Genomic DNA, 57,671 nt, shown 5'->3' on the forward strand with positions numbered 1-57,671 from the left:
ATTGCTCGGCGATGTCCTGCACCGCCGGATGCCACTGGTTGACCGCCTGTACCAGCAGGGTCCAGTCGGTTTCCCCCAGGTGGTCGTAGCTGTCGAAGGGGCCGGTTTCCGCCTGCCAGCGATCATTGTCCCGCCAGACCCGGCGGGACTCGATGTGAGGCTCCAGCGCCAGCCCGGCCAGTTCGTCCGGGCTGAGGGGATCCTCGAAACCGGGCAGACCGGCCTTGATCAACCTCGGATGCCGTTGCCAGTCATGGGCGAGAAAGTGTTCTATATCCAGTTTGAGTGCGCTGTGCATGGGTGCCTGCCGGAGTGGGGAGGATGCTTAAAGAATAGCGAAGTATTATGCCAAGGCGCGGCGGGGAAAGGAACCGGAGCGCGGCGCCAGGGCCGGAGTGTTGTCCGGGCCAATGGAATGCGGGCGGCCCGCCCGCATGGGGGTTATGGCTGTGGTTTGGGTGTGGTGCTAGGGGCCGAGGGTTTCCGCTGCGCGGGAGCGCAGGCGAGCTGCCTGCGCTCCAGGGGAGCCCGGGCTCCCCCTTACCGTTTGTGCCGTTACTTCAGCTCGTCGGTAAGCTGGATGGCACGGCCGATGTAGTTGGCCGGGGTCAGCTTTTTCAGCTCGGCCTTCACCGGCTCGGGCAGCTCCAGGCCGTCGATAAAGGCGCGCATGCCCTCGGCATCCACCCGCTTGCCGCGGGTCAGCTCCTTGAGCTTCTCGTAGGGCTTTTCGATACCGTAGCGGCGCATTACCGTCTGCACCGGCTCGGCCAGCACTTCCCAGTTTTGATCCAGATCGTCGGCCAGCGCCTGGGGATTGGCTTCCAGCTTGCTGATGCCCTTGAGGGTGGCCTGGTAGGCGATAAGCGAATAGCCCACCGCCACCCCCAGGTTGCGCAGCACAGTGCTGTCGGTCAGATCCCGCTGCCAGCGGGAGATGGGCAGCTTGGCGGCCAGGTGGTTGAACACGGCGTTGGCCAGGCCTAGGTTGCCTTCGGAGTTTTCGAAGTCGATGGGGTTGACCTTGTGGGGCATGGTGCTGGAGCCGATTTCACCGGCTACGGTACGCTGCTTGAAGTAGCCCACCGAGATGTAGCCCCAGATATCCCGATCGAAGTCGATGAGGATGGTGTTGAAGCGGGCCAGGGCGTCGAACAGCTCGGCAATGTAGTCGTGGGGCTCGATCTGGGTGGTGTAGGGGTTCCAGGTCAGGCCCAGGCGGGTGACGAAGCGCTCGGCGAAGGCGTGCCAGTCCACTTCCGGGTAGGCGGACATATGGGCGTTGTAGTTGCCCACGGCGCCGTTGATCTTGGCCAGCAGCTCCACCGCCAGGATCTGCTTGAACTGGCGCTCCAGCCGGTAGGCCACGTTGGCCATTTCCTTGCCCAGGGTGGTGGGCGAGGCGGGCTGGCCGTGGGTGCGGCTCAGCATGGGCACGTCCCGGTATTGATGGGCCAGTTGCTTGACCGCGTCGACAAGCTCGCGGCAGTAGGGGGCGATCACTTCTTCCCGGGCGGCCTTCAGCATCAGGGCGTGGGCGTTGTTGTTGATGTCCTCGCTGGTGCAGGCGAAGTGGATGAACTCGCTCACTGCCGCCAGCTCGGGCAGGGCCTCGACCTTTTCCTTGAGGAAGTACTCCACCGCCTTTACGTCATGGTTGGTGGTGCGTTCAATGTCCTTGATGCGCTGGCCGTCGGTCTCGTTGAACTCGGCGACAATGCGGTCGAGCAGGGCATTGGCCTCGGCGGACAGGGCGGGCACCTCGGTGATTTCAGCATGCTCGGCCAGGGCCTGTAGCCAGCGGACTTCCACTTCCACGCGGAAACGCAACAGACCGAACTCGGAGAAAATGGCGCGCAGCGCCTCAGTTTTGTTGCCGTAACGGCCATCGACCGGGGAAATGGCCGTTAATGCTGACAATTCCATGAACAAGGACTCCTGAAGGTTGGGGGGTAACTAACGAGGTTCAGTCGCGCAGGGCGGCCTGGGCCTGGGCCACCAGCCGCTTGCGCGAAAACAGGATATGGCGGCGCTTGCCGCCGAGCTGGCGCCATAGCACGGCGCTGCGGATGCCGGCCAGCAGCAGGGCGCGGATCTGGTGCTGCACCAGGGATTGCTGCAGGTAGGCGGGGTTGCCCGCTACCTGAATGCGCGGCCCCAGGGGACTGACGATGTCGCTGTAGATGCTGGCCAGGTTGGCCAGCACCTGCTCGTCGAGCAGCTCGAAATGGTGCAACTGGCGCTTGACCTGGTTGATGCGCTCGCCCAGCATGGCCAGCAGATCGCGGCGGCGGGCCAGCTTGCGTTCCAGCGCCACCAGGCCCACCAGATAGCGGGTCAGTTCGGCGTTTTTCTGGGCGCTGTCGCTGCTCAGCTGTTCGATCAGGGTCTGGTAGCCCAGGCGCAGTTGGCCATGGCCGCCATAGATATCCTGCGAGCGCTCGGCGTCGGTGACCAGGATGCTGTTGAGGGTGGCCTTGAGTATTTCCTTGTCTTCAATGCTGCCCTGGCGGGCGACCTGCTGTACCAGGCCGACCGCCTGGCAGATGCCGGCGAAGGCCAGGGTTTGGTTTTCCAGACTGTGACTCACGCTTGCTCCTGACTGAATCGGGTTTCGATAATGCCGCCGCCCAGGCAGATCTCGCCCTGGTAGAATACGGCGGACTGGCCCGGCGTCACCGCGGCCTGGGGACTGTCGAAGGTGACCCGGATGGTGTCGGCGTCCACCGGCTCCACCAGGCAGGGAATGTCGGCCTGGCGGTAGCGGGTTTTTACCGTACAGCGCAGGGGGGCCGTGACCGGCCGGCGGTCCACCCAGTGCAGCTGGCGGGCGATAAGGCCATGGGAATAGAGACGGGGATGATCGCCCTGGGCCACCACCAGCACGTTGCGTTCCAGATCCTTGTCCACCACATACCAGGGATCGTCGGTGGCGTTTTTGAGGCCGCCGATACCAAGGCCCTTGCGCTGGCCCAGGGTGTGGTACATCAGCCCCTGGTGCGTGCCGATGACCTCGCCGGCCACGGTTTCAATATTGCCCGGCTGGGCGGGCAGGTAGCGGGCCAGGAAGTCGCGGAATTTGCGCTCGCCGATAAAGCAGATGCCGGTGGAGTCCTTCTTCTTGGCGGTCACCAGGCCGAGCTGTTCGGCGATGCGGCGCACCTCGGGCTTTTCCAGCTCGCCCACCGGGAACAGGCTCTTGGCCACCTGTTGGGAGCTCAGGGTATAGAGGAAGTAGCTCTGATCCTTGTTGCCGTCCAGGCCGCGTAGCAGTTTGGGCTGGTCGTCGAAGCTGCGGCGCACGTAGTGGCCGGTGGCGATATAGTCGGCGCCCAGATCCTCGGCGGCAAACTCCAGGAAGGCCTTGAACTTGATTTCCTTGTTGCACAGGATGTCCGGGTTGGGCGTGCGCCCGGCCTGGTACTCGGCCAGGAAGTGCTCGAACACGTTGTCCCAGTACTCGGCGGCGAAGTTGATGGTGTGAAGCTCGATGCCGAGCTTGTCGCACACCGCCTGGGCGTCACGCAGATCCTCGGCGGCGGAGCAATACTCGTCGGTGTCGTCTTCTTCCCAGTTCTTCATGAACAGGCCTTCCACCTGGTAGCCCTGCTGTTGCAGCAGCCAGGCCGACACCGAGGAATCCACACCGCCGGACATGCCGACAATCACTTTTAGCTGACTGTTATCGCTCATACGCGCCCGTTACCTGTTAGCAAAACGGGCGGTATTTTACCAGACAAATGCCGTAAGGGGGAGGCGTGGTTTAAGCCGCAAGCCCGGCTGATTATCTGCACGGGGCATTGGAGCGCGGGCGGCCCGCCCGCATGGGTGTTATGCCGAGGCTGGAGTGTGCTTTGCAAGCCCGAGGGTTCCCGCTGTGCGGGAATGCAGGCGAGCCGCCTGCGCTCCAGGGAGCGGCGTTCCCCTCACGCTTCACGCCTCACGCTTTTCAACACGTCCAGCGGAAAACGCGCCCCGGCCAGGTAATCCCGGAACGAGGCGAGAATAAGCGGGCTGCGCAACTGGTTACCCAGGGCCTCGATCTCGGCCAGGGTCAGCCAGTGGCAGCGGATGATGTCGCCGTCCGGATCCTGGGGGTGGGTGGCCAGCGGCTCGGCCACTTCCACACAGAAGGTAAAGCGCACAAAGTGCTTGCCGTTGTCCGGCGCCTGGTACTGGTAGATGCCCACCGCCTGCCCGATGGGCAGGGACAGGCCGGTTTCTTCCAGCAATTCGCGGCGGGCGCCGGCCAGCAGATCCTCGCCCGGCTCCAGGTGGCCGGCGGGCTGGTTGAACATGATGCGCCCCTGCTGCCACTCTTCCACCATCAAGAAACGTTCACCGGCGCGCACTATCACCGCCAGGGTCACCGCATGGCTCATAGTGTTCTCCATTGTCCGGGCTGCAGGTCGCCGAGGGTCCAGTCGCCCACGGCATAGCGAATAAGCCGCAGGGTGGGAAAGCCGATATGGGCGGTCATGCGCCGTACCTGGCGGTTGCGTCCCTCGGTGATGTCAATCTCCAGCCAGCTGGTGGGAATGGCCTGGCGCTCGCGGATGGGCGGCACCCGCGGCCATACCGCGGGCTCCGGCATCAAGCGCACCCTGGCCGGCAGGGTGGGGCCGTCGTTAAGGGTAACGCCATGGCGCAGTTTATCTAAATCGGCCTCGGTGGGCACGCCTTCCACCTGCACCCAATAGGTCTTTTCGGTCTTACGTCCGGGCTGGGTTAAACGGGCGTTGAGGGCGCCGTCGTTGGTCAGCACCAGCAGGCCCTCGCTGTCCCGGTCCAGCCGGCCGGCGGCATAGACGCCGGGTACATCCACATAGTCGGCCAGGGTCTGGCGGCCATCGCCGTCGGTAAACTGGCACAGCACCATATAGGGCTTGTTCAACAGCAGGGTCACGGTTGGGCCGGCGGGCTTTTTCGGCGCGGGCCTGCGGGGGCGGCGGCTAAGGTTGGGTTTCATGGGGTAGCTGCTTTGTTATACAGAATAGGCGGATGACAAAGGTTTGCTGTCTGGCCGTGCACTTCGTCGGACACAGGGCACTGTTTCGCCGGCACGCCGTGAATACGTCCATGTAGGCTCCACTGCGCCATCCATGGCGCAGAGGGCACGGCGAAACAGTGCCCTCTGCCCTCCTGGGTTTGACCTCGGAGCCGCCGGTCGTCAAACAGGCACCTCCGAGGCTTCTCGAAGCAGCAGCGGGGATTGCCGTAGCCGACCGTCAAATGCCAAGGATGGCATTTGCCGAGCGCCCCATGGATGGGCTTGAAGCGTGTCGGCGGAGCGCAACCGCGTTGCTGCTTCGCATTACAGTCAGGCGGTGATAATCCGCGGCAGGGTGTCGTCTTTACGCAGGGTCAGCACTTCGCAGCCGGTTTCGGTCACCAGTATGGTGTGCTCATACTGGGCCGACAGGCTGCGGTCCTTGGTGACTACGGTCCAGCCGTCGCCCAGCATCTTGCTGTGGCGCTTGCCCACGTTGATCATGGGTTCAATGGTCAGGCACATGCCGGCCTTCAGTACCTCGCCGGTGCCCGGCTTGCCGTAGTGCAGCACCTGGGGCTCCTCGTGGAATTCCTTGCCGATGCCATGGCCGCAGTATTCCCGCACCACAGAGTAGTGATGGGCTTCGGCGTGTTTCTGAATGGCGGCGCCAATGTCCCCCAGGCGAACACCGTCCTTGACCATTTTAATGCCGATTTCCATGCATTCCTGGGTCACCCGGCACAGCCGCTCGGCCATGATGCTCGGCTTGCCCACGATAAACATCCTGGAGGTGTCGCCGTGGTAGTCGTCCTTGATGACGGTAATGTCGATATTGATGATGTCGCCGTCCTTGAGCTTCTTGTCGGACGGAATACCGTGGCAGATCACATGGTTGACCGAGGTGCAGATGGACTTGGGAAAACCGTGATAGTTGAGCGGCGCCGGAATGGCCTGCTGCTCGTTGACGATATAGTCATGGCAGATGCGGTTGAGTTCGTCCGTGGTCACGCCGGGCTGGACATGGGGTTCGATCATTTCCAGCACTTCCGCGGCCAGCCGGCCGGCCACGCGCATTTTTTCGATTTCTTCCGGGGTTTTTATGACTATGCTCATACTCGTCTCTGACTGTTGTGGGCCGGCCCTGGTCGCCTCCGTGCATCCTGGCCGGTCGTGGTTGCCGCCGTGAAACAGGACTGGCCTGGTCGCGCGCCGGAGCGCTCAATACGGGCCCGGCGCCGGCTTGTCCCGGCCTCAAGGGGCCAAAAGTGTAACCCCTGGCGCCGGCAACTTCCAGTAGCGAAATCGCCGCCGGCGCTGGTGCGGGCGGGCGCTTTATGGTATAAAGCGCGCCGTGACAGCCATGCCTGTGGCCTGGCCGTGTCACACAACATTCACTTTTTAACACACACACACATCGGCACATGCTCCAGGGTGCCTGCGGGTCGGAGTCATGGGATGTGTGGAGGCCTAACCCAATACTTTATTAGAGGAAATCATGGCACAAGTATCTATGCGCGACATGCTGAAAGCCGGCGTTCACTTTGGTCACCAGACCCGTTTCTGGAACCCCAAGATGAAGCCCTTCATTTTCGGCGCCAGCAACCGGGTTCACATCATCAACCTGGAAAAAACAGTTCCCCTGTTCAACGACGCCCTGAACTACCTGGGCAGCGTTGCCTCACGCAAGGGCAAAATCCTGTTTGTTGGTACCAAGCGCGCAGCCTCTGAAGCCGTCAAAGAAGCCGCGACCAAGTGTGATCAGTTCTATGTCAACCACCGCTGGCTGGGTGGCATGCTGACCAACTGGAAAACCGTGCGTCAGTCCATCAGCCGCCTGAAAGAGCTGGAAACCCAGTCTCAGGACGGTACCTTCGACAAGCTGACCAAGAAAGAGGCGCTGATGCGTACTCGCGAAATGGAAAAGCTGGAGAAATCCCTGGGCGGTATCAAGGACATGGGCGGTCTGCCCGACGTACTGTTCGTCATCGATGCCGATCACGAGCACATCGCCATCAAGGAAGCCAACAACCTGGGTATTCCCGTGGTTGCGGTAGTGGACACCAACTCCAACCCGGACGGCGTCGACTACATCATCCCTGGTAACGATGACGCCATCCGCGCCGTTCAGCTGTACCTGAACGCCGCTGCTGACGCCGTGGCTGCCGCTCGTGCGCAAGACCTGGCCGTGCAAGCCGAAGACAACTACGTCGTTGAAGAATAATAAAGTCTGAGCGAATCGCTTAAGCCTTTATTAACCATACGAAAGTAATGGGTTAACAGGGGCCTCGTGCCCCTGTTTTCTTGTAGACCAAGACCGAGGACATTAGAGATGGCAAATATTACCGCCGCCCTGGTAAAAGAACTGCGCGAGCGCACCGGCGCCGGCATGATGGATTGTAAAAAAGCCCTGATCGAAGCCAATGGCGACATCGAGAAGGCCATCGAAGACATGCGCAAGTCCGGCCAGGCCAAAGCCGCCAAGAAAGCCGGTCGTATCGCCGCCGAAGGTATCATCCTGGTCCGTCAGGCCGGCAACACCGCCGTGATGGTTGAGCTGAACAGCGAAACCGACTTCGTTGCCAAGGACGCCGGTTTCCGCGCCTTCGGCGAGAAAGTGGCCGATATCGCCCTGGCCGGCAAAATCAACGATCTGGACGCGCTGAAAGCCGCCGAGTTCGAGAACGGTGAAAACGTCGAAACCGCCCTGACCAACCTGATCGCCAAAATCGGCGAGAACATGAGCCTGCGCCGCGTGGTGCTGGTGGAAGGCGACAACCTGACCACCTACCTGCACGGCACCCGCATCGGCGTTATCGTCAATCTGAAAGGCGGTGACGAAGAAGTGGCCAAAGACGTGGCCATGCACGTGGCTGCCTGCAGCCCGCAGTTCGTCAAGCCCGAAGACGTGTCCGACGAAGTGGTCGCCAAAGAGCGCGAAATCCAGGTGGAAATCGCCGTCAACTCCGGCAAGCCGAAAGAGATCGCCGAGAAGATGGTGGAAGGCCGCATGAAGAAGTTCACCGGCGAAATCTCCCTCACCGGCCAGCCCTTCGTCAAGGATCCTTCCGTGTCCGTGGCCGATGTGCTCAAGCAGAAAGGTGCCGACGCCCTGGGCTTCGTCCGCTTTGAAGTGGGCGAGGGCATCGAGCGCAAGGAAGAAGACTTCGCCGCCGAAGTTCAGGCGCAAATCGCTGCCGCCAAGGGTTAATCCCTGCTATTTTAATGCTATCCAGACCGCGACACCCGTCGCGGTCTTTCTATGACCAGGAATAGAAAAGCATGAGTACCAATCCCAAACCCGCATACAGACGCATTCTTCTCAAACTCAGCGGCGAAGCGCTGCAGGGAGAGGAAGGCTTTGGTATCGATCCCGCCGTACTGGAGCGTATGGCGCAGGAAATCAAGGAACTGGTTGAATTGGGCGTCCAGGTCGGCCTGGTGATCGGCGGTGGCAACCTGTTCCGTGGGGCGGGCCTGGCCAAGGCGGGGATGAACCGCGTGGTGGGCGACCACATGGGTATGTTGGCCACCGTGATGAACGGCCTGGCCATGCGTGATGCCCTGCACCGTGCTTATGTGAATGCTCGCCTGATGTCCGCCATTACCCTGGAAGGGATGTGCGACAGCTACAACTGGGCGGAAGCCATCAGCCTGTTGCGCAAGGGCCGGGTGGTGATCTTCTCCGCCGGCACCGGCAATCCCTTCTTTACCACCGACTCGGCCGCCTGCCTGCGCGGCATCGAAATCGAGGCCGACGTGGTGCTGAAAGCCACCAAGGTGGATGGGGTGTTCAGTGACGACCCCATGAAAAACCCCGATGCCGAACTGTTCCATCATCTCGACTACAACGAAGTGCTGGATCGCGAACTCAAAGTGATGGATCTGGCCGCCTTTACCCTGGCGCGGGATCACAACCTGCCGATCCGGGTCTTTAATATGAACAAGCCGGGTGCGTTGCGCCGCGCCGTGATGGGGGAGACCGAAGGGACCCTCATCTGTCGTAAATAATTCGCGGCCGCTGCCTCTTCAAGTCATAGCCATAGGATAAAGACAGTGATTAACGAGATTAAGAACGACGCCAAAGTGCGTATGGAAAAAAGCGTGGAAGCCCTGAAGGGCCAGATGAACAAGGTACGTACCGGCCGGGCCCATCCCAGCCTGCTCGACACCATTTATGTGGATTATTACGGCGCGTCCACCCCTCTCAAGCAGGTGGGCAACGTGACCACCGAAGACTCCCGTACCCTGGCGGTGACGGTGTTCGATCGTTCCATGATCCAGGCGGTGGAAAAGGCCATCATGATGTCTGACCTGGGCCTCAATCCTTCCAGTGCCGGCACCACCATCCGCATTCCGCTGCCGGCGCTGACCGAAGAGCGCCGCAAGGATCTGATCAAGGTGGTGCGCGCCGAGGCCGAACAGGGCCGGGTGGCCATCCGCAACATCCGCCGCGATGCCAACAGCGATCTGAAAGCGCTGTTGAAAGACAAGGAAATTTCCGAGGACGACGACCGTCGCGCCCAGGATGATATCCAGAAACTGACCGATCTCTTCATCAAGCTGGTGGACGAAGCACTCGCCGCCAAAGAGAAAGAGTTAATGGAAATCTGATACTTACATCAGGTATAGTAGCCGACGCCGTGTAGCTGCCTGCACGGCGTTTGTCTTTGTGCAGGAGTAATTTAATGCCAGCAACGGCAGCATTCGACGGCCAGCCCCAGCTTCCCCGCCACGTCGCCATCATCATGGACGGCAATGGCCGCTGGGCCGAGCAGCGCGGCAAACTGCGGGTATCCGGCCACAAGGCGGGAGTCAAATCGGTACGCGAGGCGGTGACCTTTGCCTACAAGCTGAAGCTCGACGCCCTGACCCTGTTCGCCTTTTCCAGCGAAAACTGGCGCCGCCCGGAAGACGAGGTCAGCGCCCTGATGAGCCTGTTTATCGCCGTGCTGGGCTCGGAAGTCCGCAAGCTGCATCGTAACAATATCCGGCTGCGGATTATCGGCGAACGCGGCGCCTTCAGCGAGCACCTCCAGCGCAAGATTGACGATGCCGAACGGCTGACCGCCGGCAATACCGGCCTGACCCTCAATATCGCCGCCAATTACGGCGGGCGCTGGGATATTACCCAGGCCGCCCGGGCCCTGGCCGAGGCGGTGGCGGCGGGGCGGCTGGTGCCCGGCGACATTACCGAGCCCTTGCTCGATGCGCAGTTACAGCTGGCCGATCTGGCCCCGGTGGATCTGCTGATCCGCACCGGCGGCGAGCAGCGCATCAGCAATTTTCTGCTTTGGCAACTGGCCTACGCCGAGCTGTATTTTACCCCCGTGCTCTGGCCCGACTTCGGCGAGGAGTCCTTCAGCGAGGCGGTGGCCGCCTTCGTAGGACGGGAACGCCGCTTTGGCTGTACCGGGGCACAAATCCGTGCCCTGGTCGCGGACGGCCAGGCATGACGAGAGAGGATCATTCTTGCTGAAGCTCAGAATCATCACGGCCCTGTGCCTTATTCCCCTGGTGCTGGGTGCCATCTTTCTGTTGCCCCTGCCTTTTTTCGCCCTGTTCGCCACCGGCGTATTCCTGCTGGCCGGCCGGGAGTGGGGGCGTTTCATCGACAGCCGCAAAGCCAATGTGGTAATGGTGTTCCTGGCCATGGTGCTGATGGCCCTGATGGCCAGTGTGCCCATCGAGCGGATCTGGGCCGAGGGGTTGCACCCCTGGGTGGCCTGGGTGCTTTATGGCGGCGCCCTCTGGTGGCTGGTGGCCCTGGGGTTGGTGCTGGCCTATCCCCGCTCCGCCGACCTGTGGCGAGAGCACCTCTGGCTCAAGGCCCTGTTTGCCCTGCTCAGCCTGATCCCCTTTTTCTGGGCACTGCTGGTGCTGCGCAGCTACCAGTATGAGCACAATCCCTATTACGGTGCCTGGCTGCTGCTGTTTGTGATGTCCCTGGTATGGGTGGCCGATACCGGCGCCTATTTTGTCGGCAAGGGCATCGGCCGGCGCAAGCTGTGCCCCCGGGTCAGCCCGGGCAAAACCATAGAGGGCATGCTTGGCGGGGTTCTGTCCGCCAGCCTGCTGGCGCTGGTGGTAACCCAGACCCTGGGCCTGCCGCTGCGCGACAGCGGCGTGCTGCTGCTGGCCTCGGTGCTGGCGGTGCTGGCCTCGGTGCTGGGCGATCTGGTGGAAAGCATGTTCAAGCGGGAAGCCGGCATCAAGGATTCCGGCCATATCCTTCCCGGTCATGGCGGCATCATGGACCGGATTGACAGCCTGACCGCCGCCTTGCCGGTCTTTATTGTTATTGTGCACTTGCTGGAGCGGGGATAAACCATGACCACGCTGACCATACTGGGCGCCAGCGGCTCCATCGGCCAGAGTACCCTGGCCGTGGTGCGGCGCCATCCCGGGCGGTTTTCGCTGTTTGCGCTGACCGCCGGCCGGCAGGTGGAAAGGATGTATGCCGACTGCCTGGAATTCAGCCCCCGCTATGCGGTGATGGCCGATGAAACCGCGGCCGCCGAGCTGCGTCGCCGGCTGGCGCAGCAGGGTTGCCCGACCCGGGTCCTGGAGGGCGCGCGCGCCCTGTGCGAGGTGGCCGAGGATGCCCAAGTGGATACAGTGATGGCGGCCATTGTCGGCGCCGCCGGCCTGCTGCCCACCCTGGCGGCGGTGCGGGCCGGCAAGCGGGTGCTGCTCGCCAACAAGGAAGCCCTGGTGATGAGCGGCGAGCTGTTTATTGAAGCAGTGCACCGGCATGGCGCCCGGTTGTTGCCGGTGGACAGCGAGCACAATGCCATTTTCCAGTGCCTGCCGCCCGAGCTGCAGCACACGCCGGGCCGCGGCCGCCTGGCCGATATGGGAGTTGAGCGCATCCTGCTCACCGGCTCCGGTGGGCCCTTTCGCTACACCCCGGTGGAGGAGCTGGCGGCGGTGACTCCGGCCCAGGCCATCAACCATCCCAACTGGAGCATGGGGCCCAAGATTTCGGTGGACTCGGCCACCATGATGAACAAGGGGCTGGAATACATAGAGGCGCGCTGGCTGTTTAACGCCTCGGCGGATCAGCTGCAGGTGCTGATCCACCCCCAGTCGGTGATCCATTCCATGGTGCAGTACTCGGATGGTTCCGTATTGGCCCAGCTCGGCCAGCCCGATATGATGACGCCCATTGCCCACGCCCTGGCCTGGCCCGAGCGCATCGCCTCCGGCGTGGCGCCGCTGGATTTTACCCGCCTCGGCGAGCTGAGCTTTATGGCGCCGGACCTGGCCCGCTACCCCTGCCTGCAACTGGCCATCGACGCCTGTGCCGCGGGGCAGGGGGCCACCACGGCGCTCAACGCCGCCAATGAGGCGGCGGTGGCGGCCTTTCTGGCAGGCCGGCTCGGTTTTATGGCCATCGCCCGGGTCAACCGGGCTGTGGTCGAGCGGTTGGGCACGACCCGGGCCGACAGCCTGGACGACATTCTCGAACTGGACCGGCAGGCCCGCCTGCTGGCCGGCGACCTGATCAGGAAGGGGTTATGACCGGCATATTGTGGAACCTGGGCGCCTTTATCGTTGCGCTCGGCATCTTGGTGGCGGTACACGAGTTCGGCCACTTCTGGGTGGCCCGGCGCAACGGGGTGAAGGTAGAGCGTTTTTCCATCGGCTTTGGCCGCCCCATCTGGCGGCGTCTGGGCAAGGACGGCACCGAATATGTGGTGGCCATGATACCGCTGGGCGGCTATGTGAAAATGCTCGACGGCCGGGTTGACGAGGTTCCGCCCGAGCAGCGCCACCAGGCGTTCGACAGCAAATCGGTGTGGGCGCGCATGGCGATAGTGGTGGCCGGTCCCATGGCCAATTTCCTGTTTGCAATATTCGCCTTCTGGCTGATGTTCCTGATCGGGGTGCCGGCGGTAAAGCCGGTGCTGCAGCAGGTGGTGGCCGAGTCGCCGGCGGCCGAGGGCGGCCTGGCGCCGGGCATGGAAATCCTGGCCATCGACGGCCGTGAAATACGTACCTGGGAAGATGTCAATTTTGCCCTGATCGGCCGTCTCGGCGCCGGCCAGACCCGTTTTTCGGTGCAGGACGACGGCGGCCGCCGCCAGGAACTGGTGGTACCGCTGCAGCACTGGCAGTTCAACCCGGACGAGACCTCGCCGATCACCGCGCTTGGCCTGGTGCCCGAGGGGCCAACCCTGACCCTGGATCTGGCCCAGGTGATGGAAGAGGGCCCCGGCGAGCGGGCCGGCCTGCTCGCCGACGACCAGCTGTATTCGGTCAACGGCCAGCGGCTGGAAAACTGGGAACAATTTGTATCCCTGGTGCAGGCCTCCCCGGAACAGGCGCTGGAACTTGTGGTGCTGCGCCAGGGTCAGAGCCTGAGCTTGTCGCTGTTGCCGGAACGGCGGGAAACCCGCGACCAGGTAATAGGCTACGTCGGCCTGGCGCCGCAAGTGCTGCCGGTCGATGACCGTTACCGGTTCGAACTCAGCCACGGTCCCCTGCAGGCGGTCTGGGCCGGGATGGAACGGACCTGGGAGCTGACGGTGCTGACCTTCAACATGATCGGCAAGCTGCTTACCGGCATCGTCTCGGTCGACAACCTGAGCGGTCCCATTTCCATCGCCAAGGGAGCGGGGGCCAGCGCCGACTTTGGCCTGGTGTATTTCCTGAGCTTTATGGCGCTGGTCAGTGTCAACCTGGGCATTATCAACCTGTTGCCCTTGCCGGTGCTGGATGGGGGCCACCTGTTGTTCTATCTGGTCGAAGCGGTCACCGGGCGCCCGGTGCCGGAAAAAATACAGGAAATCGGTTTCAAGATTGGGGCGGCCCTGCTGATGTTGCTGATGGGGCTGGCACTGTTTAATGATATTGCTCGTCTTTAGGGCGAACGGACACAAGGATCAAGTCAAACACCATGGCAGTTAAAAAAACGCTCGTCGCTTCCTGCCTGTTGGGCGCCAGCATGCTGGCCCAGGCACAGAGCGGCATGACCCCCTTTGTGGTACAGGACATCCAGGTCAACGGCCTGCAACGGGTGACCCTGGGCGCGGCCCTGCTCAGCCTGCCGGTTCGGGTAGGCGAAGAGGTTGACGGCAGCCGGCTGGCCGAGGCCATCAAGAGCCTTTATGCCTCCGGCAATTTCGAGGATGTCCAGTTGCTGCGCGACGGCGATGTCCTGGTGGTGCAGGTGACCGAGCGTCCCACCATTGCCAGCATCAGCTTCAGCGGCAACAAGGAAATCAAGGAAGAGCAGTTGCAGGAAAGCCTGGACGGCGCCGGGGTGCGCATTGGCGAACCCCTGGACCGCACCACCCTGAGCTCCCTTGAGCAGGGCCTGGAAGACTTCTACTACGGGGTCGGCAAGTACTCCGCCGAGGTCAAGGCGGTGTTGACTCCGCTGCCGCGCAACCGGGTCGACCTCAAGTTCGAATTCGTCGAGGGGCCGGCCGCCGAGATCAAGCAAATCAACATCGTCGGCAACAGGGCCTTCAGCGAAGAGCAGCTGCTGGCCCAGTTGCAACTGTCCGACAGCGTGCCCTGGTGGAACTTTATGGCCGACCAGCGCTACCAGAAGCAAAAACTGGCCGGCGATATCGAAACCCTGCGCTCCTACTACCGGGATCGGGGCTACCTCAAGGCCGAGGTAACCTCGACCCAGGTGTCCATGTCGCCGGACAAGGAAGGGGTTTATATCACCCTCAACGTCAACGAGGGCGAGCAGTACACCGTCTCCGGCGTCAGCCTGCGCGGCGACCTGATCGACCGCCAGAGCGAACTGACCGCCCTGGTGCCCGTTGCCGAGGGCGACCTCTACTCCGCCGCCGACGTGGCCCACATGGAGGAAGTGCTGTCCAAGTTCCTGGGGCGCTTCGGTTATGCCTATCCGCGCATCAACACCTTCCCGCAGATCGATGAAGACAGCAAAAAGGTCGAGCTGGTGGTCAACGTCGAGCCGGGCAACCGGGTCTATGTGCGCCGTATCAATTTCAGCGGCAACCTGATCACCAAGGATGAGGTGCTGCGCCGGGAAATGCGCCAGATGGAAGGCACCTGGCTGTCGAGCGAGCAGGTGGAGCAATCGCGCACCCGCCTCAACCGGCTGGGGTATTTCGAGAACGTCGAGGTGGAAACCCGCCGCGTACCGGGCGAGGACGACCTGGTCGACCTGGATGTGAGCGTCAAGGAGCAACCCGCCGGCTCCATCAACTTCGGGGTGGGTTTTGGCACCGACTCCGGTTTCAGCATCCAGGCCGGCCTGCAGCAGGAAAACTTCCTCGGCACCGGCAACCGGGTCGGCATCAATTCCCAGATGAACGACTATTCCAAGGATGTCTCGCTGGAATACACGGATCCCTACTTTACCGTCGACGGCGTCAGTCTGGGCGGGCGGATTTACTACCGCCAGTTCGAGCCGGATGCCGATGACTACAGCTGGGTGGATTACGAGAGCACCACCTATGGGGTGCGCGCCCTGACCGGTTTCCCGATCAACGAAACCAACAGCCTCAACTTCAGCCTGGGCTATGAGCACAATACCCTGAGCCAGCCGAGTCGTGACGTTTACATTCAGTTGCAGGATTTCTGGCAGGATAATGGCGTTGATAACAGTGACGAGGTCAGCTTCGACGACTTCGACATCACCGCCGGCTGGACCCGCAATAACCTGAACCGGGGCTTCTTTCCCACCGCCGGCAGCCGCCAGAGCCTGGGCGCCAAGGTGACGGTGCCGGGTTCGGATCTGCAGTACTTCAAGCTGAACCTGGACAACGCCCATTATTTCCCGCTCGACCGGGAGCATAACTGGGTGCTGCACGGCAAGTTCCGCGCCGCCTACGGCAACGGTTACGGCGATACCGGCAAGCTGCCCTTTTTCGAAAACTACTATGCGGGCGGTTTCAGCACCCTGCGCGGCTTCAAGAGCAATGCCGTCGGCCCCCGGGCGGTGTATAACGAAAATGGTACATTGCGGGCCGACGACAGCACGGTGGGCGGCAATGCCCTGCTGGCCGGCTCGGTCGAGCTGATTGTGCCCACGCCCTTCGCCGGCGAGGATCTGCAGCGTTCGCTGCGCACCAGCGTCTTTATGGACGTGGGCACCGTCTGGGATACCGAGTATGACGCCTCCCGTTTCGACGGCTGTGCCGAAGGCTGCTACGACTTCGGCGATCCGGCCAAGTACCGGGCGTCCGCCGGTGTCAGCATGCAATGGCTGTCGCCCCTGGGGCCGCTGGTGTTCTCCCTGGCCACGCCGCTGAAGGAAGTGGAAGGGGACAAGACCGAGGTATTCAACTTCAATATCGGCCGTACCTTTTAATGGATCACCTGCCATAGCGCCCGTTAAGGGCGCTTATCAGGTTGTGGCCTGGTGACCAGTTGCGGGCAAGCCGCCCGCGCTCCAACATCGAGGAAAGTTCCAATGAACAAACTGTTGAAACTGGCCGGCGCCCTGGCGCTGGTGATGACCGCCACCCTGGCGCAGGCCCAGGGCAAGATTGCGGTGGTGGATACCGCAGAAGTGTTCCAGAAAATGCCCCAGCGCGACCTGGTGCGCAACCAGTTGCAGAAGGAATTTGACGGCCGCATCAAGGAAGTGCAGAAACTGGAGGCCGATGGCCGCAGCTTTGTAGAAAAGCAGCAAAAAGACATGGCCTTTATGAACGATCAGCAAAAGGCCGAGGCCCAGAAAAAGCTGAACGAGATGCAGGCGACCTATGTGCAGAAACGCCGGACCCTGGAAGAGGATCAGGCCCGCCGCGAGCACGAAGAGCGCCAGAAAATGCTGGCGCGGATCAAGACCGCCATCGACGAAATCACCAAGGCCCAGGGGCTGGAGCTGGTCATTGAGCGCGGCGCCGTCATTTATGTTTCCCCCTCGCTGGACATCACCGATCAGGTGATCAGCCGGGTCAGCAAGTAAGAGAAAAGAGCCATGAAAGTAACGCTGCAAGCGCTGGCCGATGCTCTGGGTGCCGAGCTGAAGGGCGATCCCGGCCTCCACATCACCCGGATCAATACCCTGGACAAGGCCGGTCCGGGCGAAGTGTCCTTTTTGTCCGACAGCAAGTATCGCCACCTGCTGGCCGAAACCAAGGCGGCCGCCGTGATCCTGACGGCCGAAGACAGTGCCGCCTGTCCGGTGGCCTGCCTGGTGATGGCCGATCCCTACCTGGGCTTTGCCCTGGCCGCCCAGCGGCTGGACACCACGCCGGCGCCGGCGGTGGATATCCACCCCAGCGCCGTCATCGCGGAAGATGCCGTGTTGGGCGAGGGCGTGGCCATCGGCGCCAACGCGGTGATCGAGTCGGGCGTGGTGCTGGACGACGGCGTAATCGTCGGCCCCGGCTGCTTTGTCGGTAAACATACCCGGCTGGGCGCGCGCACCCGGCTGTGGGCCAATGTGACCCTCTACCACAACGTGGTGCTGGGTAGCGACTGCCTGGTGCAGTCGGGAGCGGTGATCGGCGCCGACGGCTTCGGTTACGCCAACAACAAGGGCGAGTGGGTCAAAATTCCCCAGCTCGGCGGCGTGGTGATCGGCAACCGGGTGGAAATCGGCGCCTGTACTACCATAGACAGGGGCGCGCTGGGGGATACCCGTATCGCCGACAACGTGATTATCGACAACCAGTGCCAGATAGCCCACAACGTGGAGATAGGTTACGGTACCGCCATGGCCGGCGGCACCGTCATGGCCGGTAGTCTCAAGGTCGGTAAATATTGTATTATTGGCGGCGCTTCGGTCTTCAACGGCCATATGGAGATTTGCGACGGGGTCACCATTACCGGCATGGCCATGGTGATGCGGCCCATCACCGAACCGGGTATCTATTCATCCGGTATTCCCCTGCAGCCCAACAAGGAGTGGCGCAAGACGGCGGCAAGGGTGATGCGTATCGATGACATGCACAAGCGGCTCGGCCGGCTTGAAAAACAACTAAATAACAGCTCCGAAGAGTAGATCACCGGAGGCCGCGACCGGCCGCACCGGAATCGACTGTTGGGACAAAAAACTAAGCGATTGGTAGGGTTACATTTTGAATAACGAACTGAATCAGTTGGACATCCAGGAAATCCTGGAACTGTTGCCGCACCGTTACCCCTTTCTGATGGTGGATCGGGTGGCCCATTATGAAATCAGCCCCGAGCGCAAGACCCTGCGTGGCATCAAGAACGTCTCTTTCAACGAGCCCATGTTCACCGGCCACTTCCCCCAGAAGCCGGTGTTTCCGGGCGTGCTGATCCTCGAAGCCATGGCCCAGGCCACCGGCATACTGGCGTTCAAGATGGTGGGCAAGCCCAAGCCCAATGAGCTCTATTACTTCGCCTCCATCGACAACGCCCGCTTCAAGCGCCCTGTGGTGCCGGGAGACCAGCTGGTGCTGGATGTGGAATACCTGAAGGAGCGCCGCGGTATCGCCAAGTTCACCGGTGTGGCCACCGTGGACGGCGAGCTGGTGTGCTCCGCCGAACTGATGTGTGCCAAACGCGAGGGCTGAGTGTGAGCGAGTCTAGTGCAGTGATCCATGAAACCGCCATCGTCCATCCGGATGCGGTCATCGGCAAGGGGGTCGAAATCGGCCCCTGGACCCTGATCGGGCCCGAGGTGGAAATCGGCGACGGCTGTCGTATCGGCTCCCATGTAGTGATCAAGGGACCGACCCGCATCGGACAGCGCAACCGTATCTTCCAATTCGCCTCCATCGGCGAGGATTGCCAGGACAAGAAATACGCCGGCGAGCGGACCTTCCTGGAAATCGGCGACGACAACGTGATCCGTGAATCCTGCACTTTCCACCGGGGTACCAGCCAGGATGAAAGCCTGACCCGGGTGGGCAGCCGCAACCTGTTTATGGTGAACGTACACGTGGCCCACGACTGTCGCATCGGCGACGACTGCATCTTCGCCAACAACGCCACCCTGGCCGGGCATGTGCACATTGGCGATCACGTCATCTTCGGTGGCCACGCCGCCATCCACCAGTTCGGTCGGGTGGGCAGCCACGCCTTTATCGCCGGTTGTGCCGCCCTGAACAAGGACGTGCCGCCCTACGTAATGGCCGCCGGCCTCTATGCCAAGCCGTTCGGCATCAACTCCGAAGGCCTGCGCCGGCGGGGCTTTTCCGCCGAGGCCATTGCCGCCATCAAGCAGGCCTACAGGGAAATCTTCCGCAGCGGCAAAACCGTGGCCGAAGTGCTGCCCGTGCTCGAGGCGCTGAACGACAAGCAGCCCGAGGTGGGCATCATGATCGACTTCCTCAGGCAAAATGAACGCGGCATTATTCGTGCCTGAACCACAACGCCCCTTGCGCATCGGAATCGTCGCCGGGGAAGTCTCCGGCGATACCCTGGGGGCCGGGCTTATCCGCGAGATCCGCGCCCGCCATCCGGACGCCATTATCGAAGGCATTGCCGGGCCCCAGATGCAGGCCGAAGGCTGCCAAGCCCTGTTCGAGATGGACGAACTGGCGGTGATGGGCATCGTCGAGGTGCTCGGCCGGCTGCCGCGCATCCTGCAAATCCGCCGGCGGACAGTGCGCCATTTTATCGACAACCCGCCGGACGTGTTCGTGGGCATCGATGCCCCCGATTTCAATATCGGGGTCGAACTCAAACTCAAGCGGGCCGGCATTGCCACCATTCATTATGTCAGCCCCTCGGTGTGGGCCTGGCGGCAGAACCGCATCCACAAAATCAAGGCCGCCACCGATCTGGTGCTGGCCTTTTTGCCGTTCGAAAAAGCTTTTTACGACCGCTTCGACGCCCCCTGCCGCTTTATCGGTCATACCCTGGCGGACCGGATGCCGCTTACGCCCGACACCCGGGGGGCCCGCGAGCGACTGGGGCTGGACTCCGACGGCACCTATCTGGCCCTGTTGCCGGGCAGCCGCCATGCCGAGGTCGGCCTGCTGAGCCCGGTGTACCTGGAAGCCTGCAAACAGCTCAGGGTGCGCCACCCGGAGCTGCAGTTCGTGGTGCCCCTGGTGAATGAAAAGCGGCGCCAGGAATTCCTCGCCATCAAGGAGCGGGTGGCGCCCGGGCTCGACGTTATCCTGGTGGAAGGCCGGGGGCGGGAGGTGATGACCGCCGCCGACGTTATCCTGCTGGCTTCGGGCACCGCTACCCTGGAGGCCATGCTGGCCAAAAAGCCCATGGTGGTGGGCTACAAACTCAAGGACTTCAGCTACTGGCTGGCCCAGCGGCTGGTGAAAACCGAGCATGTGTCGCTGCCCAACCTGCTGGCCGGCCAGACCCTGGTGGCGGAGCTTATCCAGCACGAATGCACCCCGGGCCACCTCGTGGACGAGGTGGACAAGCTGCTGGAGCATGACAATACCGAGCTCATTGCCCATTTTACCCGTTTGCACAAACAGATCCGCTGCAACGCCGACGAACAGGCGGCGCTGGCGGTGCTGGAGCTGGCTGGCCGATCATGACCGACATTCACTATCCTGCCGGCGTGCTGGTGGCCGGTGTCGATGAAGTGGGACGCGGCCCCCTGGTGGGCGATGTGGTCACCGCCGCCGTCATCCTGGATCCCGCCAATCCCATCCCCGGCCTGGCCGACTCCAAAAAGCTCAGCGAGAAAAAGCGCGAGCAACTGGCGCCGCTTATTCGCGAACGGGCCCTGGCCTGGGCCATTGGCCGCTGCTCGCCGGCGGAGATCGATGAACTCAACATACTGCACGCCACCCTGCTGGCGATGCAGCGGGCGGTGGCGGGGCTGGCGGTGCAACCGGGCTTTGTCTTTGTCGACGGCAACCGCTGCCCGGTGCTGCCCATGGCCGCCCGGGCGGTGGTCAAGGGCGACAGCCGGGTGGCGGAGATCAGCGCCGCCTCCATCCTGGCCAAGGTCGCCCGGGACCGGGAAATGCTCGCCCTCGACGCCCGCCATCCCCAGTACGGTTTTGCCCGCCACAAGGGCTACCCCACCAAAGAGCACCTGGCGGCCCTGGCGGCGCACGGCGCCCTGGCCGAGCACAGGCGCAGCTTCCGGCCGGTGGCCCTGGCCCTGGCGGAGGGACCATGACCCCAAGCTTTATTCATTTGCGCGTCCACTCGGATTTTTCGATGGTGGACGGCCTGGCCAAAATAGGCCCCATCAACAAGCGGGTCGGCGAGCTGGGTTACCCGGCCCTAGCCCTGACCGACCAGATGAACCTGTGCGGCCTGGTGCGTTTCTACGGCGATGCCCACGGCAAGGGGCTCAAGCCCATCGTCGGCACCGATATCTGGGTGCAGAGCGAGGAGCTGGGCGAGCAGCAGTTCCGCCTGACCCTGCTGGCCATGGACAACACCGGCTACCAGAACATCACCCTGCTGATTTCCAAAGCCTACGAGCGCGGCCATGTGCAGCACAGGCCCGTTGTCGACAAGGCCTGGCTGGCCGAGCACAGCGAAGGGGTCATAGTGCTGTCCGGCGGGCGCGAAGGGGATGTGGGCATCGCCCTGCTCAAGGGCAACCAGGCCCTGGCGGAGCAGTGCCTGGAATTCTACCGGCAGTATTTTCCCGATCGCTACTACCTCGAATTGCTGCGCACCGGCCGGCCCGACGAAGAGAGCTACCTGCACATGGCGGTGGCCCTGGCCTGGCAGGAAGGACTGCCGGTGGTGGCCACCAACGAGGTGGTGTTCCTCGACAAGGACGACTTCGACGCCCACGAGATCCGGGTGGCCATTCACGACGGCTATACCCTGGAGGACAAGCGCCGGCCGCGCCGCTACAGCCCCGAGCAGTACCTGAAGAGCCCGGCGGAGATGGCCGAGCTGTTCGCCGATATCCCCGAGGCGCTGGAAAACAGCGTGGAGATCGCCAAGCGCTGCAACGTCACGGTGCGCCTGGGCGAATACTTTTTGCCGGACTTTCCCACCGGCGACATGAGCATTGAAGACTACCTGGTCAAGTGCTCGCAGGAAGGACTGGAAGACAGGCTCGCCTTCCTGTTCCCGGATCCGGCGGTGCGCGCCGAGAAGCGCGGCGAATACGACGAGCGGCTCAGGATAGAGCTGGAAGTGATCAACCAGATGGGCTTTCCCGGCTACTTCCTGATCGTGATGGAGTTTATCCAGTGGTCCAAGGATAACGGCATTCCGGTCGGGCCGGGGCGGGGCTCGGGGGCGGGCTCACTGGTGGCCTATGCGCTCAAGATCACCGACCTGGATCCGCTCGAATTCGACCTGCTGTTCGAACGCTTCCTCAACCCGGAGCGGGTGTCGATGCCCGACTTCGACATCGACTTCTGCATGGACCGGCGCGACGAGGTCATCGACCACGTGGCCGAGCTGTACGGCCGGGAGGCGGTGAGCCAGATCATCACCTTCGGCACCATGGCCGCCAAGGCGGTGGTGCGCGATGTGGGCCGGGTACTGGGCCACCCCTACGGCTTTGTTGACCGTATCTCCAAGCTGATCCCGCCGGATCCGGGCATGACCCTGGCCAAGGCGTTCGAGGTCGAGCCCAAGCTGCCCGAGCTCTACGACCAGGACGAAGAGGTCAGAGCGCTGATCGACATGGCGCGTGCGCTGGAAGGGGTGACCCGCAACGCCGGCAAGCACGCCGGCGGCGTGGTGATAGCACCCACCAGAATCACCGATTTTTCGCCGCTCTACTGCGACGAGCACGGCCGCAACCCGGTCACCCAGTTCGACAAGAACGACGTGGAATACGCCGGCCTGGTGAAGTTTGACTTCCTCGGCCTGCGCACCCTCACCATCATCGACTGGGCGCTGGGCATGATCAATCCGCGCCTGGCAAAGGAAGGCAAGCCGGCGGTGGATATCGCCGCCATCCCCCTCGACGATAAGGATTCGTTCAAGCTGCTCAAGCGCCATGAGACCACGGCGGTGTTCCAGCTCGAATCCCGCGGCATGAAGGACCTGATCAAGCGGCTGCAGCCGGACTGCTTCGAGGACATGATAGCCCTGGTGGCCCTGTTCCGCCCGGGCCCGCTGCAGTCGGGCATGGTCGACAACTTTATCGACCGCAAGCACGGCCGGGAGGCGATTTCCTACCCGGACGAGCAGTGGCAGCACGAATCGCTCAAGCCCATCCTCGAGCCCACCTACGGCATCATCCTCTATCAGGAGCAGGTGATGCAGATAGCCCAGGTGCTGGCCGGCTACTCCCTGGGCGGCGCCGACCTGCTGCGCCGGGCCATGGGCAAGAAAAAGCCGGAGGAGATGGCCAAGCAGCGCGCCGGCTTCGAAGAAGGGGCCAGGGCCAACGGCATCGACGGCGAACTGGCGATCAAGATCTTCGATCTGGTGGAGAAATTCGCCGGCTACGGCTTCAACAAGTCGCACTCCGCCGCCTATGCCCTGGTGTCCTACCAGACTCTGTGGCTGAAGACCCACTACCCGGCCGAATTCATGGCGGCGGTGATGACCGCCGACATGGACAACACCGACAAGGTGGTGACCCTGGTGGACGAATGCCAGCGCATGGGGCTCACCCTGTTGCCGCCGGACGTCAACTCCGGTCGCTACCGCTTCACCGTCAACGAGGACGGTCATATCGTCTACGGCATCGGGGCCATCAAGGGGGTGGGCGAAGCGCCCATCGAGGCCATCCTCGAGGCACGGGAGCAGAGCGGGCCCTTCCGGGATCTGTTCGACTTCTGCAACCGGGTCGACCTGAAGCGGCTCAACAAAAGGGTGATGGAAAAGCTCATCCTCTCCGGTGCCATGGACCGGCTGGGCCCGCACCGGGCCTCGCTGATGGCGACCCTGGAAGAGGCGATGAAAGCCGCCGACCAGCATGCCCGCGCCGAGGCCCTGGGCCAGGGCGACATGTTCGGGGTGCTGGTGGAGGAAGAAAATATCGAGCATGCCTTCGCCGATGTCGCGCCCTGGCCGGACCAGGTGTGGCTGGAAGGGGAGCGGGACACGCTTGGGCTCTATCTCACCGGCCATCCCATCAACCAGTACGGCAAAGAGCTGCGCCACTACACCTCGGGCCGGCTGAACGAGGTGCAGCCCACCGGGCGGGATCGCACCACCACAGTGGCCGGGCTGGTGATTGCCGCCCGGGTAATGACCACCAAGCGCGGCAACCGTATGGGCATCCTTACCCTGGACGACAAGTCCGGCCGGCTGGACGTGACCCTGTTTTCCGATGCGCTGGAGCGCTATGAGTCTTTGCTGGAAAAAGATAAAATCCTGGTCATCAGCGGACAGGTCAGCTTTGATGACTTCTCCGGCGGCCTTAAAATGTCGGCACGGGAAGTGCTTGATATCAGCGACGCCCGCGAGCGGTTTGCCCGCGGCGTCCAGTTGAACATCGACAAAAGCCAGATCGATCAGGGCTTTTTCACCCAATTGCTGGACATACTCACGCCGGTCAGGGCGGGCGTATGTCCTGTGCGAGTAACCTATCACCGACCGGGCGCCCGGGCGCAGCTACAGCTTGGCACCGAGTGGCGGGTAACGCCCACCGACGCCATGCTGGCCTCGCTCAAAGCGCTGCTGGGGCAGGATAAGGTTGAACTGATTTTTGAGTAGAGGGGACCTATGAGCCACCATTTTCTGGATTTTGAACAACCCATCGCAGAGCTTCAGGCCCAAATTGAAGAACTCCGTCACGTCAGCGAGGGCGACGCCCTGGACATCGATCTGGACGAGGAAATCCGCCGCCTTGAAGGCAAGCGCGACGAACTGACCAAAAAGGTGTTCAGCAACCTGGGTCCCTGGCAGATCTCCCAGCTGGCGCGCCACCCGCGCCGTCCCTACACCCTGGACTACCTGGAGCTGATGTTCGGCGAGTTCGACGAGTTGGCCGGTGATCGCGCCTATGCGGACGACAAGGCCATCGTCGGGGGCGTGGCCCGTTTCGAAGGACGCCCGGTGATGGTCATCGGCCACCAGAAGGGCCGCGAGACCAAGGAAAAGATCAAGCGCAACTTCGGCATGCCGCGCCCCGAGGGTTACCGTAAGGCGCTGCGGCTGATGGAAATGGCCGAGCGCTTCAAGATGCCGATCCTCACCTTTATCGACACTCCCGGCGCCTACCCGGGCGTGGGCGCGGAAGAGCGCGGCCAGTCCGAGGCCATCGCCCGCAACCTCAAGGTGATGTCCGGCCTGAAAACGCCCATCGTCTGCACCGTGATCGGCGAAGGCGGCTCCGGCGGCGCCCTGGCCATCGGCGTGGGCGACCGGGTCAATATGCTGCAGTATTCCACCTACTCGGTGATCTCGCCCGAAGGCTGCGCCTCCATCCTGTGGAAGAGCGCCGAAAAAGCCTCGGTGGCGGCCGAGGCCATGGGCATTACCGCCGAGCGCATCCACGAGCTCAAGCTTATCGACAACGTGGTGGAAGAGCCCATGGGCGGCGCCCACGGCAACCCGCTGCTGATGGCCGAGCGGCTCAAGGCCCGCCTGCTGGCGGATCTGAACGAACTGGACGCCCTCGACACCGACAGCCTGCTCGAACAGCGCTACCAGCGCCTGATGAAATACGGCTACTGCTAAAAAATGGGGTCGGAGTCAATTTAGCAAAATGCGAAATTGACTCCGACCCCTTTAACGGACCCCTTTAACGCGTTAACGCGCGCTACATTAGAAGCTGCTATATTGGCCCGGATACACGCCGTATAAAGGGATTTTTCATGAGCCGTGCCGTCCGTCCGTTTGCCTTATCCCGCCTGTTCCGTCTTGTCCTGTATGCCTGGCTACCGCTGTTGTTCCTGTGCCGGCCCCTGTCCGCCGCCGATGCGCCGCTCGACGACTATTACCGGGATCTGTGGAATACTCGCAACGGCCTGCCCCACAACACCATCAACAGCATCGCCCAAACGGCGGAAGGCTACCTGTGGTTCGCCACCTGGGAAGGCGTGGCCCGCTATAATGGCCGGGAGTTCCGCACTTTTGAGCGCGGCGCCCACACCGGCCTGCCCGACTCCGGCATCCGCACCCTGGTTCCCGATGGCGAGGGCCTGCTGGTGGCCGGCGCCCGGGGCGGCATCAGCCGTTACCAGCACCAGCGCTGGACGGCGGAGCCGGACTTGCCGGCCATGGTCAACCATGTGCTACGCACCCGGGACGGCCGCTTGTGGTTCGCCACCGAAGGCGGCGGCATCTACTGGCGGCAGGACGGCGAGCTGCACCATCTTGGGGTGGACGACGGCCTGCCCGGCGCCGCCGTGTACCGCCTGCTGGAAGACGAGGATGGCGTTATCTGGGCCGGCACCTCGCGTGGCCTGGCGGTGATCCGCGACCAGCGGGTGCAGGTGGTGGCGCAGATCCCCGCGGCTCCCGTGCTGGCGCTGCTGCTGGACCGCCAGGGCCGACTGCTGATCGGCTCGGAGGAGGGCGCCTATGTCCACGAGCAGGGCGGTTTTAGTCTGCTGCGTCCCGAACTGGCGCAAGAGGCGGTGAGCGCCCTGCTGGAAGACGACAGCGGCGATCTCTTGCTCGGCACCATAGACCGGGGCCTGATCCGCCTGAGCCGTTTTGGCCTGGAGCGACTGGGTCTGGAACAGGGCCTGCCGGATAACCGGGTGGTGTCGCTGTTGCAGGACAGCGAGCGCAACATCTGGGTGGGCACCAACGGCGGCCTGCTGCGGCTGCGCGACGCCCCCTTCACCAGCTTTACCCAGGACGACGGCCTGGCCGGCAACTATGTGCGCACCGTGCTGGCCCACGGCAACGGCAGCATATGGGCCGGCACCAGCAATGGCCTGAGCCGGATCGACGGCGATCGGGTGCAGACCCTGGCGCTGACCCTGGCCGACGGCAGTGTGCCCTCCATCCTCAGCCTGGCCCAGGGAAGCGGCGACACCCTCTGGGCCGGCACCTTTACCCATGGCCTGCTGCGGCTGGAGAACGGCACCCTCGCCCAGGTGATCGACCGGGACCAGGGGCTGGGCGCCAACGAAGTCAGGGCCATACTGCCCGCCGTCGACGGCAGCCTCTGGGTGGGCACCGCCAAGGGCCTGAGCCGGATCAAGGACGGCCGGATCAGCACCTATTACCAGCAGGACGGCCTGCCCGGCGAATTCGTGATGGCGCTGCACCAGGCCGACAACGGCGACATCTGGGTCGGCACCGGGGTCGGGGTGGGCATACTGCGCCAGGGCCGGCCCGACCGTATCGAAGCCCTTTATCTCAACAGCCAGGAAAACGCCGAGTATGCCTTTGGCTTTTACCAGGAGCCGGACGGCAAGCACATGTGGATGACCACCGACCGAGGCCTGCTGCGTTACCGCTACCGGGACGGCAGCCTGTCGATGGTCGGCAAACCCCATGGCCTGCCGATAGAAAAAATGTTCCAGCCGGTGGCGGACCGGCTGGGCGGGCTCTGGCTGTCCACCAACAGGGGAATACTGCGTATCGATCTGGCCGAGGCCCAGCGGGTGGCGGACGGCGAGCGCGACCGTATCGCCTTTGAGCTGCTCGGCGAAGGGGATGGCATGGCCAGCGCCCAGGCCAACGGTGGCTCGGGGCCGGCGGCGGCCCTGGCCCGGGACGGCAGCGTCTGGATTGCCACCGCCAAGGGCGTGGCCCGGGTTTATCCGGGGCGGCTGTCGGAGTTTGGCCAGGCCGAACTGCCGGTAGTGCTGGAGTCGGCCGAAGCCAACGGCAAGGCGGCGGATATCCGCCTGCCGCTGGCGCTGCCGGCGGGGACCGACCGGCTCCAGCTCAGTTTTGCCGGGCTCGGCTATGTGATGCCCGAACGCATTCGCTACCGGACCCTGCTGGAGGGATTCGACCAGGGATGGGTCGAGCGGGGCAGGCAGAACCTGGCGGAATACACCAACCTGGCTCCCGGCAACTATGTGTTCCGGGTGGCGGCGGCTTATCCCTACGGCGACTGGAGTCCGCAGGAGGCCCGCCTGGCGTTCAGCATAGCGCCCTTTTTCTGGCAGCGGCCCCTGTTCTGGCTGCTCGCCGGCCTGCTGGGCCTGGCCGCCATCGGCCTGCTGATGCGGCTGAGGTTGCGCATGCTGCGGCTGCGGGCGGTGGAGCTGGAGCACCTGGTGCGGGACAAGACCCGGGAGCTGCAGCAGCAGTCCCTCGCCTTTGAGCGCCAGGCCCGGGAAGACCAGCTGACCGGCCTGGCCAACCGCCGGGCTTTCGACGAGTGGCTGGCCCAGGCCTTTGAGGCGGCCCGGCGGGAGCACACGCCCCTGTGCCTGGCGGTGCTCGATATCGATCACTTCAAACAGGTCAACGACAAATGGTCCCACGCGGTGGGCGACCAGGCCATCCGCGCCATCGCCACCGTATTGCGCCGGGAAATCCGCACCACCGATTATGTGGCCCGCTGGGGAGGCGAGGAGTTCACCCTGCTGTTCCCGGTGACCGAGCCCGACGAGGCGGTGCGGATTTGCGAGCGCATCCGCCGGGCGATTGCCGACCTTGATTGCGGCGGTTTTGCCGACGGCCTGCACCTGACCGCCAGCCTGGGGGGGGCCGGCGCCCGCGGCCTGGCCAGCGCCGACCGGCTGCTGGCCCACGCGGATCAGGCCCTGTATCAGGCCAAGTCGGAGGGGAGAAACCGGGTGGTGCTGTGGTCATGAAGGGGCTGTATTCCCATTTTTGCGAACGCATGGCCAACCTGCACCCAACGGGGGATCTGTGGGTGGCCTTCAGCGGCGGGCTCGACTCCACCGTGTTGCTGGCCCTGAGCGCCCGGCTGGCACGGGAGCAGGGCAGGGCGCTGACCGCACTCCACGTTCATCACGGCCTGCAGGCGGCGGCGGACGCCTGGCCCGCCCACTGCGCCGCCGTGGCGAGTGCATTGGGGGTGCCGTGCCGTACCCTTTATGTGCAGGTGGCGCTGGGACCGCGCATCAGCCTGGAAGCGGCGGCGCGGGAGGCCCGCTACCGGGCGCTGGCGGCGGAGCTCGCGCCCGGAGACGCCCTGCTGACCGGCCACCACAAGGATGACCAGGCCGAAACCCTGCTGCTGGCGCTCAAGCGCGGGGCCGGGGTGGCGGGGCTGGCGGCCATGCCGGCGAGCCGGCCGCTCGGCGCCGGGGTGCAGCTGCGTCCCCTGCTGGACTGCTCCCGCACACAGCTGGAAGCCCATGCCCGGGAGGCCGGGCTGAGCTGGGTGGAGGATCCCAGCAACGCCGACAACCGCTTCGATCGCAACTTTCTGCGCAACGAGATCCTGCCTAGGCTGCAGGCCCAGTGGCCCTCCTTTATGGATACCCTGAGCCGCAGCGCCGAGCTGTGCGCCGAGCAGAAGGCGCTGGCCGAAGAGCTGGCCGAGGACGACTTGGCCGGCCTGGCCGGAACAGACGGGGGCCTGGCGGTAGCGGCGCTGGCCCGGCTCAGCCCGGCGCGGCGCAACAATGCCCTGCGCCACTGGCTGCAGCGCCGGGGCATCCATTGCAGCCGGGCCCAACTGGCGGCGGTATGGCAGGAGCTGGCCCTGGCCCGGCCCGATACCTCGCCGCGGCTTTTGCTGGGCAGCAAGGAGATTCGCCGCTACCAGGGCGCGCTCTACCTGCCCGAGCCGGGGCCGGCGCCGATCCCATTGCCGGCGCTGCAGGCCGGCACCTGGCTGGACTGCGGAGCCGGGCGGATAAGGCTGGAATGGGTGGAAACGGGGGCGGAACTGGCCGCCGGGCTGGATCCGGCCCGGCTCTGCCTGGACTTTGGTGTACCGGGCCTGCGCGCCCGGCCCCGGGGCAGGGCCGGCTCCCGGCCGCTGAAGAAGCTGTGGCAGGAATACGCCATTCCGCCCTGGCAGCGGGAGCGCATTCCCCTGCTGCTGGACGGCGACCGGCTGGTGGCGGCGGCCGGCCTGTTCATTTGCCAGGAGTATGCCTCCCCCCCGCACCAGCCCGGCTGGCGACTGCGGTGGCAACCCGAGGACGGGCAGAACCACTGAATGGGTGCTGCACCCAGGCCAGGGGTTTCCGCATTGGGGCGCAGGCGGCCCGCCCGCAAGGGGGTTGCACCCAGGCCAGGGGTTCCCGCATTGGGGCGCGGGCGGCCCGCCCGCAAGGGGTTGCACCCAGGCCAGGGGTTGCAGGCCAGGGGTTCCCGTATTGGGGCGCGGGCGGCCCGCCCGCAAGGGGGTTGCACCCAGCCAAGGGTTCCCGCTGCGCGGGAATGCAGGCGAGCCGCCTGCGCTCCGGGGGGCATTCAGCCGGTTTTTGTTAACGACTCTTCTAGCCCCAAAAAGGCGCACACCTCGTCCACGCATTGGGGCGCGGGCGGCCCGCCCGCAAGAGGGTTGCACTCAGGCCAGGGGTTTTCGCATTGGGGCGCGGGCGGCCCGCCCGCAAAGGGGTTGCACCCAGCCAAGGGTTCCCGCTGCGCGGGAATGCAGGCGAGCCGCCTGCGCTCCGGGGGGCATTCAGCCGGTTTTTCTTAACGACTCTTCCAGCCCCAGAAAGGCGCACACCTCGTCCAGCCGCTGGCGGGTATCCTGGTAGCCCAGCTCAATCAGCTCCCGGCAATACTCCTGCTCGAACAGCAAAAAGCTGGCCAGGCCGGTAGCATCGCCGGCATTGACCCCGAACAGCCGCAACAGGCCGCGGATGTTGAAGGGCAGCCGGTGGAAATGGTGGCGGGTAAGATCGTCCAGGTTGCGGCTGGGTTTGAGCACCAGGTTGTCGATGGGGCGCAGGGTCAGTTGATCGCGCTTGCGCTCGGGCACCAGCCGCAGGGTGCTGTTGATGCGCTGCAGCCGCTCTATGTCGGATGTGAGCGCATCGGTAAAAATGGTGTCCAGCAGGTGGCCGGCGATATCCGAGCTGCTGGGATCGCCCGACAGCATGCCCTGCTCGGTGTCGTCACTGGCCAGGCTGACGATCAGGATGCGGTTTGCCCCCAGGTGAATGGCCGGGCTGAGCGGGTTGAGCTGGTGGATGGAACCGTCGCCGAAATAATGGTTTTGCAGCTTGCAGGGTTTAAAGACAAAAGGCAGGGCGCTGCTGGCCAGCAGGTGGGGCGTGGCGATGATGGACGCACGCCCCGAGCGGCCGGCCCTGGCCCAGGGTTGGTGATAGGGCCGGCCCTGAAAAAAGGTGGTGGAGTCGCCGGTTCCGTAGTTGGAGGCGGTGATGGCCAATACTTCCAGGGCGCCGTAGAGCAGGTTGTTGTCGATGCGCTGAAAGTCGATCAGTTTTTCCAGCAGGCGCTCCAGCGGACTGTTGTCGAACAGCGACAGCCGGGTCTGGCTGGGCTTGCCCGCCAGCCCGAGCAGCATCCGCCTGAGGGAGTGGCCCAGCACCCGGCCGGCCTGCAGCCGCAGTACCTGTTCGGTGCGCAGGTGGCGCCAGACATACTCCAGCTTGCGCACTCCCAGGTGAAAACAGGAGGCGTAACAGGCCAGCCCGGTGGCATTGATGGCGCCGGCCGAGGTGCCGCACAGAATGGGGAAGGGAATGGCCTGGCCGCGCGGATAACATTCGGCTATCGCCTTGAGTACCCCCACCTGATAAGCGGCGCGGGCGCCGCCACCGGTCAGTACCAGGGCGCAGGCGTTGCTTGCTTCTTGTTCCATGGCTCTCCCCCTTTTTTGGCAAGTATAAGTGCTTGTTAATGGGGCAGAAAGTGCCTGTTGGCCGGCATGTGAGCAAGCGCAGGTTGTAGGACGGAGCGTGCTCCAGGAGATCAGGGAGTCGGCGCTTCGCGCCAATTTGCGGGCGGGCCGCCCGCGCTCCAGGGGATTAAGGGGGTTGGCGCTTCGCGCCAATTTGCGGGCGGGCCGCCCGCGCTCCAGGGGATTAAGGGGGTTGGCGCTTCGCGCCAACATGCGGGCGGGCCGCCCGCGCCCCAGGGGTTAAAAATTACAGCAAGCGTTGTACCTTGGCCACAATCTCGGTAATGGCCACTTCCTCTTTGTCACCGCCGCGGCGGTGCTTGTATTCCACCACGCCGGTGTCGAGGCCCCGCTCGCCGATGACAATACTGTGGGGCACACCCAGCAGCTCCATGTCGGCAAACATCACGCCCGGGCGCTCCTTGCGGTCGTCAAACAGCACTTCAATGCCTGCGGCGGTCAGCTCGGCGTAGAGCCGCTCGGCCACTTCCTGCACCCGGTGGGATTTGTGCATGTTCATGGGAATAATGGCCACCTGGAAGGGGGCGATGGCGTCCGGCCAGATGATGCCGCGTTGGTCGTGGTTCTGCTCAATGGCGGCGGCCACAATGCGCGACACCCCAATGCCGTAGCAGCCCATTTCCAGCACCACCGCCTTGCCGTCCTCATTGAGTACGGTGGCGTTCATCTTGGCGGAGTAATTGTTGCCCAGCTGGAAGATATGGCCCACTTCAATGCCGCGCTTGATTTGCAGCACGCCCTTGCCGCAGGGGCTGGGGTCGCCCTCGCGCACATTGCGCAGGTCGGCCACCTCGGGCAGCGGCAGATCCCGGCCCCAGTTGATGCCGAAATAGTGCTTGTCGTCGATATTGGCACCGGCGCCAAAGTCGCTCATTACCGCCACGGCGCGGTCCACAATCACCGGCACCGGCATGTTCAGCGGGCCCAGGGAGCCGGGGCCGGCACCGACCACGGCGCGGATTTCCTCTTCGGTGGCAAAGGTCAGCGGGCTGGCCACCTGGGGCAGCTTTTCGGCCTTGACTTCGTTGAGTTCATGATCGCCGCGTACCATCAGTGCCACCAGCGGGGCGTCCGTCTCATCGGATGCCTTGACCAGCAGGGTTTTTACGGTCTGCTCGATGTTCAGGCCGAATTTTTCCACCAGGTCGGCAATGGTTTTGGTGTTGGGGGTATCCACCAGGGTCATGTCCCGGGTGGGGGCATCGGCGGCCGCCTTGGGCACCAGCGCCTCGGCCATTTCGATGTTGGCGGCGTAGTCCGATTCGGTGGAGAAGGCGATGTCGTCTTCGCCGCTCTGGGCCAGCACGTGGAACTCGTGAGAGGCACTGCCGCCAATGGCGCCGGTGTCGGCCAGTACGGCGCGGAAGTCGAGGCCCATGCGCTCAAAAATACGGCTGTAGGCGTCGTACATATCCTGGTAGGTCTGCTGCAGGCTTTCCTGGGTGGTGTGGAAGGAGTAGGCGTCCTTCATCACAAACTCCCGGGAGCGCATCACCCCAAAGCGCGGGCGCACCTCGTCGCGGAACTTGGTCTGGATCTGGTACAGGTTCAGGGGCAGCTGCTTGTAGGACGCCACCTCGTTGCGCACCATGCTGGTGATCACTTCCTCGTGGGTGGGGCCCAGCACAAAGGGCCGGTCGTGGCGGTCCTTAATGCGCAGCAGCTCGGGGCCGAACTTGTCCCAGCGGCCGGTTTCCTGCCACAGGTCGGCCGGCTGCACCACCGGCATCAGCATTTCAATGGCGCCGGCCCGGTTCATTTCTTCCCGCACAATGGCGGCGACCTTGTTCAATACCCGCAGTCCGCTGGGCAGCCAGGTGTAGAGGCCGGAGGCCAGCTTGCGGATCATGCCCGCGCGCAGCATCAGCTGGTGGCTGATGACTTCGGCATCGCTCGGGGTTTCTTTAAGGGTGGAAAGCAGGTATTGAGTGGTACGCATGCGCTTGAACCTTGTTGAGCGTGAATCCATAAAAGAAGGCGATTGTAGCAGGGGGCAGGGGCGGGCAGAAGCCCCGCCCTCATCCCTCTTGCTCCAGGCTCAGCACCCGGGTCAGGTGGCCGAAAACCTCGTAGCGCACATTGTAGTGATACAGCCGCACCCCGTATTGCTGCCAGCCCTGCCCGGTTTTTTTGTAGGCCGGGCGGGGGTCCTGCACCAGCACTTCGGTAATAAAGGCCCGCAGCTCGGGAATGTCCGACTGCCGGCAGGCCTGCTCGGCGGCGGCGGTGAAGATAACTTCCATGCTGATGTCGGGCGGCGCCGGGGCAAAGCCGCCGCGCGCATCCGCCACCGCGTCCGCCCAGGGCAGATAGGGCTTGATGTCGACCACGGGGGTGCCGTCGACCAGGTCGGCGCCGCCCAGTTCCAGCCAGACCTTGTTGCCGTCCCGGCACATGTCGAGCAGCTCCACCACCGACAATCCCAGCGGATTGGGCCTGAAGGTGGAGCGGGTGGCAAATACCCCTACCCGTTCGTTGCCGCCCAGCCGGGGCGGACGCACCGTGGGTTTCCAGCCTTGCTCCATGGTTTGGTGAAACACAAACACCAGCCACAAATGGCTGAACTCGGCCAGGCCGCGAAAGGCGCTGGGCTCGTTGTAGGGGGGCAGCATTTCCAGCCGGGCTCGGGCGCCGCCCACCAGCCCCGGTTGGCGCGGCACCGCGAATTTTTCCTTGTAGGGAGACCGGATAATACCGATGGGATCCAGGTGGATGGCGGTCATAAATCCTCTGAAAAACGGCTTTGCGCTATCGGCTGCAAGCCGCTTACGGCTTGTTGACTGTAATGGCCTGGCCCGTGCACAACACCTGCTCAATACAGCCGGGCATGTCGTCAAAGCGGATGCAGCTGTCCAGGATCAGGCCATTGGCGCCCATGTCGGCCGCCCGGCGGCGGATGTGGGCCCGGGCATCGGCCACCTTGGGCGGCGCTTCCTGGGCCTCCACCTGGCAGGCTTCGCCTTCCACCGACCCCAGGGTAACGTAGTTGACTCCCTCCAGTTCGGCCTTGGTATACAGGGTTACGCCATCTCCCTTGTAGTATTCCTTGATGCCCTCGGGGGAAACGTTGCTGTCAAAGCCCCAGCCGGCGCAGCCGGAAAGGGTGAGGGCGGCCAGGGCAATACCGAAAATACGCATGATAAGTCCTTAATATCAAAGTGAGTTGCTTCTATTCTGCACCATGGCGCGCCGCCCGGAAAGCGGCAAGATGGCCACTGCGCCACTGGTCTCCTGCCAAGGCCCGGCCCGACCCGGATTGGCGCGACGCGGCATGACTGGTGCCGGTGCCCTTTGCTCGTTATTTGGCGGAATATTGCGCAGTCGGCCGGGCGGGGGATTGCCAGCCGGCCAAAAGTCTTTATATTGGCTGTCTGCCCGGCGGGTGTAGTTCAATGGTAGAGCAGAGGCTTCCCAAGCCTACGACGAGGGTTCGATTCCCTTCACCCGCTCCAGTTTTGCTTCTGTGTTTATCCCCCCGTTGTGAAATCCTCCGTCCTGGTGCATGGTCTTTGGCTGTTTGAACCGGATAACGAGGGAACAACATGAAACTTTACGAATTCGCTCCTGCCCCCAATGCGCGCCGGGTAAGCCTGTTTTTGGCCGAAAAGGGAATTGAAATCGAGCGGGTGCCGGTGGATGTGCGTGGCGGCGCCAATTTAACCGATGCCTTCAGGGCCATGAGCGCCAACGGCAAGATCCCCTTGCTGGAGCTGGATGATGGCAGCTACCTGTGCGAGTCGGTGGCGATCTGCCGCTATCTGGACGAGACCTTTCCCTCCACGCCGTCCTTGTTCGGCGATACTCCGCTGGCGCGCGCCCGGATTGAAATGTGGCACCGTATTGTGGAGCTGGACGGCCTGTTGCCGGCGTTTCAGGCTTTTCGCAATATCAGCGGCGTTTACCAGGACAGGGAGCACTGCGTGCCGGAATGGGGCGAGGAGTCCAGGCGCCGGGTGCGGCAATTCCTGCCCCGGCTGGAGCATCGCCTGTCCCGGTCTCCTTATGTGGCGGGGGAGCAGTACAGTGTCGCCGACATCGCCGCCTACGTGCTGGCGGACTTTTGCGTGCAGCGCTTGTCCATCACGCTCGACGAATACCCGTACCTGCAGGCCTGGCTGGCCCGGATTGAGGCCCGCCCGGCATTGCGCCGGCCGGGCTGACGGGGTTCAAATTCCCTGCTGCCACTGTTGTTCGCCGTTGGCCAGGGCCTGGGCCAGGGTGTCGATACCCGCATCGGGCAGGGTGTCGGGGCGGCGGCTGAGTGTGTCGGTGAACGTGTCGCCGGTGCAGTTCAAGGATGCCGACTTTGTCGATCTGGTGGCCCGCTGCCTGGAGCAAAGCGGGCTGGAGGGGCGTTATCTCAAGCTGGAAATCACCGAGCGGCTGCTGCTGTCGTCTTCCGACTCGGTACGGCAAAAGTGCGAGCGGCTGGCGGCCATGGGCATCCGGCTGGCGATGGATGACTTCGGGACCGGCTATTCCTCGCTCAGCTATTTGCGCGACCTGCCCTTCGACATTGTCAAAATCGATCAGAGTTTTGTCCGCCACATGACCCGCAACAGCCGCGACAAGGCGCTGGTGCGGGGCATTATCGACCTGGCCCACCAGTTGGGCATGACGGTGATCGCCGAGGGGGTGGAAGAGCATATCCAGGTGGAACTGCTGACCCGTTTCGGCTGCGATTTGATGCAGGGGTACTACTTCAGCAAGCCGGTACCGGCGGAGCTGTTGTTCAGCCAGGAGGAGGCGCCCACATGAGTCGTTGGCTGCTGTGGTTGTGGCTGGTGGCGATGCCGGCAGCGGCATTGGAGATCACCCACCGGCCGGCGGAAAGCGGCCAGGATCAACGGGTGAACTACTTTGTTGCCCTGCTGGCCCTGGCGCTGGAAAAAACCGCGCCGGATCACGGTCCGGCCCGGGCCCGGCCGTTTGACCAGCCCCTGTCCCAGGCCAGGGCCTTTGAAATGGTGGCCCGGGGCGAACTGGATTTGGTGTGGAGCATGGCCAGCCGGGAGCGGATGGACAAGGCCAGGGCGGTGCCGGTGCCCTTGCTGAAAGGCTTGCTGGGATACCGGGTGCTGCTGGCGCACCCCCAGTCGCTGGCCCGGTTGGGCGAGATCGGATCCTTGTCGGCATTGGGCGGTTTTACCGCCATTCAGGGGGAGGGCTGGCCGGATGTGGACATATTGCGTGCCAATGGCCTTGAGGTGCAGACGGCAACCGACTATGACGGCATGTTCCGCATGGTGATGGGCCGGCGGGTGGATTATTTTCCGCGCAGTGTGGCCGAGGTCTGGCCCGAGCTGGCACGGCATTCGCCCCAGGCGCTGGCGGTGGTGCCCGGGCTGGTGCTGTATTATCCGGCGCCCATTTACTTTTTTGTGCACCCGGACAACCGGGCGCTGGCCGGGCGGCTCGAAACCGGCCTGCGCCGGGCGGTGGCCGACGGCTCCTTTGAACGGCTGTTCCTGGCCCAGGAAGAGCACCGGCGGGCGTTGGCCTTTATTGGTGCCCCCGGTCTGCGGCGGCTGGCCCTGGAAAATCCGCTGATGCCGGATTTTGTGCCGCCGGCGGATCCGCGGCTATGGCTGGGGCCCTGAAGGGGAGATGGCCTTGCCCGGGGCGCAGGCGGAGCGCCTGCATTTGAAAAGAACAAAGCCCGGAGTGATCCGGGCTTTGTGGGTATCAGGACTCCAGCTCGCCGCAGAAGCGGTAGCCTTCGCCGTGGATGGTGGCGATGATTTCCGGGGTGTCCGGCAGCGACTCGAAGTGCTTGCGGATGCGGCGGATGGTGACGTCCACGGTACGGTCATGGGGCTTGAGTTCGCGGCCGGTCATTTTTTTCAGCAGCTCGGCCCGGCTCTGGATCTGGCCCGGATGCTCGCAGAAATGGACCATGGCGCGAAACTCGCTGCGCGGCAACTTGAACACCTCGCCGGTGGGGCTGACCAGGGCGCGGCTGTTGATGTCGAGGGTCCAGCCGTTGAAGCGGTAGGCTTCCACCTGCTTTTCCTCTTCCTGGGCGTCGGGCGCCTGCATGGTGCGGCCCAGCAGGTTGCGGGCGCGAATGGTCAGTTCGCGGGGGTTGAACGGCTTGGTGATGTAGTCGTCGGCACCGATTTCCAGGCCCAGGATCTTGTCCACCTCGTTGTCGCGGCCGGTCAGGAACATCAGCGCCAGGGTGTGCTGCTCGCGCAGCTCACGGGCCAGCAGCAGGCCGTTCTTGCCGGGCAGGTTGATGTCCATGATCACCAGGTTTATCTTGTTTTCCGACAGGGCCTTGTACATTTCTTCGCCGTCGGTGGCTTCGAGTACCTGGTAGCCTTCGGCTTCGAAGATGCTTTTGAGGGTGTTGCGGGTGACCAGTTCGTCTTCAACGATAAGAATGTGAGGTGTCTGCATGAGCGTACCTGTTTTTAGATGTAAAAATGATGTCTGTGCCAACAGCCGCCGGAACGAGGCCGGTCATGTAGGGAAAAATCGTGTAACTAAATTACGCGATCTACTCCTAAATGCCTAGTGTGAAACCTGTGCCATACTGCTGTTTTTTAGCCGTTTTTATTTGCATCCCATGCAGTTACTGCGTCATACCCAACAAAATTCATGGACGGGACGAACAGAGGTCCATTAGGTGAAGTTGTCTTATTTTAACAGTTAACAGGGGCATAACAACAGTCTGCAATCAATATTGTTAAATAGTTTTATGAAGCTAATTGATCCAGGTCAAGCGGCGATTTAACAAAAGCCGGTGTATGTTATAGGGCGGCTGCAATTGTTGTCGCCAGGGCCCCGCCGGGGCGAAACAGGATCACACCAGGGAGGAAGCATGCTCGATTTATTGCCGGATTTATGTGATGAACACGCGGACAAGGTGCGGGTACTGGAGCCCCTGTTCCGGGATTATGGCGGCGAAACCCTGTTCTGGGGCCAGGCGGTCACGGTGCGTTGCTACGAGGACAATTCCCGGGTACGCGAACTGGTGGCCACGCCGGGCACCGGCAAGGTGCTGGTGGTGGATGGCGGCGGCCTGTTGCGCTGTGCGCTGCTCGGCGACATGCTGGCGGAGCTGGCGCTGCAAAATGGCTGGGAAGGCATAGTGGTGCATGGTGCCATTCGCGACGCGGGCACGCTGTCGACCATGGCGCTGGGCATCAAGGCCCTGGCCGCCTGCCCGCTGCGCTCGGAAAAACGCGGCGAGGGCAGCGTGGAGGTGGCGGTGACTTTTGCCGGCGCGACCATCCACCCCGGCGACTACATTTATGCGGATCTCAACGGCATCCTGGTGGCGCGCGAGCCCCTGAGTCATCCGCAACTGTGAACCGGGCTCAGGGGTAGCGGCAGCAAAAGCGCTGCCGCCGCCGGTAGGGGAAGACATCGACAAACTGGCCCGCGGCAATGTTGTGTTGCAACTGGCGCCAGTAGCCGGCGCTGAACAGATCCTGGTGCCGGGGGCTGAAGGCGGCGCGGATACGCGGATTGCACAGCAGAAAGGTGCGAAATTCCTCGGGAAAGACATCCCGCGGGCCCACCGAGTACCAGGGCTCGGCGCTGAGCTGGTCCTGCAGGTGGCTGGTTTTGGGAATATCGCGGAAGTTGCATTCGCTCATGTAGGCGATTTCGTCGTAATCGTAAAAGATCACCCTGCCGTGGCGGGTGACGCCGAAGTTTTTGAACAGCATGTCCCCGGGGAAGATGTTGGCGGCCGCCAGCTGTTTCACCGCGCTGGCGTATTCGTCCAGGGCGTCGGCCAGGGCGCCGTTGTCCGCCTGCTCCAGGTAGAGGTTGAGCGGGATCATGCGCCGCTCGGTATAAAGATGGCGGATGATCAGCCGGTCGCCCTTGATGCTCAGCAGCGAGGGCGCCAGTTGTTGCAGCTCGGCCAGCAGTGGGGGGCTGATGCGGTGCAAGGGCAGTTCGAAATTGGTGAACTCCATGGTGTCGGCCATGCGCCCGACCCTGTCGTGCTGCTTGACCAGCCGGTATTTGGCCTTGACGGTGGCATGGTCCACCTCCTTCGGCGGGGTAAAGCTGTCCTTGATGACCTTGAACACCACCCCATAGGAGGGCAGGGTAAAGACGCACATCACCATGCCCTTGATGCCGGGAGCTATGACGAACGCGTCCCTGCTGTGGGCCAGATGGCGGAGGTAGTCCCGGTAAAAGGCGGTTTTGCCGTGCTTCTGGCAGCCGATGGCGGTGTAGATTTCGTAATCCGCCTTGTTGGGCAGCAGCGGACGCAGAAAATGCACCAGCAGCGCCGGGACCGGGCACCACACCATGAAGTAGGCGCGGGCGAAGCCGAACAGGATGGAGGCGTCGTCGTGGCTGATGAGCAGGGTATCGATTACCAGGCCGTCGTCCTGATGCAGCAGCGGCAGGATAAAGGGCAGGGGGCGGCCGGCCTGCTCCAGGCGGCCGATAAGGTAGGCCCCCTTGTTGCGGTAGAACAGGGTGTTGACCAGGGTCAGGGTAAAAGGCCCGCCCTGGGGCCTGGCCTCGGCCAGGGCCAGGGCAACCCGGCGCAGATCCCGCGCCAGATCCACAAAGGGCCTGGCCAGCCCGAAACGATGCAGCACCTCGGCCAGTACCGCCTCCAGGGTTTCCGGCGTCAGCCGGTATTGCCAGGTGCAACTGCCCAGATCCGGCTCGGGATCGCGTTCGATGAAACTGTGCACATAGAGGTTTTCGGCGCGGATGTTTTTGTGGCGCAGTGAACGCCGGTATACCGAGTTGTAGAACGACTCGGCTATCTCGGGGTTGGGGTGGTGGGTAAGCAGATCGTTGAACGCCTGCTTCAGTTCCTTGAGGCCTTCCTGGCCGAGGGGGGCGCCGCCCATGTGGTCGCTCACCGCCTGCAGGGTTTCGTTTACATGGTGATCGTAGAGGCGGATACGCTGGCGCCCAGCCAGCTGCACGCCCAGCCAGTCCCGGGTTTCGAACCTCACCTTGGCGCCTTGGGTGATGTCGAGAAAACGACGGTAGAAGGCGTCGAACCTGTCCATGATGATGGTGGCCAATTCCCTGGCGTTGCCGTGCATGATGAGCTTCCCTGTTGCGATGCCTTATGTTGCGATAGTAATGGATCCGGGTGTCATTGTGGGGAAATTATTGTGATGCCTCACTCCTCACGCTTCCCAGGGCGATCAGCCCCTGCCGGGCGAATTCGAGCAGCGGCTGGTGGTAGTTGGAGGCGATAACGTCGCGGATGATGTCCGTGTCTACTTCCAGGTAATCGTGTACCAGGGCGTTTCTCAGCCCCACCACCTTGCGCCAGGGGATCTGAACCTGGATCAGTTGCCTGTCGGTGAGCCGGTTGAAGGCGGTCAGTGCTTCATTGCTGGCCTTGCCGGTCACCTGCTTCGACCACTGTTTGGCGATGCCGATGCAGGATTTGATAAGCAGTTGCAGGGTGCGCTCGGCAGCCCTTTGCTCGAAGCGGCTCCAGGGGGCCTGGCTCAAGCGGCGTTGCAGCTCGGCCAGATCCAGTTCGCACTGGTCGAGGTGTTCTTGCTGGGCACTGAGATAGCCGTTGTTATCAATAGAGGTTGTACCTTGTTGGGGGTGCACATAGTCCAGCTCCCACATGGAATAGATGCGTTGTTCGGCCCGCATGCGTCGGTCGGGCCATTTGTCCAGCAACAGCCTGCCCTCGCTCAGGATGCTCCAGCCCAGCGGAACCGGCGCTATGGACAGATCCACCACGCTCAAGCGGCCATCGGGCAAGGCGCACTCTTGCTGCCATTCCAGCACCAGTTCCTCGGGGCGCAGGCGGCGGGTCAGGGGGTGTTTTTCCCAATTGGTAAACACCACGGCCAGGTCATAGTCGCTGCCCTTATGGTGATCTCCCCGTGCTCGGGAGCCGTACAGCCACAGGGCGGCAATGCAGGCGGGCCGGCTGCGCTCCGGGGGCGGTGCGGGGTATTGGGGCGCGGGCGGCTCGCCCGCCTGGGGGGGGATGCCGTGGTTGGGCATGGCTTGAGGCCACGAGGGTTGCCGCCGGGCGGCAATGCAGGCGGGCCGGCTGCGCTCCGGGGAGCGGCGCGGGGTATTGGGGCGCGGGCGGCTCGCCCGCCTGGGGTAATGGCGTGGTTTTGGTGTGGCTTGAGGGCACGAGGGTTGCCGCCGGGCGGTAATGCAGGCGGGCCGCCTGCGCTCCAGGGAGCTTGCCCGGCGGCTAAATTCACTCCTCACTCCTCACTCCTCACTCCTAACTCCTCACGCTTTACCTTCTGGCCCGCTTTGCGGACAATACGCGGCCTTACATTTAGGGGAGTGGCATGGAGCTTTATTTCGTACTCAAATCGCCGGCCCGGGCCGAAAACGTGGGTGCCGCCGCCCGTGCCATGAAAACCATGGGCTTTGAGCACATGCGGCTGGTGGACAGCCGGGTGCACCAGCAGGACCAGGCCCACTGGGTGGCCCACGGCGCCCAGGAGATACTGGAGCGGGCCGAGTATTTTGCCACCCTGGCCGAGGGCCTGGCGGACATGGACCTGGTCATCGCCACCACCGCCCGCCGGCGCGGCCGTTATCTGCACTACCTCACCCCCAAGCAGGCCATTGCCCAGGTAAACAACAAGCAACTGGCAAAAGTGGCCATTTTGTTCGGTTGCGAGGAGTCGGGGCTTAGTAACGAGGATTTGGCCCATGCCGACATGATCAGCTACCTGCCGTTGAAAGTGACTTATCCTTCGCTCAATCTGGGCCAGGCCATCATGCTTTATGCCTGGGAGTTCAGCCAGGGGCTGGCCACGGAAAACGAGGAAAAAAGCGCCGCTCGTGCAGAAAATGCGTCCTTGAGGGTGCTGCAGCAAAAAACAGAGCATTTATTTGAGCTGGCCGCTATTTCACAGCAGGATAAACTGGCGGAATGGGTACATGACCGATTGCCTATGCTGGAACAGCGGGACCTGAATCTGCTGCATCTGCTGTTGAAGGACCTGGAACGGGCCCTGGCCGTCAAGGATTGAAGTTGACAAGGCGGATGCCCCGGGTTATTGCTATGGCATCCGATTTTCGAGGTTGTTCGTCATGCTGTTCCATGCAAGCCGCACCATCACCACCATCATTATTACCGGTACCACCACTGGTGGCACTGGGGCGGGCTGATGCGCTGACGACAAACAAATTTGAATCCAAGAGCCCGTGTCCCAACCAGATACGGGCTTTTTCGTTTTACACAGGGAGTAATGAATGCGTGTCCTGAAATTTGGCGGTACCTCGCTGGCCAACGCCGAACGGTTCCAGACCGTGGCCGATATCGTGGTCAACAACCAGCGCCAGTCCCAGGTGGCCCTGGTGCTGTCGGCGCCGGCCAAGGTCACCAACCATCTGGTGGCGGTGGTGGAGCAGGCCAGCCGTGGCCTGGATCCGGCCCCGGTACTGGCCGAGATCGAGCAGATTTTCCACGCCATCATCGACGGCCTTCGGGAACGCGTTGGCGGGCTGGAGGCGGACGCGCTCAAAAGTCAGGTGGAGCGGGAACTGGGCCAACTGGCCCGGCTGCTGCAAGGGGTTAGCCTGCTGACCCAGTGCCCCGACAATATCCAGGCCCGTATTCTGAGCCGGGGCGAGGCCTTGTCCATCGCCGTTATGGCCGAGCTGCTGCGGGCACGCGGCGAGCAGGTGGAGGTGATTTCGCCCCAGGCCATGCTGCTGGGCGAGGGCAGCTTCCTGGAAGCCCACGTCAATATCGAAGTGTCGCGCCAGCGCTTCCGCGACCAGGGCCTGCGCCGCGATTGCGTTTACCTGATGCCGGGCTTTACCGCGGGCAACGATAAGGGCGAAACCGTGATCCTGGGCCGCAACGGCTCCGATTACTCCGCCGCCGTGCTGGCCGCCTGCGTGGATGCCGAGTGCTGCGAAATCTGGACCGACGTGGACGGTGTCTATAACTGCGATCCGCGCCTGGTGCCCGACGCCAAGCTGCTCAAGCAGCTGTCCTACAAGGAGGCGATGGAGCTGTCCTATTTCGGCGCCAAGGTGCTGCATCCCAAGACCATAGCCCCCATCGCCCAGTTCCATATCCCTTGCCTTATCAAGAACACCGGCAATCCCCAGGGCGAAGGCTCGCTCATCGGCCCCGAATGCAGCGACGACGACCTGCAGGTCAAGGGCATTTCCGACCTGTCCGGCATGACCATGCTCAACCTGTCCGGGCCGGGCATGAAAGGCATGGTGGGCATGGCCGGCCGGCTGTTTACCTGCCTGTCCCGCGCCGGGGTCAGCCTGGTGCTGATCACCCAAAGCTCGTCCGAATACAGCGTCAGTTTCTGCATCCACAGCTACGACAAGGAAAAGGCGCGCAAGGCCATCGACGGCGAATTTGCCCTCGAATTCAAGAACAACCTGCTGGATCCGGTGGACGTGATCGATGATCTGGCCATCATCTCCCTGGTGGGGGACAGGATGCGTACCGCCAAGGGGGTGTCGGCCCGCTTCTTCAACTCCCTGGCCGAGGCCTCCATCAATATCGTGGCCATTGCCCAGGGTTCCAGCGAGCGTTCCATTTCGGCGGTGATCCGCAAGGAAAAGGTGACCGAGGCGATCAAGGCCTGCCACCAGAATTTCTTTTCCAGCCGCCAGTTCATCGATGTGTTCCTGGTGGGCTGCGGCGGCGTGGGCGCGGCCCTGCTCGAGCAAATCCGCCGCCAGCAGCCGGTGCTGGAAGCCCAGGACATCGGCGTCCGGGTGGTGGGCATCGCCAATTCCCGCAAGATGGCGCTGGATCGCAACGGCATCAACCTCAATGAATGGCGCGACCGGCTGGAGCAGGCCCACGACGCCTTCGGCCTGGAGCGGGTTGCCCGCCTGGTGGAGGAAAGCCACCTGATCAACCCGGTGCTGGTGGACTGCACCTCCAACGAACAAATCGCCGACCAGTATGCCGACTTCCTGGCCGCCGGCTTCCATGTGGTGACGCCCAATAAAAAGGCCAACACCGCCAGCCTGGACTATTATCGCGAACTGCGCCGGGCCGCCCGGGCTACCCGCCGCAAGTTTCTGTATGAAACCAACGTCGGTGCCGGCCTGCCGGTGATCGAAAACCTGCAGAACCTCATTCGCGCCGGCGACCAGCTGAAGGCGTTCGGCGGTATCCTGTCCGGCTCCCTGTCCTACATCTTCGGCAAGCTGGACGAAGGCATGAGCTTTGCCGATGCCACCCGTATCGCCCGGGAAAACGGCTTTACCGAGCCGGATCCCCGGGACGATCTCAACGGCATGGACGTGGCGCGCAAGCTGCTGATCCTGGCCCGGGAGGCGGGCATGGAACTCAGCCTGGACGACATAGAGGTGGAAATGGCGCTGCCGCCGGAGTTTGACGCCAGCGGCGACATCGACAGCTTTATGGCCCGGCTGCCCGAGGCCAATGCCTGGTTCGAGGCTCGGGTGGCGGAGGCCGCGGCCGAGGGCAAGGTACTGCGTTATGTGGGCGCCATCGAAAATGGCCACTGCAAGGTTGCCATCAAGGCGGTAGACGGGGATGATCCCCTGTTCAAGGTCAAGGACGGCGAAAACGCCCTGGCGTTTTACACCCAGTATTACCAGCCGATCCCGCTGGTGCTGCGCGGCTATGGCGCCGGTGCCGATGTCACCGCCGCCGGCGTGTTCGCCGACCTGTTGCGCACCCATAACTGGAAGCAGGAGATTTAAATGAGTGTTGTTGCGTACGCCCCAGCCTCGACCGCCAATGTGAGCGTGGGTTTTGACGTGCTGGGGGCCGCGCTGGCCCCCCTGGACGGCTCCCTGCTGGGAGACCGGGTGTGGGTGGGTGAGGGCGACGGCGAGTTTCGCCTGAACAATGCCGGCCCCTTCGCCCACAAGCTGCCGGACGACTTCACCCAGAACATCGTCTACGACTGCTATGTGGCCTACGGCAAGGCGCTGGAAAAAAAGGGCCTCGGGCTCAAGCCGCTGGTGATGACCCTGGAGAAAAACCTGCCGGTGGGCTCGGGGCTGGGCTCCAGCGCCACCAGCATCGTTGCCGCCTTTGTGGCGCTCAATGCCTTCCATGACGAGGCCCTGAGCCGGCACGAGTTGATGCTGCTGATGGGCGAGCTGGAGGGGCAGATTTCCGGCTCGGTGCATTACGACAACGTGGCGCCCTGCCATTTTGGCGGTATGCAGCTGGTGCTGGACGAAGCGGGCGTGATCAGCCAGACCCTGCCCTCGTTCGATGAATGGTACTGGGTGGTGTGCTATCCGGGTATTACCGTGTCGACCTCCGCCGCCCGGGCCATACTGCCGGCCCAGTACCGCCGCCAGGACTGCCTGACCTACGGCCGCCGGCTGGCGGGTTTTGTGCATGCCAGCCATACCGGCCAGGAGCAGGTGGCCGCCGCCATGCTGAAAGACGTGATTGCCGAGCCCTACCGGGCCCAGTTGATCCCGGGCTTTAATGAAGTGCGCGAGCATGCGGCCGCCATGGGCGCATTGGCGACCGGCATTTCCGGCAGCGGTCCCACCGTGTTTTCGGTGATGAAGGATCTGCACCAGGCGGAAAAACTCAAGGCCTGGCTGGCCGACCACTTTATTCAGAACCAGGATGGCTTTTGCCATATTTGCAAACTCGACACCCAGGGTGCCCGGGTAACAGGAACCGAACTATGAAGCTGTACAATATCAAGGACAATAGTGAGACCATCGATTTCGCCGGCGCCGTCCGCCAGGGGCTGGGCCGGGGCCAGGGCCTGTTCTTTCCGGAGCACTTAAGCCCGCTGGCCAATGTGGACGCCCTGCTGGAGCAACCGCTGGTGCCGCGCTCCGTGGCCATTCTGCAGCACCTGATCGGTGACGAAATTCCCAGGGACACGCTCACCGCCATGGTGGAGCGGGCCTTTACCTTTCCGGCGCCGCTGGTGAAGGTGGATGAACACACCTATGCCCTGGAGCTGTTCCACGGTCCGACCCTGGCGTTCAAGGACTTCGGCGGCCGCTTTATGGCCCAGTGCCTGGCCACCCTGCGCAGCGACGGCAAGATCACCATTCTCACCGCTACCTCCGGCGATACCGGTGCCGCCGTGGCCCACGCCTTCTACGGCCTGCCCAATATCGAGGTGGTGATCCTCTATCCGGAAGGCAAAATCAGCCCGCTGCAGGAAAAGCTGTTTACCACCCTGGGCGGCAATATTCGCACCTTCGCGGTGCAGGGCGACTTTGACGCCTGCCAGGCGCTGGTCAAGCAGGCCTTTGACGACGAAGAGCTGAAGGCCGCGGTGGGCCTGAATTCCGCCAACTCCATCAACATCAGCCGGCTGCTGGCCCAGGTGTGTTATTACTTTGAAGCCGTGGCCGAGCTGCCCGCCGAGCAGCGCCACAAGGCGGTGATCAGCGTGCCGTCCGGCAACTTCGGCAACCTCACTGCAGGCCTGATTGCCAAGGCCATCGGCCTGCCGGTGAAGCGCTTTGTGGCCGCCACCAACGCCAACGACACCGTGCCGCGCTACCTGGACAGCGGCAACTGGGCCCCCCACGACACTGTTGCTACCCTGTCCAACGCCATGGACGTGAGCCGGCCCAACAACTGGCCGCGGGTGGAAGAGCTGTGCCGGGTCAAGGGCTGGAGCCTGTCCGACATCGCCTCCGGTGCGCTCAACGACGAGCAGACCAAGGACGCCCTCAAGCGGCTGTTCGCCAAGGGCTACCTGTGCGAACCCCATGGCGCCATCGCCTGGGAGCTGCTCAACAAGGAGCGGGGCAAGGACGAGGTGGGCATCTTCCTGTGCACCGCTCATCCGGCCAAGTTCAAGGAAAGCGTGGATGCCATCCTCGAACAGGATATTGCGCTGCCCGGCCCCCTGGCCAAGCACGGCGCCATGGTGTCCCTGTCCGAAACCATCCCCGCCGATTTTGCTGCCCTAAAAGCCAAAATGATGAAGTAACTCCCCCCAAAAAGGGGTCGGAGTCAATTATTAATTGACTCCGACCCCTTTTTATCGCCATTTGCTGCGGGTGCTTGTGAGAGATCTCTCAATAACATGGTGGAAAATGCGCTTTGTGGCCGGGGGGTTTGCCAGTGTTTGTAGCTATCTCATTGTTATTAAAAATCTTTTTATTTTTTTTCTGTGTGTTGGGTTGGCAACTGGCCGGCCAGGTGAATTGAGCCCGCCGGGGAAACCCGTATAGTAGTCATCAACGGCAGGGCAAGCCGGATTGTCAGGAAGACAAACGGCAGGCAGCCACACAGGGACTACCGGCAGGAGCCGGAGCAAGGATTAAGGAAGCGGTGCCGGTTCGGAATCCGGCAGCCAGGAGGCAAGGGACCAGGCCATGATGGCCAAGGGGATGACACAGGGAAGGGTCAGGGATACCTCCAGGACGGAGCGGTTGGCAACAGGATGTGGCCAGTCAGGATGACGTAAGGAACACCCCGACGGAGCGGGAAGGGGAAGACTCGGGACGGGTCAGGTCAGGGATTGCAGGGAGCAATCAGGTTCAGGGAACAAACCGACGACACCAAAAGGGGCAGCCAGCGGCTGCCCCTTTTCTATTGCCCGCGATCGGTCCTGACGGGGGCTACCGCCGTCTTGCCGGCCTGTGTTAACTTGTACGACCAGTTGATTAATCAGGTAACAAGCATGAGTCAGGCATTGGACGAGTTATTGACGCTGCTGGCGCTGGAGCCCCTGGATGACGGCCTGTACCGCGGCCAGAGCATGGACCTCGGTTTTGGGGCCGTGTTCGGCGGCCAGGTGATGGGCCAGGCGCTGGCCGCCGCCAAATACACCCTGGAGCCGGAGCGGCCGGTACACTCCTTTCACTCCTACTTCCTGCGCCCGGGGGATGTCAACAAGCCCATTATCTACGACGTGGAAACCATCCGCGACGGCAAGACCACCTCCACCCGCCGGGTCCAGGCGCTGCAATATGGCAAGCCCATCTTCTACATGACCGCCTCCTTTCAGCAACCGGTGGCGGGTTTCGAACATCAGGCCCCCATGCCGTCCGTGGCGGGGCCGGAAGGGCTGATGCCGGAGAGCGCGCGACTTGCCGCCCTGGCCGAACACTTGCCGGCGAGAACCCGGGAAAGACTGCTGGCGGAAAAGCCGATAGAGGTACGCCAGGTCAATTACGTCAATCCCATGAAACCGGAAAAAGCGGAGCCGGTGCGCCATATCTGGCTCAGGGCCAACGGCCGGCTGCCGGACGATCCGCGCATCCACAAGTATCTGCTGGCTTATGCTTCCGACTTCAATTTCCTGCCTACTGCGCTGATGCCCCATGGCCACTCCTTCTGGGAGCCGCAGCTACAGGTGGCGACCATCGATCATTCCATGTGGTTTCACCAGGATTTCCGTTTCGACGACTGGATCCTGTATGCCATCAACAGCCCGCGGGCGGTGGCGGGAAGGGGACTGGTACAGGGACACTTCTTCACCCGGGACGGGATCCTGGTGGCGTCAACGATGCAGGAGGGGATTATCCGGCCCCGACTGGGATAGCCTAAACCCAAAAAAGGGCCTGGCGGCCCTTTTTGCTGTGAAAAATAATGGGGTCGGAGTCAATGATGAAAATTGACTCCGACCCCATTTTAGTTTCAGGCTTTTTCCGCCTGGGGGGCTGCGGCCAGGGCGGCGTCTTCGCCGGCGAACTTGTCGACCCACAGGGCGATGACGCCGTCACCGGTGACGTTGCAGGCGGTGCCAAAGCTGTCCTGGGCCATGTAGAGGGCGATCATCAGGGCGATGGCGCCTTCGCCGAAGCCGAGCATGGTGCCGAGCAGGCCGATGGCCGACATCACGGCGCCGCCGGGGGCGCCGGGGGCGGCGATCATCACCACGCCCAGCATGATGATAAAGGGCATGATTTCGGCCAGGGACGGAATGGCCAGCTGCTCGGTCAGGTACATCACCGCCACGGCACAGGTGGTGATGGTGATGGTGGAGCCGGACAGGTGAATGTTGGCGGTCAGCGGTACGGTGAAGTTGGCGATGCCCTCGCGCACGCCGTTGGCCTTGGTGGCGCGCAGGGACACCGGTATGGTGGCGGCGCTGGACATGGTGCCCAGGGCGGTGAAGTAGGCGGGCAGCATGTTCTTGATCAGCGTCAGGGGCGAGCGGCCCATGGCCAGGCCGGTGAGGGTATAGAGGGTGGTCAGCCAGATCCAGTGCATCAGCACCGCCAGCAGCAATACCACGCCGAAGGTTTTAAGGGTGTTGAATACGGTGCCTTCGAGCGCCATTTCGGTGAAGACGCCGGCGATGTAGACCGGCAGCAGCGGGATGATCACCTTGGCCAGCAGCAGGTCGATGACGTCCCGGGCCTGGTCGGAGACCTCTTTCAGGGCCCGGGCCTGCAGCGCGGAAATGCCGATGCCGAACACAAAGGCAGCGACCAAGGCGCTGGTCACCCCGAACAGGGGAGAGATTTGCAGGGTGACGAAGGGCGCCAGCTTGCTGCCTTCCTCGGCGGCGACCTGGGTGGCCGGGCTGGCCAGCATGGGGATAAAGGTGCTTGCTACCAGGAAGGCGACGATACCGGCCACCAGGGTGGAGGCATAGGCCAGGCCAATGGTCTTGCCCAGCAGCTTGCCGGATTTTTGGGGCAGGCTGGCGATGCCGCTGGTGATAAAGAACAGGATCAGCAGCGGAATGGTGAAGGAAATCAACTGTCCGAACAGCATTTTGAAGGTCAGCAACAGACGGGCCAGCACATCGGGGGCGAACAGCCCGATGAGCAGGCCGGACAAAATACCGGCAATAAGTTTTATGATCAGCGACATATACAACCTGCTTAAGTGCGAAATTTTGTTAAGTTGGTGTTAAACCAGAGGTTTAAGCCAATAAGTTACCATGATAAGGATTTTTTTACCGTGGCTTTTGATGATTTCATGACCTCGCTAACACAAAAAGGGTGGCGGCCTGCCGCCTTGGGCGGCTTGCGGGCGGGCGGGCCAGCTTTTAAGCTAGGCGCTTTGGATGCAACGAGAGGCGAGCGATGACGCTGAGCTGGAGCCAGGTAATTGGGCCGGAAAAAGAGCAGCCCTATTTTCAGCAGGCGATGAATATCGTCAGGCAGCAACGGGAGGCAGGCAAGGTGATCTACCCGCCTCAGCAGGACATGTTCAACGCCTTCAGGTTTACCGAACTGGGGGAGGTGAAGGTGGTGATGCTGGGCCAGGATCCCTATCACGGCCCGGGCCAGGCCCATGGCCTGTGCTTTTCGGTGCGCCCCGGGGTACGGGTGCCGCCGTCCCTGCAGAATATGTACAAGGAGCTGAGCAGCGACATCCCCGGTTTTCGCATCCCCAACCACGGCTACCTGGAATCCTGGGCCCGCCAGGGAGTGCTGATGCTCAATACGGTGCTGACGGTGGAGGCGGGCAAGGCCCATTCCCATGCCCGGCTGGGCTGGGAAACCTTCACCGATCATGTGATCCGCGCGGTCAACGATCATTGCCAGGGAGTGGTGTTTTTGCTGTGGGGCAGCCATGCCCAGAAAAAAGGCGCCATGATCGACCCGGCCCGCCACCATGTGCTGGCCGCCCCCCATCCCAGCCCGCTGTCGGCACACCGGGGTTTTTTCGGTTGCCGCCATTTCTCCCGTACCAACGAGCTGCTGGCGCAGCAGGGTAAGGCGCCCATCGACTGGCAACTGCCGCTGGATGCCTGAGTGCGGCACACAAAAAAGGCGCCCTGGGGCGCCTGAATAGGTCTTCGTGCTCTACAGCTCCAACTCTTCCACCCTGCCCTCGAATTCGAAGGCGCAGTCGAGCAGCTGAAGTTCTTTTTGTAAGCGCTGTTTGTCCTTGAGTGCTTCAATTTCCCGCCATTTGCGCTTTTTGGCGGGCTCGCGCGGCGTGCCGCGCGGGGACCGTTCAACCACAAGTTCCTGATCGAAGCTGAACCTTTCCATGGGGCTCCCTCCTGTTGGCTATCAGTTGCAGTCGGTAATTCGTATATCACAACAGGTTCTAAAATAGAACCCTGTTATTACACTTTTATTAAATGGTGGGGAAATCGGCGGTATTTTCTGCGGTGAGCGCAAAAGAAAAAAACAGACGAAAGCAAACTGCCGGGAGGCCGGCAGCAGAAATAAACGGGCTCCCGAGGCGGGAGCCCGGATGGCTCAGAGCATGGCCTTGAGCATGGCCTCAAGCTTGCCCTGGTCGACGGCGAAGTTGCGGATGCCTTCGGCCAGTTTTTCGGTGGCCATGGCGTCCTGGTTCTGCTCCCAGCGGAACTCGGCTTCGGTCATGGGCGCGGGACGGGGCTGGCTGGCGCCCTGGTCGGTCAGCTTTTGCACCACTTCGCCCTGGGCCTGGCTCAGTTCTTCGAGCAGGTTGGGGCCTATGGTCAGGCGATCGCAGCCGGCCAGCTCGAGGATTTCGCCGGTGTTGCGAAAGCTGGCGCCCATCACCACAGTCCCATAGCCGTGGGCCTTGTAGTAGTCGTAGATGCGGGTCACGGAGAGCACGCCCGGATCTTGTGCCGGGGTGTAGTCCTTCTGGTCGGTGTTTTGCTTGTACCAGTCGAGAATGCGGCCCACGAAGGGGGAGATGAGATAGGCGCCGGCCTCGGCACAGGCCCGGGCCTGGGCAAAGCTGAACAGCAGGGTCAGGTTGCAGTTGATGCCTTCCTGCTCCAGCACCTCGGCGGCGCGGATGCCTTCCCAGGTGGAGGCCAGTTTGATCAGGATGCGCTCGCGGCCGATGCCGGCCTGGCGGTACAGCTCAATCAGGCGGCGGGCCTTGTCGATGCTGGCCTGGGTATCGAAGGACAGGCGGGCATCCACCTCGGTGGAGATGCGGCCGGGGATAAGCTTGAGGATTTCACAGCCGATATTGACCGCCAGCCTGTCACCGGCGTCGATCAACTGCTGATCCGGATCCTGGCTCTGGGCCTTGGCCCATTCCACGGCGTCCTGCAGCAAGGGGCGATACTCGGGGATCTGAGCCGCCTTGAGGATCAGCGAGGGGTTGGTGGTAGCGTCTTCCGGCTGGTACTTGCGGATGGCGTCGATGTCGCCGGTGTCGGCGACCACTGTGGTCAGTTTGCGCAGTTGGGTCAGTTTATCGGCCATGACAGGGTCCTTTCATTCGGCGGGTTTGCCGTTCACACGAGGGCCGACAGTATCCCTTATTCAGGCTACTAAAATAAAGCGTGGGCAAGGCGGATGCCGCCGGCCGGCAGTAAAAGATTTATATCTCTAAGTGTAATGAATTTAAAGGTTTATATGTTGCAAATCAGGTTAAATAACATTATTTATCGCTAACAAATGGCGATTTTTTCCGCTTGTTATATTTTTGTGTGATCTGGCTCACATGGCGATTCCGGCGGCTTGTGCTAGATTCCGTCGGCTGCCAATAGTAGTAGATGATAACTATTCTTATTACTGATTGTAATGCTTAACCCAACGGAAGCAGAGACAACCCATGGATACCATTATTGCTTTTATTAACGACCTGCTGTGGGGCACGGTACTGATTTACCTGCTGCTGGGGGTAGGGGTGTTTTTCACCCTGCGCCTGGGCTTTATTCAGTTCCGCCACTTCGGTCATATGTTTTCGGTGCTCAGGAACAGCCGCAAGTCCGACGCGGCGGGCATTTCGTCTTTCCAGGCGCTGTGTACCAGCCTGGCGGCGCGGGTCGGCACCGGCAACCTGGCCGGGGTGGCCGTGGCCCTTTACCTGGGCGGCCCCGGCGCCATTTTCTGGATGTGGCTGATCGCGCTGATCGGCATGTCCACCGCCTTTGTCGAAAGCACCCTGGCCCAGCTGTACAAGGTCAAGGACGAGGATGGCAACTACCGGGGCGGTCCGGCCTATTACATGGAAAAGGGGCTGGGCATGCGCTGGATGGGCGTGCTGTTCGCCATTTTCCTGATCATCGCCTTTGGCCTGGTGTTCAACGCGGTGCAGGCCAACTCCATCAGCGCCGCCATGCAGGTCGCCTTCGGCGTGCCCGACTGGGCCACCGGCGTGGCGCTGGTACTGTTGGCCGGGCTCATTATTTTCGGCGGCCTGCGCACCATAGCGCGCTTTGCCGAACTGGTGGTGCCCTTTATGGCCCTGGCCTACCTGCTGATAGCCCTGGTCGTGGTGGCGCTCAATATCAGCGAGCTGCCCGGCGTGCTGGCGCTGATCGTCAAGTCGGCCTTCGGCCTGGAGCAGGCGGGCGGTGGCGCCATGGGCTATGCCATTTCCCAGGCACTGATCAACGGCATCAAGCGCGGCCTCTTCTCCAACGAGGCGGGCATGGGCTCGGCGCCCAACGCGGCGGCCTCCGCCACTCCCTATCCGCCCCATCCGGCGTCCCAGGGCTATGTGCAGATGCTGGGGGTGTTTACCGATACCATCATCATTTGTACCTGCACGGCGTCCATCATACTGCTGTCGGGCCAGTTCGAGCCGGGCTCGGGCATTACCGGGGTGGAGCTGACCCAGCGGGCGCTGTCCAATGAAGTGGGCGAGTGGGGCAACACCTTTATCGCCATCGCCATCCTGTTTTTCGCCTTCACCAGCATAGTGGCCAACTACGCCTACGCCGAGAACAACCTGATTTTCCTCGAGCACAACCACAAGGCCGGCCTGCTGGTGTTTCGCCTGTTTGTACTGGGCATGGTGATGTTCGGGTCCATCGGCGAGTTGCCCACCATCTGGGCCATGGCCGATGCCTCCATGGGCATGATGGCGCTGATCAACCTGGTGGCGATCCTGCTGCTGTCGGGCGTGGCCATCAAGCTGGCACGGGATTACAACGACCAGTTGAAGCTTGGCAAGGTGCCTACCTTCGATGCGGCCAAGTATCCGGAGCTTAACCGCCAGCTCGAAGAAGGGATCTGGGACAAGAAATAACCGCCCGGCGACGGGGTCGGCCAGTCCCTGGAGCAGCGCACAGTTTAAAACTTAGGCCGCGATGTTTCTTGGGGCGCGGGCGGCCCGCCCGCATGAGGGGGGCACCGAGGTAGACGAAGGCACGGCCTCATCGGCGGTGCCTATTTTGCCTCGCGCCTTTTTAAACCTGTGGTGTGGTAGGCCAACCCGAGGGTTCGCGCTGTGCGCGAATGCAGGCGAGCCGCCTGCGCGCCATTATGTCCACGCCTCAGGGCTGCTCGCCCACCAGGAACTGTTTGCTGATCTGTTTGAACTGCTCGGTGCCCGAGCGGTGCAGCAGTTCGAACACCACCATCTCCCGGCTGACGATATGGGCGCCCGCGTCGCGCATCCGGGCCAGGCCCAGTTGGCGGTTTTCCTCGCTGCGGCTGCCCACGGCGTCGGCCACCACAAACACCTCCCGTCCTTCCCGCAGCAAATCCAGCACCGTCTGCAGCACGCATACGTGGGTTTCCATGCCGCACACCACTATCTGCCGGTACGCCTGCCAGTCCTCGGGCAGGCAGCCGGCGGCCACCACCGAGAAATGCATTTTTTCCACCACCCGGGGCGGCTCCGCCAGGGCGGTGAGGGCGCCCAGAGTATGGCCCAGGCCCTTGGGATATTGCTCGGTAAAGAGGATGGGGGTGCCCAGTTGCCGGCAGGCGGCAACCAGCCATTGCACCCGGGCGGCCAGGCGCTCTCCCCGATCGATGGCCGGCACCAGCTTGTCCTGCACATCAATGACCATCAGCGCCGCCTTGTCGAATTCGATCAGCATGCGATTCTCCTTGTGTCTGTCGGGTCGTTAGTATGGCCCCGCGGCGGGCAAAGAAAAAGGGCGCCCGTGGGCGCCCTCCTGCTCCGGCCCTGCATTCAGACCTTGAACTCGCCGAGCAGCCGGTCCTGGCGCTGCATCTGGTCGAGCATTTCCTGGCACTGCCGGACCTGGGCCACGGCGCCGCTGGCCACGTCCTGGCTGATGTCGCGGATATTGGTGGTGTTCTGGTTGATCTCCTCGCTGGTGGCGCTTTGCTCTTCCGCCGCGGTGGCAATTTGCAGGTTCATGTCGTTGATGTGGCTGATGGCCTCGCGGATGCGGGCCAGTACCTCGTTGGCCTCGGCGGCGTCGGTGGAGGTCTGGGCGGCCAGCTCCTGGCTCTGCTTCATCTTGCCCTCGGCCTGGCGTACTCCGGCCTGCAGCCGTTCTATCATGTCGCCGATTTCCTGGGTCGACTGCTGGGTGCGGGAGGCGAGCGAGCGTACCTCGTCGGCTACCACGGCGAAACCGCGGCCCGACTCGCCGGCCCGGGCGGCCTCGATGGCGGCGTTGAGCGCCAGCAGGTTGGTCTGCTCGGCGATGCCGGTGATCACCGACAGAATGGACTCGATATTGCGGCTCAACTGGGCCAGCTCGTTAACCGAGGCCATGGTGTCCTCCATGTCTGCCGCCAGCCGTGCTATGGCCTGGGTAGAACGGGACACCACCTGGGCACCCTGCTCGGTTTCCCGGTTGGCGGCGTTGGCGGCCTCGGCGGCGTTTTGGGCATGCTGGGCCACCTCGGTGGCGGTGGCGGCCATTTCATGCATGGCGGTGGCCAACTGATCCAGCTCCTGCAACTGCAGTTGCAGCCGCTGCTCGGCCTGGCCCGATTGATCCGAGGTTTGGGTGATGCTGGACTTGAGCTTGCGGGAGCTGTCCATCACATCGCCAATCAGGCGCTGCAGGTGGGCGAGGAAGCCGTTGAATTCGTTGGCGACCAGGCCAAAGTCATCCTGGCGCACTATCGGCAGGCGCTTGGTCAGATCGCCCTGGCCGCCGTTGATGTCGGCCAGGGACTGGTGCAGGCCGCCCAAGGGCTTGAGCAGGCTGGTCATCAGCAGCACCAGGATCACCAGGCTGATGGCGACCCCGAGCACGGCGATGATCAGTGCCTGCCACTGCTGGCGGTCGGCCTGGGCCATGACCACGCTTTCGTCGAGCACCACGCCGATATACCAGCGGGCGCTTTGCAGCTCGTCGAGCGGGGTGAAGGACACCCAGTGGGGCTTGCCCCCCAGTACATGGTCGGTCAGGCTGGGGCTGAGCGCGGGGGCGGCGCCTTCGAACAGGTCGCTCAGGTTTTTGCCGTTGAAGGCGGCATCCGGGTGGGAAATGATGTTGCCGTTTTCCGCCACCAGGAAGGCGTAGCCGGCGCCGTTGAAGTCGATGACGTTGATGGCGTCCGCCACCGTTTGCAGGCTGAGATCGCCGCCAAAGGCCCCGACAGCGCGGCCGTTGTCGGTAATTTTCGCCACTGCCGAAATCAGGATCTCGCCGCTGGCGGCATCGGGGTAGGGCTCGGTCAGGGCCGCCTGGCCGGCGTTCATGGCCACCGCATACCAGGGCCGCTGACGGGCGTCCCAGCCGGGCGGGTTCCAGCTCGGATCATTGGTGATGCGGCTGCCGTTCTCGCTTTCCAGGCCGCCGAAGATCAGGATGAAGTCGTCCTTCAGCAGCGGCAGGTTGAAGGAGTACTGCACTTGGTCGCGGCTGAAATTGCGGTCGATATTCTGGGCCACCATGTCGATGAGGCCGAGTTTGGCGTTGAGCCAGTTTTCAATCTGCTTGGCGAGGGTGGAGCTGGTTTCGGTGATGGCGGCGGCGGTCTGCTCGCGCAGGGTGTCGCGCACCTGGGAAATCTGCAGCCAGGAAAGCATGCTGACAGTGACAAGCAGCACGGCGGCGGCGGTCAGTCCGACTTTGTGGGCTATTTTCATACTACTGTTTCCCTGTAATTATCATTGGTCGAAAGCGGCTCATACTTTAGTCTTATTGCGCAGAGCGATATACGGAAAAAACCGGGTTTTACCGATATTTTGCGCTGGTGCACACTTTATGGCGCCGCAACGGAGCCCGAATCCCTGGCGGAAGGCGCCACTGCGGCGCGCCCCGGGCCTGCCCGTTTTTTTGTTATCGGCCGCTGGCGCCGGGACTTGATTGGCGGCGGCTTTCGATTTATTTATATGCTCCCGCCGGCGCTGTGCCGGCGCCTTGACCAGGAGATGACATCGACACGTCGCGACAGTGCCCCGTCCTGTTCGCCAGCCTTCCTTTCCCCCGTTCCGGTTCCGTGGCCCCGCCGCCCTTGTTGATAATCCTTTGTTCATTTTGTCGCTGTTTTGGTTTTGCCAGGAGGTAAGGCGTTGATGAGTGGTGACAACCCCTGTTTGACCTGCGGCGCCTGCTGCTCGTATTTTCGTGTGTCCTTTTACTGGGGCGAGGTGCACAGCGAGTTCGCCGTGCCCGAGGCCTTTACCGAACCGGTCAGCCCGACCCGGCTGGCGATGACTGGCACCAACCAGTCCCGCCCGCGCTGCGT

The 57,671-nt window shown here is 62.9% G+C and carries 50 protein-coding genes, 1 tRNA gene and 1 pseudogene (2 of these 52 cut by a window edge); 32 read left to right on the forward strand and 20 right to left on the reverse strand.

Annotated elements, in window-relative coordinates; translation table 11 throughout:
* From C7I36_RS04165 to map, 7 genes and pseudogenes are all read right to left on the reverse strand, one after another.
* Positions 1-298, reverse strand: partial view of a ribosomal protein uL16 3-hydroxylase gene (locus C7I36_RS04165; RefSeq protein ID WP_106452471.1) — the beginning only. The gene continues 854 nt to the left of window position 1, outside the view; 298 of the gene's 1,152 nt are visible here — the first part of the coding sequence; it begins with the start codon at positions 296-298; the stop codon falls past the left edge of the window.
* A gap of 257 nt (positions 299-555) precedes the next feature.
* Positions 556-1,926, reverse strand: a complete 1,371-nt coding sequence (purB, locus tag C7I36_RS04170; protein ID WP_106452472.1) for an adenylosuccinate lyase — start codon at positions 1,924-1,926, stop codon at positions 556-558.
* A gap of 40 nt (positions 1,927-1,966) precedes the next feature.
* Positions 1,967-2,590 (reverse strand): high frequency lysogenization protein HflD, encoded by a 624-nt coding sequence (gene hflD / locus C7I36_RS04175; protein ID WP_106452473.1) that lies wholly within the window; start codon positions 2,588-2,590, stop codon positions 1,967-1,969.
* The gene (gene mnmA, locus C7I36_RS04180) at positions 2,587-3,693 is read right to left on the reverse strand and encodes a tRNA 2-thiouridine(34) synthase MnmA (RefSeq protein WP_106452474.1); all 1,107 of its coding nucleotides are present in this window, start codon (positions 3,691-3,693) and stop codon (positions 2,587-2,589) included. Before mnmA ends, hflD begins: the two co-directional genes overlap by 4 nt.
* Positions 3,694-3,926: 233 nt before the next feature.
* A complete protein-coding gene (locus tag C7I36_RS04185; RefSeq protein WP_106452475.1) occupies positions 3,927-4,382 on the reverse strand; it encodes an NUDIX hydrolase in 456 nt (151 codons plus the stop codon).
* Positions 4,382-4,969 (reverse strand): annotated as a pseudogene (locus C7I36_RS04190) (pseudouridine synthase); the annotation flags it as partial. The pseudogene C7I36_RS04190 and the gene C7I36_RS04185, both read right to left, overlap by 1 nt.
* A 351-nt stretch (positions 4,970-5,320) precedes the next feature.
* Complete coding sequence (gene map, locus C7I36_RS04195) at positions 5,321-6,106, reverse strand: type I methionyl aminopeptidase (protein WP_106452476.1); 786 nt, start codon at positions 6,104-6,106, stop codon at positions 5,321-5,323.
* Between the two features lie 382 nt (positions 6,107-6,488).
* Between map and rpsB the strand changes: the two genes are divergently transcribed.
* The 19 genes from rpsB to tilS all read left to right on the forward strand — a co-directional run bounded on the left by rpsB (position 6,489) and on the right by tilS (position 29,813).
* Positions 6,489-7,214: a 30S ribosomal protein S2 gene (gene rpsB / locus C7I36_RS04200; protein WP_106452477.1), complete on the forward strand. Its 726-nt coding sequence runs from the start codon at positions 6,489-6,491 to the stop codon at positions 7,212-7,214.
* Between the two features lie 108 nt (positions 7,215-7,322).
* Complete coding sequence (gene tsf, locus C7I36_RS04205; protein ID WP_106452478.1) at positions 7,323-8,201, forward strand: translation elongation factor Ts; 879 nt, start codon at positions 7,323-7,325, stop codon at positions 8,199-8,201.
* 71 nt (positions 8,202-8,272) lie between these two features.
* On the forward strand, positions 8,273-9,001 hold the full coding sequence (gene pyrH / locus C7I36_RS04210) for a UMP kinase (RefSeq protein ID WP_106452479.1): 729 nt from the start codon (positions 8,273-8,275) through the stop codon (positions 8,999-9,001).
* Positions 9,002-9,046: 45 nt separating this feature from the next.
* The gene (gene frr / locus C7I36_RS04215; RefSeq protein WP_106452480.1) at positions 9,047-9,604 is read left to right on the forward strand and encodes a ribosome recycling factor; all 558 of its coding nucleotides are present in this window, start codon (positions 9,047-9,049) and stop codon (positions 9,602-9,604) included.
* Between the two features lie 74 nt (positions 9,605-9,678).
* A complete protein-coding gene (gene uppS, locus C7I36_RS04220) occupies positions 9,679-10,446 on the forward strand; it encodes a polyprenyl diphosphate synthase (protein WP_106452481.1) in 768 nt (255 codons plus the stop codon).
* Between the two features lie 16 nt (positions 10,447-10,462).
* Positions 10,463-11,317 (forward strand): phosphatidate cytidylyltransferase, encoded by an 855-nt coding sequence (locus tag C7I36_RS04225; RefSeq protein WP_106452482.1) that lies wholly within the window; start codon positions 10,463-10,465, stop codon positions 11,315-11,317.
* 3 nt (positions 11,318-11,320) lie between these two features.
* Positions 11,321-12,514: a 1-deoxy-D-xylulose-5-phosphate reductoisomerase gene (gene ispC, locus C7I36_RS04230; protein ID WP_106452483.1), complete on the forward strand. Its 1,194-nt coding sequence runs from the start codon at positions 11,321-11,323 to the stop codon at positions 12,512-12,514.
* Entirely contained in the window at positions 12,511-13,860 is a 1,350-nt protein-coding gene (rseP, locus tag C7I36_RS04235) for a sigma E protease regulator RseP (RefSeq protein ID WP_106452484.1), read from the forward strand. The genes ispC and rseP overlap by 4 nt, the downstream gene beginning before the upstream one ends.
* 32 nt (positions 13,861-13,892) lie before the next feature.
* Positions 13,893-16,292, forward strand: coding sequence for an outer membrane protein assembly factor BamA (gene bamA, locus C7I36_RS04240; protein WP_106452485.1), 2,400 nt, complete (start codon positions 13,893-13,895; stop codon positions 16,290-16,292).
* A gap of 102 nt (positions 16,293-16,394) precedes the next feature.
* A complete protein-coding gene (locus C7I36_RS04245) occupies positions 16,395-16,895 on the forward strand; it encodes an OmpH/Skp family outer membrane protein (RefSeq protein ID WP_106452486.1) in 501 nt (166 codons plus the stop codon).
* Positions 16,896-16,907: 12 nt separating this feature from the next.
* Entirely contained in the window at positions 16,908-17,936 is a 1,029-nt protein-coding gene (gene lpxD / locus C7I36_RS04250) for a UDP-3-O-(3-hydroxymyristoyl)glucosamine N-acyltransferase (protein ID WP_106452487.1), read from the forward strand.
* Positions 17,937-18,012: 76 nt separating this feature from the next.
* Positions 18,013-18,474 carry a 3-hydroxyacyl-ACP dehydratase FabZ gene (gene fabZ / locus C7I36_RS04255; RefSeq protein WP_106452488.1) on the forward strand — a complete coding sequence of 154 codons (462 nt, stop codon included), beginning with the start codon at positions 18,013-18,015 and terminating at the stop codon, positions 18,472-18,474.
* Positions 18,475-18,494: 20 nt separating this feature from the next.
* Entirely contained in the window at positions 18,495-19,268 is a 774-nt protein-coding gene (lpxA, locus tag C7I36_RS04260) for an acyl-ACP--UDP-N-acetylglucosamine O-acyltransferase (RefSeq protein ID WP_106452489.1), read from the forward strand.
* Positions 19,243-20,412 carry a lipid-A-disaccharide synthase gene (gene lpxB, locus C7I36_RS04265; protein WP_106452490.1) on the forward strand — a complete coding sequence of 390 codons (1,170 nt, stop codon included), beginning with the start codon at positions 19,243-19,245 and terminating at the stop codon, positions 20,410-20,412. The genes lpxA and lpxB overlap by 26 nt, the downstream gene beginning before the upstream one ends.
* Entirely contained in the window at positions 20,409-21,005 is a 597-nt protein-coding gene (gene rnhB, locus C7I36_RS04270) for a ribonuclease HII (protein ID WP_106452491.1), read from the forward strand. Before lpxB ends, rnhB begins: the two co-directional genes overlap by 4 nt.
* Positions 21,002-24,475, forward strand: coding sequence for a DNA polymerase III subunit alpha (gene dnaE / locus C7I36_RS04275; RefSeq protein WP_106452492.1), 3,474 nt, complete (start codon positions 21,002-21,004; stop codon positions 24,473-24,475). The genes rnhB and dnaE overlap by 4 nt, the downstream gene beginning before the upstream one ends.
* Positions 24,476-24,484: 9 nt before the next feature.
* Positions 24,485-25,441, forward strand: a complete 957-nt coding sequence (accA, locus tag C7I36_RS04280; protein ID WP_106452493.1) for an acetyl-CoA carboxylase carboxyl transferase subunit alpha — start codon at positions 24,485-24,487, stop codon at positions 25,439-25,441.
* 137 nt (positions 25,442-25,578) lie between these two features.
* The gene (locus C7I36_RS04285) at positions 25,579-28,491 is read left to right on the forward strand and encodes a ligand-binding sensor domain-containing diguanylate cyclase (protein ID WP_106452494.1); all 2,913 of its coding nucleotides are present in this window, start codon (positions 25,579-25,581) and stop codon (positions 28,489-28,491) included.
* On the forward strand, positions 28,488-29,813 hold the full coding sequence (gene tilS, locus C7I36_RS04290; protein WP_106452495.1) for a tRNA lysidine(34) synthetase TilS: 1,326 nt from the start codon (positions 28,488-28,490) through the stop codon (positions 29,811-29,813). The genes C7I36_RS04285 and tilS overlap by 4 nt, the downstream gene beginning before the upstream one ends.
* Before the next feature lie 471 nt (positions 29,814-30,284).
* Here the strand turns inward: tilS and C7I36_RS04300 are convergent, their stop codons facing one another.
* From C7I36_RS04300 to rcsF, 4 genes are all read right to left on the reverse strand, one after another.
* Positions 30,285-31,436, reverse strand: a complete 1,152-nt coding sequence (locus C7I36_RS04300; protein ID WP_106452497.1) for a patatin-like phospholipase family protein — start codon at positions 31,434-31,436, stop codon at positions 30,285-30,287.
* 286 nt (positions 31,437-31,722) lie between these two features.
* Positions 31,723-33,435 carry a proline--tRNA ligase gene (locus C7I36_RS04305; protein WP_106452498.1) on the reverse strand — a complete coding sequence of 571 codons (1,713 nt, stop codon included), beginning with the start codon at positions 33,433-33,435 and terminating at the stop codon, positions 31,723-31,725.
* Positions 33,436-33,514: 79 nt separating this feature from the next.
* Complete coding sequence (gene tsaA / locus C7I36_RS04310) at positions 33,515-34,219, reverse strand: tRNA (N6-threonylcarbamoyladenosine(37)-N6)-methyltransferase TrmO (RefSeq protein WP_106452499.1); 705 nt, start codon at positions 34,217-34,219, stop codon at positions 33,515-33,517.
* 43 nt (positions 34,220-34,262) lie between these two features.
* Complete coding sequence (gene rcsF, locus C7I36_RS04315) at positions 34,263-34,634, reverse strand: Rcs stress response system protein RcsF (RefSeq protein ID WP_106452500.1); 372 nt, start codon at positions 34,632-34,634, stop codon at positions 34,263-34,265.
* 240 nt (positions 34,635-34,874) lie between these two features.
* Between rcsF and C7I36_RS04320 the strand changes: the two genes are divergently transcribed.
* Both C7I36_RS04320 and C7I36_RS04325 read left to right on the forward strand, forming a co-directional pair.
* Positions 34,875-34,948 (forward strand) — tRNA-Gly (locus C7I36_RS04320).
* Positions 34,949-35,038: 90 nt separating this feature from the next.
* Positions 35,039-35,656, forward strand: coding sequence for a glutathione S-transferase family protein (locus C7I36_RS04325; protein ID WP_106452501.1), 618 nt, complete (start codon positions 35,039-35,041; stop codon positions 35,654-35,656).
* 6 nt (positions 35,657-35,662) lie between these two features.
* Here C7I36_RS04325 and C7I36_RS17840 read toward each other — a convergent pair whose 3' ends face one another.
* Entirely contained in the window at positions 35,663-35,791 is a 129-nt protein-coding gene (locus C7I36_RS17840; protein ID WP_281258125.1) for a hypothetical protein, read from the reverse strand.
* Here C7I36_RS17840 and C7I36_RS04330 point away from each other — a divergent pair.
* A complete protein-coding gene (locus C7I36_RS04330; protein ID WP_181256297.1) occupies positions 35,781-36,254 on the forward strand; it encodes an EAL domain-containing protein in 474 nt (157 codons plus the stop codon). The genes C7I36_RS17840 and C7I36_RS04330 overlap by 11 nt on opposite strands.
* Entirely contained in the window at positions 36,251-37,096 is an 846-nt protein-coding gene (locus C7I36_RS04335) for a substrate-binding periplasmic protein (RefSeq protein ID WP_106452503.1), read from the forward strand. The genes C7I36_RS04330 and C7I36_RS04335 overlap by 4 nt, the downstream gene beginning before the upstream one ends.
* 85 nt (positions 37,097-37,181) lie before the next feature.
* Here C7I36_RS04335 and arcA read toward each other — a convergent pair whose 3' ends face one another.
* Complete coding sequence (gene arcA / locus C7I36_RS04340; RefSeq protein ID WP_106452504.1) at positions 37,182-37,898, reverse strand: two-component system response regulator ArcA; 717 nt, start codon at positions 37,896-37,898, stop codon at positions 37,182-37,184.
* A 424-nt stretch (positions 37,899-38,322) separates the two neighbouring features.
* On the opposite strand from arcA, the gene C7I36_RS04345 reads away from it, so the two are divergent.
* Positions 38,323-38,814, forward strand: coding sequence for a putative 4-hydroxy-4-methyl-2-oxoglutarate aldolase (locus tag C7I36_RS04345; RefSeq protein ID WP_106452505.1), 492 nt, complete (start codon positions 38,323-38,325; stop codon positions 38,812-38,814).
* Between the two features lie 7 nt (positions 38,815-38,821).
* Here the strand turns inward: C7I36_RS04345 and aceK are convergent, their stop codons facing one another.
* Both aceK and hepT read right to left on the reverse strand, forming a co-directional pair.
* Positions 38,822-40,534, reverse strand: a complete 1,713-nt coding sequence (gene aceK / locus C7I36_RS04350; RefSeq protein WP_106452506.1) for a bifunctional isocitrate dehydrogenase kinase/phosphatase — start codon at positions 40,532-40,534, stop codon at positions 38,822-38,824.
* Between the two features lie 67 nt (positions 40,535-40,601).
* Positions 40,602-41,468 carry a type VII toxin-antitoxin system HepT family RNase toxin gene (gene hepT, locus C7I36_RS17535; protein WP_219899595.1) on the reverse strand — a complete coding sequence of 289 codons (867 nt, stop codon included), beginning with the start codon at positions 41,466-41,468 and terminating at the stop codon, positions 40,602-40,604.
* Positions 41,469-41,773: 305 nt separating this feature from the next.
* Between hepT and C7I36_RS04360 the strand changes: the two genes are divergently transcribed.
* From C7I36_RS04360 to tesB, 5 genes are all read left to right on the forward strand, one after another.
* Positions 41,774-42,466, forward strand: coding sequence for a tRNA/rRNA methyltransferase (locus tag C7I36_RS04360; RefSeq protein ID WP_106452507.1), 693 nt, complete (start codon positions 41,774-41,776; stop codon positions 42,464-42,466).
* A gap of 223 nt (positions 42,467-42,689) precedes the next feature.
* Complete coding sequence (gene thrA / locus C7I36_RS04370) at positions 42,690-45,149, forward strand: bifunctional aspartate kinase/homoserine dehydrogenase I (RefSeq protein ID WP_106452509.1); 2,460 nt, start codon at positions 42,690-42,692, stop codon at positions 45,147-45,149.
* Positions 45,150-46,106, forward strand: a complete 957-nt coding sequence (gene thrB / locus C7I36_RS04375) for a homoserine kinase (RefSeq protein ID WP_106452510.1) — start codon at positions 45,150-45,152, stop codon at positions 46,104-46,106.
* Positions 46,103-47,377, forward strand: coding sequence for a threonine synthase (thrC, locus tag C7I36_RS04380; RefSeq protein WP_106452511.1), 1,275 nt, complete (start codon positions 46,103-46,105; stop codon positions 47,375-47,377). The genes thrB and thrC overlap by 4 nt, the downstream gene beginning before the upstream one ends.
* A 696-nt stretch (positions 47,378-48,073) precedes the next feature.
* On the forward strand, positions 48,074-48,937 hold the full coding sequence (gene tesB, locus C7I36_RS04385; RefSeq protein ID WP_106452512.1) for an acyl-CoA thioesterase II: 864 nt from the start codon (positions 48,074-48,076) through the stop codon (positions 48,935-48,937).
* A gap of 95 nt (positions 48,938-49,032) precedes the next feature.
* Here tesB and C7I36_RS04390 read toward each other — a convergent pair whose 3' ends face one another.
* A complete protein-coding gene (locus C7I36_RS04390) occupies positions 49,033-50,217 on the reverse strand; it encodes a dicarboxylate/amino acid:cation symporter (protein ID WP_106452513.1) in 1,185 nt (394 codons plus the stop codon).
* Between the two features lie 215 nt (positions 50,218-50,432).
* On the opposite strand from C7I36_RS04390, the gene ung reads away from it, so the two are divergent.
* The gene (gene ung, locus C7I36_RS04395) at positions 50,433-51,107 is read left to right on the forward strand and encodes a uracil-DNA glycosylase (protein WP_106452514.1); all 675 of its coding nucleotides are present in this window, start codon (positions 50,433-50,435) and stop codon (positions 51,105-51,107) included.
* Positions 51,108-51,158: 51 nt separating this feature from the next.
* On the opposite strand, the gene C7I36_RS04400 is transcribed toward ung, so the two are convergent.
* Both C7I36_RS04400 and tal read right to left on the reverse strand, forming a co-directional pair.
* Positions 51,159-51,350 (reverse strand): DUF3545 family protein, encoded by a 192-nt coding sequence (locus tag C7I36_RS04400; RefSeq protein ID WP_106452515.1) that lies wholly within the window; start codon positions 51,348-51,350, stop codon positions 51,159-51,161.
* A gap of 213 nt (positions 51,351-51,563) precedes the next feature.
* Entirely contained in the window at positions 51,564-52,517 is a 954-nt protein-coding gene (gene tal / locus C7I36_RS04405) for a transaldolase (protein ID WP_106452516.1), read from the reverse strand.
* 352 nt (positions 52,518-52,869) lie between these two features.
* Between tal and C7I36_RS04410 the strand changes: the two genes are divergently transcribed.
* Complete coding sequence (locus tag C7I36_RS04410) at positions 52,870-54,291, forward strand: alanine/glycine:cation symporter family protein (RefSeq protein ID WP_106452517.1); 1,422 nt, start codon at positions 52,870-52,872, stop codon at positions 54,289-54,291.
* A 247-nt stretch (positions 54,292-54,538) separates the two neighbouring features.
* On the opposite strand, the gene C7I36_RS04415 is transcribed toward C7I36_RS04410, so the two are convergent.
* Both C7I36_RS04415 and C7I36_RS04420 read right to left on the reverse strand, forming a co-directional pair.
* A complete protein-coding gene (locus C7I36_RS04415) occupies positions 54,539-55,090 on the reverse strand; it encodes a hydrolase (protein ID WP_106452518.1) in 552 nt (183 codons plus the stop codon).
* Positions 55,091-55,185: 95 nt separating this feature from the next.
* Positions 55,186-57,069 (reverse strand): methyl-accepting chemotaxis protein, encoded by a 1,884-nt coding sequence (locus tag C7I36_RS04420; protein ID WP_106452519.1) that lies wholly within the window; start codon positions 57,067-57,069, stop codon positions 55,186-55,188.
* Positions 57,070-57,498: 429 nt separating this feature from the next.
* Here C7I36_RS04420 and C7I36_RS04425 point away from each other — a divergent pair, with 429 nt between their 5' ends.
* Positions 57,499-57,671, forward strand: the 5' portion of a protein-coding gene (locus C7I36_RS04425) for a YkgJ family cysteine cluster protein (protein ID WP_106452520.1). 163 nt of this gene lie beyond the right edge of the window; the window shows 173 of its 336 coding nt (coding positions 1-173); the start codon lies at positions 57,499-57,501; its stop codon lies off the right edge, out of view.

This window comes from Zobellella taiwanensis (assembly GCF_003012795.1).
GTDB lineage: Bacteria > Pseudomonadota > Gammaproteobacteria > Enterobacterales > Aeromonadaceae > Oceanimonas > Oceanimonas taiwanensis.

Bases quoted from the DNA above. Each gene is read 5' to 3' on its own strand.
- arcA (WP_106452504.1), bottom strand. From the start codon at position 37,898: ATGCAGACACCTCACATTCTTATCGTTGAAGACGAACTGGTCACCCGC.
- tesB (WP_106452512.1), top strand. From the start codon at position 48,074: ATGAGTCAGGCATTGGACGAGTTATTGACGCTGCTGGCGCTGGAGCCC.
- rseP (WP_106452484.1), top strand. From the start codon at position 12,511: ATGACCGGCATATTGTGGAACCTGGGCGCCTTTATCGTTGCGCTCGGC.
- rnhB (WP_106452491.1), top strand. From the start codon at position 20,409: ATGACCGACATTCACTATCCTGCCGGCGTGCTGGTGGCCGGTGTCGAT.
- map (WP_106452476.1), bottom strand. From the start codon at position 6,106: ATGAGCATAGTCATAAAAACCCCGGAAGAAATCGAAAAAATGCGCGTG.
- C7I36_RS04325 (WP_106452501.1), top strand. From the start codon at position 35,039: ATGAAACTTTACGAATTCGCTCCTGCCCCCAATGCGCGCCGGGTAAGC.
- C7I36_RS04245 (WP_106452486.1), top strand. From the start codon at position 16,395: ATGAACAAACTGTTGAAACTGGCCGGCGCCCTGGCGCTGGTGATGACC.
- C7I36_RS04300 (WP_106452497.1), bottom strand. From the start codon at position 31,436: ATGGAACAAGAAGCAAGCAACGCCTGCGCCCTGGTACTGACCGGTGGC.
- rcsF (WP_106452500.1), bottom strand. From the start codon at position 34,634: ATGCGTATTTTCGGTATTGCCCTGGCCGCCCTCACCCTTTCCGGCTGC.
- ispC (WP_106452483.1), top strand. From the start codon at position 11,321: ATGACCACGCTGACCATACTGGGCGCCAGCGGCTCCATCGGCCAGAGT.
- lpxD (WP_106452487.1), top strand. From the start codon at position 16,908: ATGAAAGTAACGCTGCAAGCGCTGGCCGATGCTCTGGGTGCCGAGCTG.
- C7I36_RS04285 (WP_106452494.1), top strand. From the start codon at position 25,579: ATGAGCCGTGCCGTCCGTCCGTTTGCCTTATCCCGCCTGTTCCGTCTT.
- mnmA (WP_106452474.1), bottom strand. From the start codon at position 3,693: ATGAGCGATAACAGTCAGCTAAAAGTGATTGTCGGCATGTCCGGCGGT.
- C7I36_RS04345 (WP_106452505.1), top strand. From the start codon at position 38,323: ATGCTCGATTTATTGCCGGATTTATGTGATGAACACGCGGACAAGGTG.
- C7I36_RS04360 (WP_106452507.1), top strand. From the start codon at position 41,774: ATGGAGCTTTATTTCGTACTCAAATCGCCGGCCCGGGCCGAAAACGTG.
- C7I36_RS04415 (WP_106452518.1), bottom strand. From the start codon at position 55,090: ATGCTGATCGAATTCGACAAGGCGGCGCTGATGGTCATTGATGTGCAG.
- accA (WP_106452493.1), top strand. From the start codon at position 24,485: ATGAGCCACCATTTTCTGGATTTTGAACAACCCATCGCAGAGCTTCAG.
- C7I36_RS04305 (WP_106452498.1), bottom strand. From the start codon at position 33,435: ATGCGTACCACTCAATACCTGCTTTCCACCCTTAAAGAAACCCCGAGC.
- C7I36_RS04400 (WP_106452515.1), bottom strand. From the start codon at position 51,350: ATGGAAAGGTTCAGCTTCGATCAGGAACTTGTGGTTGAACGGTCCCCG.
- hepT (WP_219899595.1), bottom strand. From the start codon at position 41,468: ATGCCCAACCACGGCATCCCCCCCCAGGCGGGCGAGCCGCCCGCGCCC.
- tsaA (WP_106452499.1), bottom strand. From the start codon at position 34,219: ATGACCGCCATCCACCTGGATCCCATCGGTATTATCCGGTCTCCCTAC.
- tilS (WP_106452495.1), top strand. From the start codon at position 28,488: ATGAAGGGGCTGTATTCCCATTTTTGCGAACGCATGGCCAACCTGCAC.
- thrA (WP_106452509.1), top strand. From the start codon at position 42,690: ATGCGTGTCCTGAAATTTGGCGGTACCTCGCTGGCCAACGCCGAACGG.
- dnaE (WP_106452492.1), top strand. From the start codon at position 21,002: ATGACCCCAAGCTTTATTCATTTGCGCGTCCACTCGGATTTTTCGATG.
- C7I36_RS04420 (WP_106452519.1), bottom strand. From the start codon at position 57,069: ATGAAAATAGCCCACAAAGTCGGACTGACCGCCGCCGCCGTGCTGCTT.
- ung (WP_106452514.1), top strand. From the start codon at position 50,433: ATGACGCTGAGCTGGAGCCAGGTAATTGGGCCGGAAAAAGAGCAGCCC.
- pyrH (WP_106452479.1), top strand. From the start codon at position 8,273: ATGAGTACCAATCCCAAACCCGCATACAGACGCATTCTTCTCAAACTC.
- thrC (WP_106452511.1), top strand. From the start codon at position 46,103: ATGAAGCTGTACAATATCAAGGACAATAGTGAGACCATCGATTTCGCC.
- thrB (WP_106452510.1), top strand. From the start codon at position 45,150: ATGAGTGTTGTTGCGTACGCCCCAGCCTCGACCGCCAATGTGAGCGTG.
- bamA (WP_106452485.1), top strand. From the start codon at position 13,893: ATGGCAGTTAAAAAAACGCTCGTCGCTTCCTGCCTGTTGGGCGCCAGC.
- tsf (WP_106452478.1), top strand. From the start codon at position 7,323: ATGGCAAATATTACCGCCGCCCTGGTAAAAGAACTGCGCGAGCGCACC.
- rpsB (WP_106452477.1), top strand. From the start codon at position 6,489: ATGGCACAAGTATCTATGCGCGACATGCTGAAAGCCGGCGTTCACTTT.
- C7I36_RS04185 (WP_106452475.1), bottom strand. From the start codon at position 4,382: ATGAGCCATGCGGTGACCCTGGCGGTGATAGTGCGCGCCGGTGAACGT.
- C7I36_RS04390 (WP_106452513.1), bottom strand. From the start codon at position 50,217: ATGTCGCTGATCATAAAACTTATTGCCGGTATTTTGTCCGGCCTGCTC.
- purB (WP_106452472.1), bottom strand. From the start codon at position 1,926: ATGGAATTGTCAGCATTAACGGCCATTTCCCCGGTCGATGGCCGTTAC.
- tal (WP_106452516.1), bottom strand. From the start codon at position 52,517: ATGGCCGATAAACTGACCCAACTGCGCAAACTGACCACAGTGGTCGCC.
- aceK (WP_106452506.1), bottom strand. From the start codon at position 40,534: ATGCACGGCAACGCCAGGGAATTGGCCACCATCATCATGGACAGGTTC.
- C7I36_RS04410 (WP_106452517.1), top strand. From the start codon at position 52,870: ATGGATACCATTATTGCTTTTATTAACGACCTGCTGTGGGGCACGGTA.
- uppS (WP_106452481.1), top strand. From the start codon at position 9,679: ATGCCAGCAACGGCAGCATTCGACGGCCAGCCCCAGCTTCCCCGCCAC.
- C7I36_RS04335 (WP_106452503.1), top strand. From the start codon at position 36,251: ATGAGTCGTTGGCTGCTGTGGTTGTGGCTGGTGGCGATGCCGGCAGCG.
- lpxB (WP_106452490.1), top strand. From the start codon at position 19,243: ATGAACGCGGCATTATTCGTGCCTGAACCACAACGCCCCTTGCGCATC.